This is a genomic window from Streptomyces sp. NPDC048566 (assembly GCF_043199735.1).
Lineage (GTDB): Bacteria > Actinomycetota > Actinomycetes > Streptomycetales > Streptomycetaceae > Streptomyces.
Map to the genome: position 1 here is coordinate 120,742 of NZ_JBICWL010000013.1, position 57,671 is coordinate 178,412.

Consider the following 57,671-nt stretch of genomic DNA (forward strand, 5'->3'; position numbering starts at 1 on the left):
CTGCCGGTGGGCGTGCGCGCGTCGCCGTTGCCGGTGACCGCCTGGGCGATGTCCTCGGCCACCCCGTGCGCGGTGCCCGACGGAACGCCCCGGGACGTCAGCGTCGACACGACGTTCTCGGTCGTCCGGTGGGTCAGCAGGGTGCCGAGAACGGCGAGGCCGATGCTCGCGGCGTAGTTGCGCACGGTCTGCGTGATGCCGGTGACCTCGCCGTAGGAGGCTCCGATGGCGCGGTTCACGGCGTCCGTCGAGGCGGGCGCCAGGAGGAAGCCGATGCCCGCGCCCGCGAGGGCGACGTAGGGCCACTGGTCGTGCATCGACAGATCGGTCAGCTTGCTCGCCCAGAGAGCGAACCCGACCGCGCCCAGAGCGGTGCCGATCCTCATGGCGGGCCGGGCCCCCCGCTTGTCGAGGATGCGGCCGCCCCACTGGGAGGCGATCGCGAAGCCGGCGAAGAAGTACAGCAGGTACAGCGCCGCCTGGTTGGGGGAGGCGCTCAGCGAGACCTGGGCGTACACCGAGGCGAAGAAGAACACCGGGACGAAGGCCAGCATGGCGAAGAACAGCACCAGCGCGTCCACGGTGAACGCCCGGTCCCGGAACACCGCGAGGTTGACCAGAGGGTGCCGCCGGTCCCGTTCGAAACGCCAGAACGCGACCAGCACCGCCAGACCGCCCGCGATGCACCCCCATGTCGCCGCGCTGCCCCAGCCCCAGGTGGCCGCCTGCTGGAAACCCAGCACGCTCAGCCCCATCCCGACCGCCACCAGGACGGCTCCGGTGACGTCCAGCGACTCCTCGCGCCGCCGGTCGGCGATGCGGGCCGTCGCCGTCAGGGCGAGGGCGACGATCGCGACGGGCACGTTCACCCAGAAGATCGACCGCCAGGTCCAGGCCGTGAGCCAGCCGCCCAGCAGCGGGCCGACGGCCGTCAGCGCCCCGGAGAGCCCGAAGAACAGGGCGAGGGCCCGGCCCCGCCGCTGCACCGGGAAGACGGCCACCACCACGGCCAGGGCGGCCGGGAACAGCAGGGCCGCCCCGAACCCCTGGGTCGCCCGGAAGATGATCAGCCAGCTCTGGGCGAAGTCCCCGCGGGGCACGCAGCCGCACAGCACGGAGGAGATCACGAAGACGAGGGTCCCGACGACCACCACCCGGCGTGGCCCGAAGAGGTCCGCCAGACGGCCGCCGAGGGCGAAGAAGGCCGCCAGCGACAGCAGATAGGCGTTCACCACCCACTGCATGCCCGACGCGGTCAGCCCCAGTTCGCTGACGATGTCCGGGGCCGCGATGGAGACGATCGTCTGGTCGATGAACGTCATCGACACGGCGAACAGCATGGCCGCGAGGGCCAGGGTCTGGTTCGAAGTACCGGGCGCCGATGCAGCGGCCGCGCCCCGCGCCGCCTGAGTGCCACTCACCCGATCAAGTCTGGGGCGCTCCCCGGACCGGCGCATCCCGGGCCGATCACCCGGCCCCGGACCGGCTCCGCCGCCGTGGCCCGTGCTCCCTCCGGTGCGCGGGCGACGTGGTCCCGCAGGCCCGGGCCGGTCCGCGGTGCCCGGAGGTGCGCCGGACGCCTCCACCGGACGGATCGCGTCCGCCTCGCCGCCGCCCTACCGCAGCCGCTCCCGTGCCTCCATCAGCGCGAAGCCCAGCAAATTCCCGCCGCGCCAGCGTGCGGGGTCGAAGGCGCCCTCGTCGGTCGCCGCGAGGCCGATGCCCCAGACCCGGTCGAGCGGGCTGGCCTCCACGAGGACCCGGTCGCCCGTCCCCAGCAGAAACGCCCTCAGGTCGGGGTGCGCGGCGAACTTGTGGACGCTGCCCTCGACCACGACGCCGAACCGCTCGCGCTCCCACACGGCCTCCTCGAAGCCGCGCACCAGCCGGCCTGCCCGCTTGGCGAGCGCGGGGTTCGCCGCGTCCACCGCCAGCCGCTCGGCCTCGGCGTCCCCGAACAGCCGCGCCTTGCGGGCCATCATCCAGTGCTCCGCCGTCGCGTAGGTCACTCCCTCGGACACGAAGGGTGACGGCCACCACTGGCTGAGGCAGCTCGGCCCGACCCGTCCGTCCGCCCGCGGGCGGTGCCCCCAGAAGTGCAGGTACCTCACCCGGGTGCCCGATCCCACCGCGCTGACCAGTGCTTCCCGCGTGCCGATCCTCGTCATGCACGCCACTGTGGCACGCACCACGGACATTCCGTCCCGCCTTTTCCATCGGGACTCGACACCTGGTCGAAGGATTCCGTCGCGTAACCAAAAGGCAACAACGGAATCACTTGTTGGAGTGCCTTAGCTCTGTCAGGATCGGCACTCAAATCGAGCTGGAGCTACGCCGACCCCCGTTCCGACGGGACGGCGGCGGAGGAGAGCGACATGCACAGTCCGGGCCATCGCTTCCAGGCGCAGGACCGCCTCGCCGGCGGAGCGCAGTACATCGCGGGCCGCCTGACCCAGGGCACGTCCGGCCGCACCCACGCGGTCGTCGACCCCGCCACCGGCGACGCGGTGTACACCTACGAACTGGCGGGCACCGCCGACGTGGACGCGGCCGTCGCCGCCGCCCGCGCGGCCTTCCCCGGCTGGTCGGGCGCCACGCCCGGGGAGCGCTCCGACGCGCTGCACCGCTTCGCCGCCGTGCTCGCCGAACGCGCCGAGGAGTTCGCCCAGGCCGAGTCGCTGCAGTGCGGCAAGCCGCTGAAGCTGACCCGGGAGTTCGACGTGCCGGGCACCGTCGACAACACGGCGTTCTTCGCGGGAGCCGCCCGCCACCTCCAGGGGCAGTCGGCCGGCGAGTACTCCGGTGACCACACCTCGTACGTACGCCGCGAGCCCATCGGGGTCGTCGGTTCCATCGCGCCCTGGAACTACCCGCTCCAGATGGCCGCCTGGAAGATCCTCCCGGCGATCGCCGCCGGCAACACGATCGTCCTGAAGCCGGCCGAGACGACCCCGTTCACCTCCCTGCTGTTCGCGGAGGCGGCCACCGCGGCGGGCATCCCGGACGGCGTGATCAACATCGTCACGGGCCTCGGCCGGGAGGCGGGCGAACACCTCGTCGGGCACCCCGACGTGGCGATGACCTCGTTCACCGGTTCGACCGCCGTCGGCAAGCGCGTCGCGGAGATCGCCACCTCCACCGTCAAGCGCCTGCACCTGGAACTCGGCGGCAAGGCGCCCTTCCTGGTCTTCGACGACGCCGACCTGGAGGCCGCCGTCCAGGGCGCGGTCGCCGGCTCGCTCATCAACACCGGCCAGGACTGCACGGCCGCCACCCGCGCGTACGTGCAACGCCCCCTGTACGACGCGTTCGTGGAGCGGACGGGCGCGCTGATGGCGAGCGTCCGGGTGGGCGACCCCTTCGCGCCCGACACCGACCTCGGTCCGCTGATCTCGCACGCCCAGCGCGACCGCGTCGCCGGGTTCGTCGACCGCGCCCGCGCCTCCGCGCGCGTGGTCACCGGCGGCGAGGCCCCGCAGGGCGACCTCAAGAGCGGCGCGTACTACGCGCCCACGCTCGTCGCCGACGCCGCGCAGGACAGCGAGATCGTGCAGGCCGAGATCTTCGGCCCCGTCCTCGTCGTGCTGCCCTTCGACACCGACGACGAGGGCATCGCGCTCGCCAACGACACCCCGTACGGACTGGCCGCCTCCGCCTGGAGCCGCGACGTCTACCGGGCGAACCGCGCGACCCGCGAGATCAAGGCGGGCTGCGTCTGGGTCAACGACCACATTCCGATCATCAGCGAGATGCCGCACGGCGGATACAAGGCGTCCGGCTTCGGTAAGGACATGTCCGCCTACTCCTTCGAGGAGTACACGCAGGTCAAGCACGTCATGTTCGACAACACCGCGGTTGCCGAGAAGGACTGGCACCGCACGGTCTTCGGGGACCGGCCGTAGCCGACCGACCGGCTGCGACCCATGGCAGACAGGCCGACGACCACGGCCGCGACGTTTCCGAAAGGGCACCAGAGTATGGAGCAGTACCAGCCCGAACGCATGTCCCCGGCCCAACTGGCGGCACTGCGGCGCAGCTTTAGCAACGGCCGGGCCTCGCTCAGTCGCCGGTCGCTGCTGCGCGCCTCCGCCGGCGGGGCGCTCGCGGTCGGCGGCCTCGGGGCGCTGAGCGCCTGCGGCATCCCGGCCGCGGGCACGACGCAGGGCGGGGTGTCGTCCGAGGACCACTCGGCCAAGGAGAAGAGCGTCAACTTCTCCAACTGGACCGAGTACATGGACGTCGACGACAGCGAGAAGCACCACCCGACGCTCGACGCGTTCACCCGGCGGACCGGCATCAAGGTCAAGTACACCGAGGACATCAACGACAACGTCGAGTTCTTCGGCAAGATCAAGCCGCAGCTCGCGGCGGGCCAGGACACCGGCCGCGACATCATCGTCGTCACCGACTGGCTGGCCGCCCGGCTCATCCGGTTCGGCTGGGTGCAGAAGCTCGACGCGGCGAACCTCCCGCACGCGTACACCAACCTCTCCGCCCAGTTCCGCAACCCCGACTGGGACCCCGGACGGGCCTACTCCTATCCCTGGCAGGGCATCTCGACCGTCATCGCCTACAACAAGAAGGCGCTCGACGGGATCGAGGTCGGGTCGGTCTCGGACCTGCTCGACAACCCCAAGCTCAAGGGGCGCGTCGGCTTCCTCTCGGAGATGCGCGACAGCGTGGGCATGACCCTGCTGGACATGGGCAAGGACCCCGCGAACTTCACCGACGACGACTTCGACGCGGCGATCGCCCGCCTCCAGAAAGCCGTCGACAAGGGCCAGATACGCCGCTTCACCGGCAACGACTACACCGCCGACCTCACCAAGGGCGACCTCGCGGCCTGCGTGGCCTGGGCCGGGGACGTCGTCCAGCTCAAGGCGGACAGCCCGCACGTCGACTTCGTCATCCCCGACAGCGGATACATGACGTCGACCGACAACCTGCTGATCCCCAACAAGGCACGGCACAAGACGAACGCGGAACGGCTCATCGACTACTACTACGAGCCCCAGCCCGCCGCGGAACTCGCCGCCTACATCAACTACGTGTGCCCGGTCGACGGGGTGAAGCCCTACCTCGCCAAGATCGACGAGGAGGCGGCGAACAACCCGCTGATCATTCCCGACAAGGCCATGGCCGCCAAGTCACACCCCTTCCGCTCGCTGAGCCAGAAGGAAGAGACGGCCTACGAAGAGAAGTTCGCGAAGCTCACAGGGGCGTGACCACGATGACGAATGACAACAGCGGCGACGTCCGCCTCTCCGGGATCAGCAAGACGTACGGCTCCTTCACGGCCGTGCACCCCCTCGACCTGACCGTGCCGCAGGGCTCGTTCTTCGCGCTGCTCGGCGCGTCCGGCTGCGGCAAGACCACCACCCTGCGGATGATCGCCGGCCTGGAGGAGCCCTCCTCGGGCACCGTCATGCTCGGGGACCAGGACGTGACGCACCTGCCGCCCTACAAGCGCCCGGTGAACACGGTCTTCCAGTCCTACGCCCTCTTCCCGCACCTCGACATCTTCGAGAACGTCGCCTTCGGCCTGCGCCGGCGCGGCATCAAGTCGGTGAAGAAGCAGGTCGAGGAGATGCTCGACCTCGTCCAGCTCGGCGAGCAGGCGCGCAAGAAGCCGCACCAGCTCTCCGGCGGCCAGCAGCAGCGGGTCGCCGTGGCCCGCGCGCTGATCAACCACCCCAAGGTGCTCCTGCTCGACGAGCCGCTCGGCGCCCTCGACCTCAAGCTGCGCCGGCAGATGCAGCTGGAGCTCAAGCGCATCCAGACCGAGGTGGGCATCACCTTCGTCCACGTCACGCACGACCAGGAGGAGGCCATGACCATGGCCGACACCGTCGCCGTGATGAACGCGGGCCGGGTCGAGCAGCTCGGCGCCCCCGCCGACCTCTACGAGAACCCCGACACCACCTTCGTCGCCAACTTCCTCGGTACCTCCAACCTCATCGAGGCCGAGGTCGACTCCCGGAGCGGCGACGAGATCGTCCTGCGCGCGGGCGGCGGCAAACTGGTGCTCCCCGGAGCGCGCTGCTCCGCGGACACCGCCACCGGCGGCAAGCTCCTCGTCGGGGTGCGTCCGGAGAAGATCTCCCTCACCCACGCCGACGACGCGGGCGAGATACCCGCCGGCCGCAACCGCATCACCGGCAAGATCGCCGACTCCAGCTTCATCGGCGTGTCCACGCAGTACGTCATCGACAGCGCGGTCTGCCCGGAGTTCGAGGTCTACGCCCAGAACATCGACCGGGACCCCCGGCTCGTCCCGGGCGCGGACGTCGTCCTGCACTGGAGCCCGGCGCACACCTTCGGTCTCGACGCCGCGCAGAACATCGACGCCGGTGTCGACGCGGGTGAGGAGGAGGCCGCCTGATGGCCACCGTCACCGAGGCTCCGGCGCCGCCCCTCGCGCCGCGACCCGACCGGAAACCGCCGCGCAGGCGCGGCCGGCTCGTCCCGTACTGGCTGCTGCTGCCCGGCCTGCTGTGGCTGGTCGTGTTCTTCGCGCTGCCGCTCGTCTACCAGGCGTCCACCTCGGTGCAGACGGGTTCGCTGGAGGACGGCTTCCGGGTCACCTGGCACTTCCAGACGTACTGGGACGCGCTCGCCGACTACTGGCCGCAGTTCCTGCGCTCGGTGCTCTACGCCGGTGCCGCGACCATCCTGTGCCTGGTGCTCGGCTATCCGCTCGCGTACCTGATCGCCTTCCGGGCGGGACGCTGGCGCAACCTGATCATGATCCTGGTGATCGCGCCGTTCTTCACCAGTTTCCTGATCCGCACGCTCGCCTGGAAGACGATCCTCGCGGACGGCGGGCCGGTCGTCGGCGCCCTGAACTCGCTGCACGTCCTGGACGTCACCAGCTGGCTCGGCTTCACCTCCGGGGACCGCGTGCTCGCGACACCCCTGGCGGTGGTCTGCGGCCTCACCTACAACTTCCTGCCCTTCATGATCCTGCCGCTCTACACCTCGCTGGAGCGGATCGACGGACGGCTCCACGAGGCGGCCGGCGACCTCTACGCACGGCCCGTCACCACCTTCCGCAAGGTGACGTTCCCGCTGTCGATGCCCGGCGTCGTCTCCGGAACCCTGCTGACGTTCATCCCCGCCAGCGGCGACTACGTGAACGCCGACCTGCTCGGCTCCACGGACACCCGCATGGTCGGCAACGTCATCCAGACGCAGTTCCTGCGGATCCTCGACTATCCGACGGCCGCGGCGCTCTCCTTCATCCTCATGGCCGCGATCCTCATCATGGTCACCCTCTACATCCGCAAGTCCGGGACGGAGGATCTGGTCTAAATGGCCTTCGTGAACTGGCTCAAGCGCCATCTCGTCGTCATCGCGGGACTGCTGACGCTCGGATACCTGCTGCTGCCCAACATCGTCGTGACGGTGTTCTCCTTCAACAAGCCGAAGGGGCGCTTCAACTACCAGTGGCAGCACTTCTCGACGGACGCGTGGCGTGATCCGTGCGGGGTCGCGGACATGTGCGGCTCGCTCTCGCTCAGCCTCCAGCTCGCCGTCTGGGCGACGATCGGCGCCACCGTCCTCGGCACGATGATCGCCTTCGCCCTGGTCCGCTACCGCTTCCGCGCGCGCGGCGCGGTGAACTCGCTGATCTTCCTGCCGATGGCGATGCCCGAGGTGGTGATGGCCGCCTCGCTGCTCACCCTGTTCCTCAACATGGGCGCTCAGCTCGGCTTCTGGACGATCCTCATCGCCCACATCATGTTCTGCCTCAGCTTCGTGGTCACCGCCGTCAAGGCCCGCGTGATGTCGATGGACCCGCGCCTCGAACAGGCCGCGCAGGACCTCTACGCCGGTCCCGCGCAGACCTTCCTGCGCGTGACGCTGCCCATCGCCGCCCCCGGTATCGCCGCGGGAGCGCTGCTCGCCTTCGCGCTCTCCTTCGACGACTTCATCATCACCAATTTCAACGCGGGTTCCACCGTCACCTTCCCCATGTTCGTCTGGGGGTCGGCGCAGCGCGGAACGCCCGTCCAGATCAACGTCATCGGTACGGCCATGTTCCTCGTCGCCGTCCTCCTCGTCCTGTCCGGCATGGTCGTCGGCAACCGTCGCAACAAGCAGAAGGCATGACGCGGCACAACGCCGTGAAACCCTCGTAGGGAGTTGGAAATCATGGCCCCAGGCGCCATGAACCGCGGTAACCGGTGGGCGGCGTCGCTCGCGGACGTCCGGCCCGTCTCGTACTGGCTGGACGATCCCGGCAGGCCCCGGCCCGAGCCCGCGCTCACCGGCTCCGACACGTGCGATCTGCTCGTCGTCGGCGGCGGCTACAGCGGGCTCTGGACCGCGCTGATCGCCAAGGAGCGCGATCCCGCCCGGGACGTCGTCCTCGTCGAGGGCCGTGAGGTGGGCTGGGCCGCCTCTGGCCGCAACGGCGGCTTCTGCGCCGCCTCCCTCACCCACGGTCTGTCCAACGGACTCACCCGCTGGCCGGACGAGATCCGCAGGCTGGAGGAGCTGGGCGCCCGCAACCTCGACGCGATCGAGGATGCCGTCGCCCGCCACTCCATCGACTGCGACTTCGAGCGCACCGGTGAGATCGACGTCGCGACCGAGCCGTACCAGGCGGAGGAACTGCGCGACTGGCACCGGGAACTGGAGCGCGAGGGCCTCGGCGGGGGCATCGAGTTCCTGGACACCGAGGCCGTCCGGGACCAGGTCGCCTCGCCGACCTTCCTGGCCGGCCTGTACGACCGCCGGGGCGTCGCGATGCTGAACCCGGCGAAGCTGGCCTGGGGACTCAAGCGCGCCTGTCTGCGCCTCGGGGTCCGGGTGTACGAGAACACGCCGGCCCTCGACCTGAAGCCGTCCGGCGCCGGCATGTCCGTCCGCACCCCCTACGGCGCGATCGGCGCCCGCCGGGTCGCCCTCGGCACGAACATCTTCCCGAACCTGGTCAAGCGCGTCCGCTCGTACACCGTCCCGGTCTACGACTACGCGCTGATGACCGAGCCCCTCACCGGCGACCAGCTCGCCTCCATCGGCTGGAAGAACCGGCAGGGACTCGGCGACTCGGCCAACCAGTTCCACTACTTCCGGCTGTCCGCCGACAACCGCATCCTGTGGGGCGGCTATGACGCGGTCTACCCGTACGGCGGGCGGGTGCGCGCCGAGTACGACGACCGGCCCGAGACGTACGCGAAGCTCGCCGGGCACTTCTTCACCTGCTTCCCGCAGCTGGAGGGCGTCCGCTTCTCGCACGCCTGGGGCGGCGCGATCGACACCTGCTCGCGCTTCTCGGCGTTCTTCGGCACCGCCCACCGGGGCAGGGTCGCCTACGCGGCGGGCTACACCGGCCTCGGAGTGGGCGCCACCCGGTTCGGAGCCGAGGTGATGCTCGACCTGCTGGCGGGGGAGCGCACCGAGCGCACCGAGCTGGAGATGGTCCGCAGGAAGCCGCTGCCGTTCCCGCCCGAGCCCTTCGCGTGGACCGGCATCGCCCTCACCAAGTGGTCGCTGGCCCGCGCCGACAGCCACGGCGGCCGGCGCAACCTGTGGCTGAAGACCATGGACCGGCTGGGTCTCGGCTTCGACAGCTGACGGCACACGGCCACGCCCCCCGCTCCCCGGGCGTACGCCCGGGGAGCGGGTGTGACCCTGTTCACCCCAACGGGTGGACGCAACCCGCGTAATGACCGCCCCGGACCTCCCTCTCCCCCTGCGACGCGACTCCGCGTCGTCTGCGAGAGGGAGGTTCCGTCATGACAGGGCCCAAGACGGCGGTCGAGTGGCTGGTGTCCGTGGCTCCGGACCCCGGGGCCTGCCGGTGGGAGTGGGAACGCAACCCCCAGGGGATCGCGCTGCTCCCGGCGGGCCGGGCCTGGGACGTACTCATCCTGCCCGCCGCGCTCGGTTATCCGACGCTCGACGTGCTGAGCCGGGTCATCGACCGGCCGGGTCCGGTGCTCGTCGACTTCGGTGACGCCCGGATGGGCTTCTTCGTGCCCGCGGGCACCGCCGCCCGGTGGCTCGGCACGGGGGTGCGCACCGCGGGGGCCGGCACCTGGATCGTGGTGCCGTATCCGGGCCGGGTGACCGGCGGGGTCCGCTGGCTGGTGCAGCCCGACGGGTCGGGCAACCTCACCGATCCGGTGCTGCTCGAACTGGCCATGCACGAGGCCGCGGCGGGCCTCGCCGGCAACGAGGGCCGGTAGCAGCGCCGCGCGCGTGGCATCGACGGTGAAGTCCCGTGCGTGCACGGGGTCTTGACAACGGAATTGGTCTGGACCAAGTTGGGCGCGCTCCCCCTCTCCTTCCCCTCGTGCCCGGAGGCAGCAGTGGACCGCGCCCTACGCAGCAGACCGTCCGACCCCCGTCGAAGGATTCTCGCCGCCTGCACGGCCGCCGCGCTGGCGGTGCCGGGACTGACCGCGCTCGCGTCGCCCGCCCGCGCCGCCGACGCGGACCTGGCGAGGAACGGCGGCTTCGAGTCGGGCCTCAGCGGCTGGACCTGCACCGCCGCGAGCACCGTCGGAACCCCGGTGCACAGCGGGAGTTCGGCGCTGAAGGCGACCCCGGCCGGCAGCGACTACGCGCAGTGCTCGCAGACCGTGACCGTGAAATCGGACGCGCAGTACACCCTCTCCGGATTCGTCCGGGGCGCCTACGTCTACCTCGGCGCGAGCGGCACCGGCACGACCGACGTCAACACCTGGACCCAGTCCGCCGCGGACTGGCAGCAGTTGAGCACCACCTTCCGCACCGGCGCCGCCACCACCAAGGTGACGATCTACACGCACGGCTGGTACGGCACCGGCACCTACTACGCCGACGACCTGTCGCTGACCGGCCCCGGCGTTGACGCCGGACAGCCGCCCGCCGTGCCCACCGGCCTGCGGACCGGAACGGTCACCTCCTCGTCCGTCGGCCTGTCCTGGACGGCGGTGCCCGGCGCGACCGGCTACGCCGTCTACCGCGACGGGGCGAAGGTCCAGGCGGCCACCGCAACCTCGGCGACCGTGAGCGGCCTGACGGCGTCCACCGCGTACTCCTTCCAGGTCACCGCGACGAACGACGCCGGCGAGTCGGCGAAGTCGGCGACCGTCACCGCGACCACCACGGCGGGCTCCGGCGGGGGTGGCGGAGGCTCCTCCGACCTGCCCGCGCACGCCCTCGTCGGGTATCTCCACGCGAGCTTCGCCAACGGCGCCGGCTACACACGCATGGCCGACGTGCCGGACAGCTGGGACGTCGTCGACCTGGCCTTCGGCGAGCCGACGTCCGCCACCTCGGGCGACATCCGCTTCAACCGCTGCCCGGTCACCGAGTGCCCCACGGTCGAGAGCGACGCCGACTTCAAGGCGGCGATCAAGGCCAAACAGGCGGCCGGCAAGAAGGTGCTGATCTCGATCGGCGGCCAGAACGGCCAGGTCCAGCTCACCACCACGGCCGCCCGCGACACCTTCGTCTCCTCCGTCTCGAAGATCATCGACACCTACGGCCTCGACGGCCTGGACATCGACTTCGAGGGCCACTCGCTGTCCCTCGACGCGAGCGACACCGACTTCAAGCACCCGACCACGCCCGTCGTGGTCAACCTGATCTCGGCCCTGAAGACCCTGAAGGCGAAGTACGGCGCGAAGTTCGTCCTGAGCATGGCCCCGGAGACCTTCTTCGTTCAGCTCGGCTACCAGTACTACGGCACCGGCAAGTGGGGCGGCCAGGACCCGCGCGCCGGCGCCTACCTGCCGGTCATCCACGCACTCCGCGACGACCTGACCCTGCTGCACGTCCAGGACTACAACTCCGGGTCGATCATGGGTCTCGACAACCAGTACCACTCCATGGGCGGCGCCGACTTCCACATCGCGATGACCGACATGCTGCTCACGGGCTTCCCGGTCGCCGGTGACGCCGGCAACGTCTTCCCGCCGCTGCGGCCCGACCAGATAGCCATCGGCATGCCGGCCACCACGAACGCCGGCAACGGCTACGTGGCCCCGGCCGAGGTCACCAAGACCCTCGACTGCCTCACCAGGAAGACCAACTGCGGCTCGTACACCCCGCACGGCACCTGGCCGTCGCTGCGCGGCCTGATGACGTGGTCGATCAACTGGGACCGCTTCGGCGGCTGGGAGTTCTCCCGGAACTTCGACGGCTACTTCGGCTGAGGCGGCCACGGCCACTGCTGCGGCCGTGGCTACGGCTGCGACGGAGAGCGGCCGTTCGTCCGGTCGAGGAACAGCCACAGGGCGTAGAGCGGCACCGTGCAGAGGCACCAACTCGCCACGACGTCCAGTGGCCAGTGGTAGCCGCGCAGGAGCAGACCGGTGGCGACCGCCGCGTTCAGGATCGCGCAGGCGATCACCAGGGCGCGGCGGGCGCCGGTCGTGCGGAGCCAGGGGAGGAGGAGCAGGGCCGCCGCGCCGTAGGCGACGGCGGCCGTGGCCGTGTGGCCGGAGGGGTAGTAGCCGTTGCCGGGTCCCATGACCGGGGGGCCCGACCGGGCGATCAGTTCCTTCAGGGGCACGACGACCGCCGGGACGAGGGCCATCAGGACCGCGGCCGCCGTGGACGGGAGCCACCACCGGTGGACACGTGCGCGGCGGGCGCGGAACGCCGCGTACATCAGGGCGGCGGCCAGGACGGGCACGGCGACCGTGACGTTGCCGAGGTCGGCGAGGAGTTCCCAGACGCGGGACGGGTGGACCAGTGCGCCGCTGAGGCGCTCGTCCGCGCGGGCGAGCGGGCCGTGGGCCGTGACCTGCCAGGTGATCAGTGCGAAGAGGAGGGCCGGGAGGCCGGGAAGGAGGGTCGGCCGCCCCGGAACAGGGGGGGTGGTTCCGAGGGGGCCGACCGGACCGGAACGCCGCGCGCCCCGGGGGGTTTGGGGCGGGCGACCGTCCGATCGGTGAGGAGCACCGGAGCCGGAGGCCCCGGGTGTGTGCGCGAGGGCACGACCAGGGCGAAGCTGGGGAAGCGACGACCCGGAGTCGCCCACAGTCCCCTGTGGGCGGGGTGTATCTCTCATCCGGGTAGAACCTACGGCAGCGTGTCCTGCTCCGACAGGCGCAACGGCGTCCCGCCATGTACCTCGCACACGTTCTTCACACGCCCGCACCCGCGGCGCCGCGGGTGCCGGAGGAGGCCGGAACCCGCCCGTGAGCGGTGTCCCGCCGGCCGGCGCCGCGGCGTGCGGTGCGTCAGACGGCGGAGAAGGCCTGCTCGATGATGTCGAGGCCCTCGTTCAGCAGGTCCTCGCCGATGACCAGCGGCGGCAGGAAGCGGAGGACGTTGCCGTAGGTGCCGCAGGTGAGGACCAGCAGGCCCTGCTGGTGGCAGGCCTTGGCCAGCGCGGCCGTCGCCTCCGGGTTCGGCTCCTTGGTGGCGACGTCCTTGACCAGCTCGATGGCGATCATGGCGCCGCGTCCGCGGATGTCGCCGATGATGTCGAACTTCTCCGCCATGGCGGAGAGGCGGGCCTTCATGACCGCCTCGATGTTCTTCGCCCTGGCGTTGAGGTCGAGTTCCTTCATCGTCTCGATCGCACCGAGCGCGCCGGCGCAGGCCACCGGGTTGCCGCCGTAGGTGCCGCCGAGGCCGCCGGAGTGCGCGGCGTCCATGATCTCGGCGCGGCCGGTGACGGCGGCCAGCGGCAGGCCGCCCGCGATGCCCTTGGCGGTCGTGATCAGGTCCGGGACGACGCCCTCGTCCTCGCAGGCGAACCACTGGCCGGTGCGGCAGAAGCCCGACTGGATCTCGTCCGCGACGAAGACGATGCCGTTGTCCTTGGCGAACCGGCTGAGGGCGGGCAGGAAGCCCTTCGCCGGCTCGATGAAGCCGCCCTCGCCGAGCACCGGCTCGATGATGATCGCGGCGACGTTGTCGGCCCCGATCTGCTTGTTGATCATGTCGATGGCCTGCGCGGACGCCTCGGCGCCGGCGTTCTCCGGGCCGGTCGGCCAGCGGTAGCCGTAGGCCACCGGCACGCGGTAGACCTCGGGCGCGAACGGGCCGAAGCCGTTCTTGTACGGCATGTTCTTGGCCGTCAGCGCCATCGTGAGGTTCGTCCGGCCGTGGTAGCCGTGGTCGAACACGACGACGGCCTGGCGCCTGGTGTACGCGCGGGCGATCTTGACGGCGTTCTCGACGGCCTCGGCACCCGAGTTGAACAGCGCGGACTTCTTGGCGTGGTCGCCGGGGGTCAGCTCGGCCAGCGCCTCCGCAACGGCGACGTAGCCCTCGTACGGGGTGACCATGAAGCAGGTGTGGGTGAAGTCCTGGAGCTGGGCGGAGGCCCGGCGCACCACGGCCTCGGCGCTCGCGCCGACCGACGTCACGGCGATCCCGGAGCCGAAGTCGATGAGGCGGTTGCCGTCGACGTCCTCGATGATGCCGCCGCCGGCGCGCGCGGTGAAGACGGGGAGCACCGAACCCACGCCGGCCGCGACCGCCGCGGTGCGTCGGGCCTGCAGTTCCTGCGACTTCGGGCCGGGGATGGCGGTGACGACGCGGCGCTCCTGCGGAAGTGCGGTCATGAGGGGCTCCCTGAGATCGTGCAGACGGGGGTTCGGCTGTGGGCGGCGGAGACGGTGGGTCCCATCGGCTGCCCCGGCGGACGCTGGTCCTGCTTCGTGGTCCTGCTGTTCCTTCTTTCTTCGCAGGCTAGGGCCGAGGACGGAGGGTCGGCATGCTCCATGTGGGCGTTGTCGGGCGATTCGGTTGTCCGCGGTGGACATAGGCCCCCGAAGGAGTGGCCGGGCGGCGGCGCGAGGGGAGGACCGCCGCCACCGCGGGAAGGGGACGGGAAGGCAGCGGCGCGGGCGCGGCGCCCGCGGTGACCGCGCCGGGCGGCCGACCCGGCCGCGTAAACGGTGAACTCGCCCCGCAGGGGCACTAGATTGACCCGCGGACGACACGGAGCGGCTGCTCAGGGGGCAAGGGCGATGAACAGCGACGGGACCCAGGACGCGCGGAGGAGCACGCAGGCCGGCCCCGTGCCGCGCCCGGCCGGTCCGCCGGACGGACCGCCGGCCATGCCGTCCGCCCCGCCCCGCCCCGCGGGGGCGCCCGGCATGCCGCCCCTGCCGGACGGCGCGGAGTTCGTGGCCTGGGCCCGCGCGCCCCGCCCGGACGCGGCACCGGGCGTCTGGCGCTTCGGCCACCAGCCGCGACCGGAGGAGGAACCGGAACGCCTTCCGGCCCGGCAGCTGCTCAGCGGCGCCGTCATCGCCTTCCTCGTCGGATGGCTGGTCTGGTCGCTGCTGTGGAACGGCTACCTGGGCGGCTGGTGGGTGATCCCGCTCGAACTGTTCACCCCGGACTCCTGGCGGCACAGCGGTGACCGGGTGGGCAACGCGTTCCTCTGGTACGGCTACTACACGCTGATCGCCCTGATCATCATGGTCGTCGTCGGCCGGCTCGGCCGCTGGGGCGAGGTCTGGCGGCGCTACGGGCCACCCGCCTGGCTCGCCACCGCCCCGGCCCCCGAGCGCCCGCCCGCCCCCGAGGACGACCCCGTCCAGTGGAACCAGCTGCGCGCCGCGGGCGCCACCGAAGCCGCCGACCGGCTCACCGCCGAGGCCCGCTGCGGACTCATGCGCGACGTCGACCACGCCCGCATCAGCCGCGCCTGGCAGGGCGTGCTCACCGGCCGGCACAGCCTCGCCACGTTCGCCGGCGCCGTGGCGGCGGAGGGCTCCGCCGCCTGCCCGCACCCCTCCGGCGCCCGCGACCTGCCCGGGCGCCTCGCCCGCCACGATCTCGCGACCGGCCAGGTCCGCCTCGGCACGACCGCCGACGACGCCCGCAACCCCTACGCCTACCGCGGCACCGGGCTCGCCCTCGGCCCCGACCTGCTGGGCACCTCGCTGCTCGCGGTCGGGCCCCCCGGATCGGGCAAGACCGGCTCGATCGTCTGGCCGCTCGCCGAGTCCCTGTGCCTGCACGCCCTGGCCGGGCGGGCCGCCGTGGTCGTGGTCGGCGCCGCGGGCGCCGGGCTCGGTCCGGTCGACGCCTACGACGTCGTCGTGCGGGTCGGGCATCCCGACTCGGCCTACGACCTGGACCTCTACGGCGGGACCACCGACCCCGACGAGGCGTCCGCGGTGCTCGCCGAAGCGCTCGTCGGCGACCTCGCCGATCCGCACCCCGGCGGCGACAGCCGCCGCTCCACCACCGTCCTCGCCCAGTTGCTCGGCCCCTTCCAGGCCGTCCACGGCCGGTTCCCCTCCGTCCCCGAACTGCGCCAGCTGCTCGACGGAGCCCGCGGGCCCCTCGACGCTCTGCGCAAGGGGCTCCAGGACGCCGGGCAGGCGTCGCTGCTGCGCGAACTCGACGCCCGCGAACGGCAGGCGGGCCACCCGGGCGACCTCGGCGGCGTCCTGGCCGACCGGGTGGCGCTGCTCGACCGGCCCGCCTTCGCCGGATTCTTCGACACCTCGGGCGGGTCGCGCCCCTTCTCGCTGCGCGCCCTCGACCATCCGGTGCGGGTCCGCGTGGACCTGCCCGCGCGCGGCCACGCCGACGCCTCCCGCATCCTCGCCCGCCTGGTGCTCGCCCAGTTCACGGCGAGCGTCGCGGTGCGCGAGGACCGCTCCCTGTTCGCCTGCCTGGTCCTCGACGACGCGACGGGCGTCGTCACCCCCGAGGCCGTCCGCGGCATCCAGCGGCTGCGTTCCGGCAACGCGGGCGCCGTCCTGACGCTGCGCACCCTCGACGACGCCCCGCGGGCCCTGCGCGGCCCGCTGCTGGGCGCCATCGGATGCCGGATGGCGCTGTCCGGGCTCACCCCCTGGGACGGCCAGGACTTCGCCGAGGTCTGGGGCAAGGAGTGGATCGAGGCCCGCGACGTCACCGACCGGCAGATCATCGCGGAGACGCCCGCGGGCAAGGCCGTCCACATGCTGCGCCGGGTGATCACCGGGAACGCGCCGACGGCCCGCGCCGTCACCGTCCGGCAGGTCGAGCGGGAGCGCTGGTCGGCGTCCGAACTGGCCCACGCGGTGCCGCCCGGCCACGCCGTGCTGTCGCTCACGAGCGTCAAGGGCGAGCACGCGCCGCCCCTCCTGGTCGACCTGCGCGGCTGACGTCCCCCGCCCGCGGCGGTCCCAAGGGCTCCCGCGGGCCCCGGCGGTCGCCGCTGAGCTGGACGTATGGCCGCCGGGTCACGCGACGACCGTACGGTAAGGCAGAATCGACCCAGGTCGTTCATACGCGGCGGCCAAAAGATCACAGCGATCACATCGGACCCGCCCCGCGATCACAGCGATCACACAGACCCGATCTGAAGGCCCCATGCCCCCCACGCTCGCCTCGCTCGTCCACCACTCCGCGCTGAAGCTCACGGTGCGCGCGGGCGAGGACCGGCTGGACGTCCCCGTCCGCTGGGCGCACGTCAGCGAGCTCGCCGACCCCGTGCCCTACATGGAGGGCGGCGAGCTGCTCCTGATCACCGCCCTCAAGCTGGACGCCGAGGACCGGGACGTCATGCGGCGCTACGTGAAGCGGCTGTCCGGCGCGGGGGTCGTCGGGCTCGGCTTCGCCGTCGGCGTCAACTACGAGGAGATCCCCAAGGCCCTGGTGGAGGCCGCCGAGAAGGAAGGGCTGCCGCTCCTCGAAGTGCCCCGGAAGACCCCCTTCCTCGCGATCAGCAAGGCCGTCTCCGCCGCCATCGCGGCCGACCAGTACCGGGCGGTCACCGCCGGGTTCGCCGCCCAGCGCGAACTCACCCGGCAGGCCCTCACCGACGGCCCCGAGGGACTCCTCGCCGCGCTCGCCGGACAGGTCGACGGCTGGGCGGCCCTCTACGACGCGTCCGGCGCCGTCGTCGCCACCGCACCCGACTGGGCCGGCCGCCGGGCCGCGCGGATCACCCCCGACGTGGAACGGCTCCGGGAGCGGCCCGCGCCGGCCAGCTCGGTGGTCGCCGGCGAGGACCGCGTCGAACTGCACTCCCTCGGCACCGGACGCCGGCCCAGGGCCGCGCTGGCCGTGGGCACCGCGGCGGCCCTCGGCACCGCCGAGCGCTATGCCGTGCACTCGGCGATCGCCCTGCTCACGCTCACCACGGAACGCTCCCGGGCGCTGCACGCGGCCGAGCAGCGGATCGGCGCGGCCGTCCTGCGGATGCTGCTCGCCGGGGAACCCGACCACGCCCGCGCCGTCGCGGGCGACCTGTACGGCCGGCTGCTCGACGCTCCCTTCCGGCTGATCATCGCCGAGCCGGCGTCCGGCTCCGCCGCGCGGGCCCACGCCGACGGCCGCGCGCGCGTGGCCCCCGCCGCGCCGTCCCCGGCGGCCCTCGCGCTCCCCGACGTCACCGGCGACCCGCTGGGCGGTCTCGCCGAGGTCGTGGAGTCCGCCGCGGCACGCTCCGGGGAGGCCGTCCTCGCCGTGCCCGACGGAGAGCGCCTGGTCGTCCTCGCCGTGGACGGCGGCGCGGCGGTCCGCGCCTGCGGGGACTACGCCGTGGTGCTGGAGGCCGCGCGTGCCGCGCAGCGCGAACAGCGCGGCGACGAGGACGAACTGGTCGTCGGCCTCTCCGCGCCGTCCGGCCCGATCGCCGCGCGGGCCGCCTACAAGCAGGCCGAGCAGGCGCTGTCGGTCGCCCGGCGGCGCGGCCGCTTCCTCGTGGAGCACGAGGAACTGGCCGCCGGTTCGGTCCTGCCGCTGCTCGCCGACGACGCCGTGCGCGCGTTCGCCGACGGTCTGCTGCGGGCGCTGTACGAGCACGACGCCACCGGCCGCGGCGACCTGGTCGCCTCGCTCCGGGCCTGGCTGTCGCGCCACGGCCAGTGGGACGCCGCAGCGGCCGACCTGGGCGTGCACCGGCACACCCTGCGCTACCGGATGCGCCGGGTCGAGGAGATCCTCGGCCGCTCCCTCGACGACCCGGACGTCCGGATGGAACTCTGGCTGGCCCTGAAGGCGACCGCCGCCGCGGGGGAGTGAGCCGGTCCCGGCCGGGCCGTGCGGACGCGCGCGGCAGGCGGGGACGAGCGGACGCGCGGGCGGGACGACCGCGCCCGGGGACCGCGGACGGCCCGCCGCCCGCCGGACGCCGCCGGTCCACCGCCCGCCGGATGCCGGATGCCGCCGACCGGCCGCCTGCCGGGCGCCGCCGCCCCGAGGCCCGGGCCCGCCGGACGCCGCCGACCTGCGGCCGTCGGACGCCGTCGAGCCGCCGCCCGCCGGACGCCGCCGGCCCACCAGGCCAATCCGGCGCACCCCTCCGGCCGACTGCTACGCGTCGGACAAACGACCCGCCGTCCCGGCGGCCCTACCGTGGAGCCGGACAGCGCAAGACCGCCTGCACCACCCCAACCACGGAAGGGCCGGGACTCGACATGCCCCAGGACGAAACTGTGGGGGCCACCCACGCCTTCTGGCTCGCCGGCCGCCAGGTCGCCGGCGAGACCACCTTCGACGTCACCTCGCCCTGGGACGGCCGGGTCGTCGGCCGGGTCGGCGTGCCCTCCGACGCGCAGGTGGAGGAGGCCGTGGCCGCCGCGTACGCCGTGCGCGACACGTTCGCCGCCACCCCCGCCCACGTCCGTGCCGCCGCCCTCGACCACGTCTCGCGCCGTCTGGTGGAGCGCACCGAGGAGATCGCGCGGCTCATCTCCGCGGAGAACGGCAAGCCGATCAAGTGGGCCCGGGGCGAGGTCGGCCGTGCCGTCTCGGTCTTCCGCTTCGCAGCCGAGGAGGCCCGCCGGTTCAACGGGGGCGAGGCCCAGCGGCTCGACACCGACCAGGGCGGCCAGGGCCGGCTCGCCCTCACGCGCCGCTTCCCCAAGGGCGTCGTCCTCGGCATCGCGCCGTTCAACTTCCCGCTCAACCTGTGCGCCCACAAGATCGCCCCGGCCATCGCCGCCGGCGCGCCAATCATCCTCAAGCCGGCGCCCGCGACCCCGCTGTCCGGCCTGATCCTCGGCGACCTGCTCGCCGAGACCGAGCTGCCGGCCGGCTCCTGGAGCATCCTTCCGGTCGCCAACGAGAAGATGCCCGCCCTCGTCCAGGACGAGCGCCTCCCGGTCATCTCCTTCACGGGGTCCGAGAAGGTCGGCTACGCGATCATGGACTCGGTGCCGCGCAAGCACTGCACCCTGGAACTCGGCGGAAACGGCGCGGCCGTCGTCCTCGCCGACTTCGCGAGCGACGCCGACCTGGACTGGGCCGCGACGCGGATCGCGACCTTCTCGAACTACCAGGGCGGCCAGTCCTGCATCTCGGTGCAGCGCGTGATCGCCGACGCGTCGGTCTACGACCGGCTGCTGCCGCGCGTCGTCGCCGCCGTCGAGGCCCAGGTGACCGGCGACCCGTCCGACGCCGCGACGGACGTCGGCCCGCTGGTCAGCGAAGCCGCCGCCCAGCGCGTCGAGTCCTGGGTGGACGAGGCCGTCGCCGCCGGCGCCACCCTCCTGACCGGCGGCAAGCGCGACGGCGCCTCCTACGCGCCGACCGTCCTCACCGACGTCCCGGCGGACGCCACGCTCTCCTGCGAGGAGGTCTTCGGACCGGTCCTCACCGTGCAGAAGGTGGACGGCGAGGCCGCCGCCTTCGCCGCGGTCAACGACTCCAAGTACGGCCTCCAGGCGGGCGTGTTCACCCACGACCTGCAGACCGCCTTCCGCGCCCACCGCGCGCTGGAGGTGGGCGGCGTGGTGGTCGGCGACGTTCCCTCCTACCGTGCCGACCAGATGCCCTACGGCGGCGCCAAGCAGTCCGGCGTCGGCCGCGAGGGCGTCCGCTTCGCGATGGACGACTACACCTACGAGCGGGTGCTGGTCCTGACCGGTCTGGCCCTCTGACCGAGGACCCGCCGAAGCCGACGGCCTGAGCCCACTGTGCGGGGGCTCAGGCCGTCGGCGCGTCCGCGCCGGGCACCCGGCGGCCCGGACGGCATTGCGCCGAACGCCGCGTGAGGGCTGGTGGGGTGACAGGGAATCGGGTACACGGGTACATACGGTCGAGTAGGACCGGTCGGTAACGAATGTCCCGAGTCCCCTATGCGCGGCGAGGTGAGCCTCATGTCCGCAACACCCCAGCAGCCCACAGTCACCGAACGTGAGGCACGTCAGGTCGCCGAGGCCGCGCGCGAACAGGACTGGCACAAGCCCAGCTTCGCCAAGGAGCTGTTCCTCGGCCGGTTCCGGCTCGACCTCATCCACCCCCACCCGCTGCCCGCGGACGAGGACGCCCGGCGCGGGGAGGAGTTCCTCGCCAGGCTGCGGGACTTCTGCGAGACGAAGATCGACTCCGCCCGCATCGAGCGCGAGGCGCGCATCCCCGACGAGACGATCGACGGGCTCAAGGAGCTCGGCGCCCTCGGCATGAAGATCGACACCCGGTACGGCGGCCTCGGCCTCACCCAGGTGTACTACAACAAGGCCCTCGCCCTGGTCGGCTCGGCCAGCCCCGCGATCGGCGCGCTGCTCTCCGCCCACCAGTCGATCGGCGTGCCGCAGCCCCTCAAGCAGTTCGGCACCCAGGAGCAGAAGGACGCCTTCCTGCCGCGCTGCGCGCGCACCGACATCTCCGCGTTCCTGCTCACCGAACCCGACGTCGGCTCCGACCCGGCGCGGCTGGCCACGACCGCCGTGCGGGACGGCGACGACTACGTCCTCGACGGCGTCAAACTCTGGACCACCAACGGCGTGGTCGCGGACCTGCTCGTCGTCATGGCCCGCGTCCCGAAGTCCGCGGAGGGCAAGGGAGGCATCACCGCGTTCGTCGTGGAGGCGGCCTCCGAGGGCATCACCGTCGAACACCGCAACGCCTTCATGGGCCTGCGCGGTCTGGAGAACGGCGTCACCCGCTTCCACCGGGTCCGGGTCCCCGCCGCGCACCGCATCGGCCCCGAGGGCGCCGGCCTGAAGATCGCCCTGACCACCCTCAACACCGGCCGCCTCTCGCTGCCCGCCATGTGCGTGGGCGCGGGAAAGTGGTGCCTGAAGATCGCCCGCGAGTGGTCGGCGGCGCGCGAGCAGTGGGGCAGGCCCGTCGCCCTGCACGAGGCCGTCGGCTCCAAGATCTCCTTCATCGCGGCCACCACCTTCGCCCTGGAAGCGGTGCTCGACCTGTCGTCGCAGATGGCCGACGAGGACCGCAACGACATCCGCATCGAGGCCGCCCTCGCCAAGCTCTACGGCTCCGAGATGGCCTGTCTGATGGCCGACGAACTGGTCCAGATCCGCGGCGGCCGGGGCTTCGAGACCGCCGAGTCCCTGGCCGCCCGGGGCGAGCGGGCCGTGCCGGCCGAGCAGATCCTGCGCGACCTGCGCATCAACCGCATCTTCGAGGGCTCGACCGAGATCATGCACCTGCTGATCGCCCGGGAGGCCGTGGACGCCCACCTGTCGGTCGCCGGAGACCTCATCGACCCCGAGAAGTCCCTCTCGGACAAGGCGAGGGCGGGCGCGAACGCCGGAGTGTTCTACGCCAAGTGGCTGCCCAGGCTGGTCACCGGAGCCGGCCGGCTGCCCACCTCCTTCGGCGAGTTCAAGCACGAGGTCGACCTCTCCCCGCACCTGCGCTATGTCGAGCGCGGCGCCCGCAAGCTCGCCCGGTCGACGTTCTACGCGATGTCGCGCTGGCAGGGCCGCATGGAGACCAAGCAGGGCTTCCTCGGCCGGATCGTCGACATCGGCGCCGAACTGTTCGCCATGAGCGCCGCCTGCGTCCGGGCCGAACTCCTGCGCAGCACCGGCGACCACGGGCGCGAGGCCTACCAGCTCGCGGACGTCTTCTGCCGGCAGTCCCGCATCCGCGTGGAGGAACTCTTCGAACGGCTCTGGTCCAACACCGACGACCTCGACCGCACCGTGGTCAAGGGCGTGCTGTCGGGCACCTACGGCTGGCTGGAGGACGGCGTGGTCGACCCCTCCGGCGACGGCCCCTGGATCGCCGACGCGACGCCCGGTCCCAGCCGGGTGCCGAACGTCCACCGCCCCATCCGCTGACCGCCGCCGGTCCGGCGTTCCCCCGGACCGGCGATCCTGTCGGGCCGCCCGGCCGGTGCGCCGCCCTCCGCCGGGCGCGCACCTCCGGTTCCCGTCGCCGGCCGTCCGCGGACGGCCCCCGCGGCACGGCCGCGGGGGCCGTGAACGGCCGCCGTGCTGCGCACGGCCACCGCCCCGCCGTCGCCCGCCCGCCCGCGCCCTCGGGCCGCACCGCCCGCCCGCGCGGGGTCCGCCCCGTGGGCGGACGGCGGCGGACGGCCGCGACCCCCGCGCGGGCGGCGGGGCGCACGGACCGAGGGAATCGGACGGCACGGAGGGGGGAATGCGGGACACCCTGTCCTGCCGGGGGAGCGTTGCGGCCACAATGGGGGGATGAGCGACAGTCCAGCCCCCCTCGCCGATCCACATCTCGTCTTCGATCCCGTGGACGGAGTCCGCGATGTGGTGATCCTCGGCTCCACCGGCTCGATCGGCACCCAGGCCATCGACCTCGTGCTGCGCAACCCCGACCGCTTCCGGGTCACCGCGCTCTCGGCCGCGGGCGGCCGGGTCGCCCTCCTCGCCGAGCAGGCCCACCTGCTGCGGGCCGGGACGGTCGCCGTCGCGAACGAGGACGCCGTACCGGCGCTCAGGGAGGCCCTCGCGCAGCGCTACGCCCCGGGCGAGCCCCTCCCCGAGATCCTCGCCGGTCCCGGGGCCGCCGCCGAGGTCGCCGCCTCCGAGTGCCACACGGTGCTCAACGGCATCACCGGCTCCATCGGCCTCGCGCCCACCCTCGCCGCCCTGGAGGCGGGCCGCACCCTCGCGCTCGCCAACAAGGAGTCGCTCATCGTCGGCGGCCCGCTGGTGAAGGCCCTGGCCAAGCCGGGCCAGATCATCCCCGTCGACTCCGAGCACGCCGCCCTCTTCCAGGCGCTGGCCTCCGGCACCCGCGCGGACGTGCGCAAGCTCGTCGTCACCGCGTCCGGCGGCCCCTTCCGCGGCCGGACGAAGCCGGAGCTCGCGGACGTGACACCGGCCGACGCCCTGGCGCACCCCACCTGGGCCATGGGACCGGTCATCACGGTCAACTCCGCCACGCTGGTCAACAAGGGGCTGGAGGTCATCGAGGCGCACCTCCTCTACGACCTTCCCTTCGACCGCATCGAGGTCGTCGTGCACCCGCAGTCGTATGTCCACTCGATGGTGGAATTCACGGACGGCTCGACGATCGCCCAGGCGACGCCCCCCGACATGCGGGGGCCGATCGCCATCGGGCTCGGCTGGCCCGAGCGGGTCCCCGACGCGGCCCCCGCCTTCGACTGGACCAAGGCGTCGAGCTGGGAGTTCTTCCCCCTCGACACCGACGCGTTCCCCTCCGTGGGGCTCGCCCGGCACGTGGGGCGGCTCGCGGGGACGGCTCCGGCGGTGTTCAATGCCGCCAACGAGGAGTGCGTGGACGCGTTCCTGAACGGCGTCCTGCCGTTCAACGGGATCATGGAGACCGTCACCCGGGTCGTCGAGGAACACGGCGCGCCGCGGACGGGAACTTCCCTGACCGTCGCGGACGTCCTCGAAGCGGAGACCTGGGCGCGTGCCCGGGCCCGTGAACTGACGGTACGGACGACAACCGCGGAGGCTCGTGCATGACGACCCTGATGATGATCCTCGGCATAGTCGTCTTCGTGGTCGGCCTGCTCGTCTCGATCGCGTGGCACGAGCTGGGACATCTCTCGACGGCCAAGCTGTTCGGCATCCGGGTGCCGCAGTACATGGTCGGCTTCGGCCCGACCATCTGGTCGCGCAAGCGGGGCGACACCGAGTACGGCGTCAAGGCCGTGCCGCTCGGCGGCTACATCCGCATGATCGGCATGTTCCCGCCCGGTCCGGACGGCAAGATCGAGGCCCGCTCGACGTCGCCCTTCCGCGGCATGATCGAGGACGCCAGGTCGGCGGCCTTCGAGGAACTCCAGCCCGGCGACGAGACGCGTCTCTTCTACACGCGCAAGCCGTGGAAGCGCGTCATCGTGATGTTCGCCGGCCCCTTCATGAACCTGGTCCTGGCCGTCGTGATCTTCCTCGGCGTGATGATGACGTTCGGCGTCAACACGCAGACGACCACGGTCGGCACGGTCTCGGACTGCGTCATCCAGCAGAGCGAGAACCGCACCAAGTGCGCGAAGGGCGACGAGGCCGCCCCCGCGAAGGCCGCGGGCCTCAAGGGCGGCGACAAGATCGTCGCGTTCGACGGCAGCCCCGTCACGGACTGGGCGGCCCTCCAGTCGGACATCCGGGCCAACCCCGGCAAGGACGTCACGATCACGGTCGAGCGCCAGGGCCGGCGCGTCGACCTGAACGCCCACCTGATCAAGAACCAGGTGAGCAAGACCGACGGCCACGGCGGCTACGTCGAGGGCAAGTTCGTGTACGCCGGCTTCCTCGGCTTCACCCCCGCCTCCGGCATCGTCGAGCAGTCCTTCGGACAGTCCGTGGACCGCATGGGCGACATGATGGCGAACGGCGTCGAGTCCCTCGTCGCGCTGCCGGGCAAGGTTCCCGACCTGTGGGACGCGGCGTTCGGCGACGGCCCGCGCAAGGCCGACTCCCCGATGGGCGTGGTCGGCGCGGCCCGCATCGGCGGTGACGTCTTCACCCTCGACATCCCCGCCTCGCAGCAGGTCGCGATGATGCTGCTGCTGGTCGCCGGGTTCAACCTCTCCCTGTTCCTGTTCAACATGCTGCCCCTGCTGCCGCTGGACGGCGGGCACATCGCGGGGGCGCTCTGGGAGTCGCTGCGGCGGAACACGGCGAAGGTGCTGAGGCGGCCGGACCCCGGTCCGTTCGATGTGGCGAAACTGATGCCGGTGGCCTACGTCGTGGCCGGAATCTTCGTCTGCTTCACCGTCCTCGTCCTCATCGCGGACGTGGTCAACCCGGTCAAGATCTCCTAGCGGGGCGCGACGGGAAGGCGGCCGGACACCCCCGGTGCGACGGCCGCCTTCCATCGGGTGGGTTCCGGGGCGTGATGTGCTCCGCCGGGCGCCCGTACCGTAATCTCGGAGCCGGGAGCCCACGATTCCGGGACCTTGATCCACAACTTGGGGTTGCACAGCAGATGACTGCGATTTCTCTCGGCATGCCGTCCGTTCCGACCAAGCTGGCCGAGCGCCGCAAGAGCCGGCAGATCCAGGTCGGAAGCGTCGCCGTGGGCGGAGACGCTCCCGTCTCGGTGCAGTCGATGACGACCACGCGCACCTCGGATGTGGGGGCGACGTTGCAGCAGATCGCGGAGCTGACGGCGTCCGGCTGTCAGATCGTCCGGGTCGCGTGCCCCACGCAGGACGACGCGGACGCGCTGGCGACGATCGCGAGGAAGTCGCAGATCCCGGTCATCGCCGACATCCACTTCCAGCCGAAGTACGTGTTCGCGGCCATCGACGCGGGGTGTGCGGCCGTCCGCGTCAACCCCGGCAACATCAAGCAGTTCGACGACCAGGTCAAGGAGATCGCGCGGGCGGCGAAGGAGACCGGCACCCCCATCCGGATCGGTGTCAACGCCGGTTCCCTCGACAAGCGCCTGCTTCAGAAGTACGGCAAGGCGACGCCGGAGGCGCTGGTGGAGTCGGCGCTGTGGGAGGCGTCCCTGTTCGAGGAGCACGACTTCCGGGACATCAAGATCTCGGTCAAGCACAACGACCCGGTCGTGATGGTCAACGCCTACCGGCAGCTCGCCGCGGCCTGCGACTATCCGCTGCACCTCGGTGTGACCGAGGCGGGTCCGGCGTTCCAGGGCACGATCAAGTCCGCCGTGGCGTTCGGTGCGCTGCTGTCCGAGGGCATCGGCGACACCATCCGGGTCTCCCTGTCCGCGCCGCCGGTCGAGGAGGTCAAGGTCGGCCTCCAGATCCTGGAGTCGCTGAACCTCAAGCAGCGCGGGCTGGAGATCGTCTCCTGCCCGTCCTGCGGGCGCGCCCAGGTCGACGTCTACAAGCTGGCCGAGGAGGTCACCGCCGGGCTGGAGGGCATGGAGGTCCCGCTCCGCGTGGCCGTGATGGGCTGCGTCGTCAACGGCCCCGGCGAGGCCCGCGAGGCCGACCTCGGTGTCGCCTCCGGCAACGGCAAGGGCCAGATCTTCGTCAAGGGCGAGGTCATCAAGACCGTCCCCGAGTCGAAGATCGTGGAGACCCTCATCGACGAGGCGATGAAGCTCGCCGAGCAGATGGAGCAGGACGGCATCGCCTCCGGCGAACCGTCCGTCTCGGTCGCCGGCTGACCGCCCGCACCCGCCCGGCCCACCGGACCGCCGCCCGGTGGGCACGTCCGGCGCCCGCGCCGCCCGGAGAGGACACCCGGCACGACCGGCCCGCACGCGGTCCCCGGGCACGGCCCCGGACGTCCCCGATCCCGCGACGGGCAGCCGCCGGAGCCCGGCGGCCGGCGCACCCGAGAGCCGCGGCGATGCCGCGCGGGCGGCGCCCCCGCACCCCCGGCCCGGCACGCCCCGCCCGCACCAGGGCTCCGGCGACCCCCTCGCCCGGGCTCCCCGGGACGAGGGGCGGCGCCCCACAACCGCGCCAGGTACAGTGCGGAAACCAGCAGATCCCAGGGTGAGGCCCCCGCACGTGTTGACCCAGACCACCACCAGGGTCCTCGAACCGAGTGACCTGGACGCCGCGCTCGCCGTCCTCGACCGCGAGCCCGTGGCGAACGCCTTCGTCGCCTCCCGCGTACAGATCGCGGGCCTCGACCCGTGGCGGCTCGGCGGCGAGATGTGGGGCTGGTACGAGGACGGCATGCTGCGCTCCCTCTGCTACGCGGGCGCCAACCTCGTCCCCATCTGCGCCACCCCGCGCGCCGTCCGCGGCTTCGCCGACCGGGCCCGCCGGGCCGGCCGCCGCTGCTCCTCGATCGTCGGCCCCGCCGAACCCACCGCCCAGCTCTGGCGGCTGCTCGAACCGAGCTGGGGCCCGGCCCGCGACATCCGCACCCACCAGCCGCTGATGGTCGCCGACCGGCTGCCCGACGCGGTCACCCCCGATCCGCTCGTCCGCCGCGTCCGCAAGGACGAGATGGAGACGATCATGCCGGCGTGCGTCGCGATGTTCACCGAGGAGGTCGGCGTCTCCCCGATGGCCGGCGACGGCGGGCTCCTCTACCAGGCCCGGGTGGCCGAACTCGTCGGTTCCGGCCGGTCCTTCGCCCGCCTCGACCAGGACGGCCAGGTCGTCTTCAAGGCCGAGATCGGTGCCGCCACCGCCCACGCCTGCCAGATCCAGGGCGTCTGGGTGGCCCCCGAGCACCGCGGCAGGGGTGTGGCCGCCCCCGGCATGGCGGCCGTCCTGCGCTACGCCCTCGCCGACGTCGCCCCCGTCGTCAGCCTCTACGTCAACGACTTCAACACCGCCGCCCGCGCCACCTACCGAAGGGTCGGCTTCCAGGAGGTCGGCGCGTTCATGAGCGTTCTGTTCTGACACCGCCCCAGCGGCCGGTTCCCACGGCACGGACGGCTCCCGCAGACCTCACGCGTCCCACGCTCCGCCAGGTACTCTCCCCGCATGCTGCGCTTTCCCGGCCACGGCCACCGCAACGCCGACGACGTGGCCGTCGGCCCGCTGGACCTCGCGGCGCGCGTCGACGAGGCGCTCGCCGTACAGGCCCTCGCGTTCGGGCTCGGGGCCGACGAGATCGCCGTGCGGCGCCAGATCGTGCTGCGCCACCTCACCTTCCCCGGGGCCCACGCGCTCGGCGCCACCACCGCCGACGGACGCCTGGTCGGCTTCGTCTACGGCATGCCCAACGACCGGGGCCACTGGTGGTCCACCGTGGTCGAGCCGTACCTGCGCGCCCAGGGCCGCGAGGGCTGGCTCGACGACGCCTTCGTCATCACGGAACTGCACGTCCACCCCCGGTTCCAGAACCGCGGGATCGGCCGCGCCCTGATCACCGGCATCACCGCGACCGCCGTCCAGCCCCGCTCGATCCTCTCCGCGATCGACGTCGACAGCCCCGCCCGCGGCCTCTACCGTTCCCTCGGCTACGAGGACCTCGCGCGGCAGGTGCTCTTCCCCAGCGCGCCCAAGCCGTACGCCGTGATGGGAGCCCCGCTGCCGCTGCGCCACGGCTAATGGATTTCCGGGTCCGGCCGCCCCCCGGCTAACCTCCTGGCATCACCCTTACGCAGCAGGAGTCGAGAATCATGGCCCAGGTCCAGCGCATGTCCCGTTTGATGGCCAAGACACTGCGTGACGACCCGGCCGACGCCGAGACGCTCAGCCACAAGCTGCTCGTCCGCGCCGGCTACGTGCGACGCAACTCCGCCGGCATCTGGACCTGGCTGCCGCTCGGCAAGAAGGTCCTCGACAACATCTCCCGCGTGGTCCGCGAGGAGATGGACGCGATCGGCGCCCAGGAGGTCCTCCTGCCGGCGCTGCTGCCCAAGGAGCCCTACGAGGCATCGGGCCGCTGGGAGGAGTACGGCGACCTCCTCTTCCGTCTCAGGGACCGCAAGGGCGGCGAGTACCTGCTCGGTCCGACGCACGAGGAGATCTTCACCCTGCTGGTGAAGGACCAGGCGTCCTCGTACAAGGACCTGCCGGTCATGCTCTACCAGATCCAGACCAAGTACCGCGACGAGGCCCGTCCCCGCTCCGGAGTGCTGCGCGGCCGCGAGTTCCACATGAAGGACTCGTACTCCTTCGACACCACCGACGAGGGTCTCGCCGAGTCCTACCGGCTGCACCGCGAGGCCTACCGGAAGATCTTCACGCGCCTCGGTCTCGACTTCCGCATCGTCTCCGCCGTCTCCGGCGCCATGGGCGGCTCCGCCTCCGAGGAGTTCCTGGCTCCCGCAGCGGCCGGCGAGGACACCTTCGCGGACTGCCCCGCCTGCGACTACGCGGCCAACACGGAGGCCGTGACGTTCGCGCTCGCCCCCGTCTCCGGCGAGCACGGTCCGGTGGAGGAACTGGACACCCCCGACACCCCGACCATCGAGTCGCTCGCCGCGCACCTCGGCGTCCCCGCCTCCGCGACGCTGAAGAACCTGCTCGTCAAGGTCGACGGCGAGATCGTCGCGGTCGGCGTCCCGGGCGACCGCGAGGTCGACCTCGGCAAGCTGGGCGAGCACCTGGCCCCGGCCGTGGTCGAGCTCGTCACCGCCGAGGACTTCGTGGGCCGCGACGACCTCGTACGCGGCTACGTCGGCCCGCAGGGCCTGGAGAAGGTCCGCTACATCGCCGACCCGCGCGTCGCCCCCGGCACCGCGTGGATCACCGGCGCCAACAAGGCCGACACCCACGCGCGCAACGTCGTCGCCGGCCGCGACTTCGAGGTCGACGACTACCTGGACGTCGTCGTCGTGGAGGAGGGCGACCCCTGCCCCGCGTGCGGCACCGGCCTCAAGCTGGACCGGGCCATCGAGATCGGCCACATCTTCCAGCTCGGCCGCAAGTACGCCGACACCTTCCAGCTCGACGTCCTCGGCCAGCAGGGCAAGCCGGTCCGCGTGACCATGGGCTCGTACGGCATCGGCGTCTCCCGCGCGGTCGCCGCGCTGGCCGAGCAGTCGGCGGACGAGCAGGGCCTGTGCTGGCCGAAGGAGATCGCTCCCGCCGACGTCCACGTGGTCGCCGCGGGCAAGGCGCTCCAGACCGAGCTGGCGCTCGACGTGGCGGACAGGCTCGGCGCCGCGGGCGTCCGCGTCCTCGTCGACGACCGCGCGGGCGTCTCGCCGGGCGTGAAGTTCACCGACGCCGAGTTGATCGGCGTGCCGAAGATCCTGGTCGCCGGCCGCCGCTCGGCGGAGGGCGTCCTGGAGCTGAAGGACCGCCGCACCGGCGAGCGCGAGGAACTCACCGTCGACGAGGCCATCGCCCGCCTGACGGCCTGACGGCCTGACGTTTCCAGGGACGGCCGGCGGCGTCCATCGCCGGCGGTCCGGCCCCGCACCCGCGGGCCGGGGGACGGCGGTCATGACCCGTCGGGAGCCCGCGGACGGGAGCCACGCGGGTGCGGGCCGGGACCCGGGCGCGGCCTTCGGGGACCGCGCCGTCGCGCGGGGACGCCGCCGACCTCCTGTCCCTGACCGGCCCCAACCGCGAGCGGGTCTCCCTGCTGCTGCGGGCCGTGCACCGGGTCGACCCCGGGTTCCGGATCGTGCTGATGCCGGACATCACGTGCGGGACCGCGGCGCGTACGGGCGCCGCGCGGGACCGACGCCGCGTACCGCCGGGCGCGCGGGGCCGGGTGGGGCGGACGGGGCCGCACGGCCCCTCCTGACCCGTCCGGTGCGGGCGACGCGCCGGCTCACACCCAGGCGGCGAACTCCAGCAGCAGTTCCGCGTCCCGCGGGCGGCCCACCCGGCCGGCCCGTACGCCGGACTCGACCGCCCGGAACAGCGTCCAGCCGCGCAGCCGCTCCTGGTCCACCTCCAGCGACTCGGCGAGCCGCTTGATGCGGCGCCGGGTGATCGAGGCCCCCGAAGGCGAGGCGATCAGGTCCTCCACCCGGTCGCGGACCAGCCGCGCCAGGTCGAAGGCGCACTCGCCGACCACCGGGTCCGGCCCGACGGCCAGCCACGGCATGCGCTCCCCGGCGAGCACCTTGCTCTGCCGGAAGGTGCCGTGCAGCAGCCGGGCCTCGGGTGGCTGCGCCAGCAGCGCGTCCCGGGCCGCGAGCGCGGCGTCGACCAGCGCGCCGGCCTCGGCGGCGTTCCCGGACCGGTCCGCCACCGCGGCGCGCATCGCGTCCGCCTGCCGCCCGGTGCGCTCGCGGACGCTCTCGAAGACGTGGCCCGCCGGCGGCTCGACCCACAGCCTCCGCAGCGTCCCGGCCGCTTCCAGCAGGGCCTTCGCCTCGGGCAGGGTCCGCACCGACACGTCCGGGTGCAGCCGCTCCAGCAGCAGCACCCCGTGGGCGTCACCCGGGTCGAGCAGGCGTACCGCGCCCAGGCCGTCCCAGTGCGCGAGGGCCGCCCGCTCGCTCTCCGGACGCGCCCGCTCCGGGGCCAGCTTCAGCACGGCGGGCGTGGCGTCGGCCTGCCGCACCAGTACGACCAGACTGCTGCGACCCCCGGGTGCCTGAACCCGTTCCACGGCCAACTCGCGCTGTTCCACCGCCTGCTGGGCCAGTCCGGGCAGCTTCTCCAGCCACGCGTCGGTCCCGTCCGCCCCCTCCGACCCGCTCCGCCGGTTCTCGCCGAGTGCCCGCAGAAGGCGCTGCGGTGGTTCGAAGACCTTGCGCGAGTCCATGCGCGAGATGTTCCCTTCCAGGTCGCGTTATGCCGGCGAGGACGCCGACGGGGCGGGGGCGCCCGTCCGCTCGGCGAGCCCAGGGAAGGCTACGCTCTCGCCGCTCCAGCGCACCGCCCGGACCGCCGCCTCGCGCAGCGCCCCGGCCGCGGTGCGCCGCCGGTCTCCCGTCGTGGCCCGCACGAGGTCCGAGTACACGGCCGCCACCCGCTCCTCCAGGTCGGCCGCGAACCGGACCGCGGTGGCGGTGTCCGTCACCGGGAACGGCAGGACGTACGCGGCCGACGCCGCCTCGGGCGTTCCGCCCAGGTCCCGCACCGCCCGTACCAGTGCGTCGCGGCGCGCCCGGTGGGCCTCGTAGGCGTCCCGGGCGTCACCGCGCCGCTTCTCGCCGACCCTGCCGCCGACCACGCCGTAGCCGTACACCGCAGCGTGCTCGGCGGCCAGCGCGGCCTGCAGGGCCGTGAGTTCGGCCTTCCCGGTTCCGTCCCGCTCGCTCATCTCGCCGCCTCCGTCAGCAAAAACGCGTGGGCGGCGCCGGCCGCCGCCACCGAGGCCAGCAGCCTGGCCATTTCCCCGGGAAGGTCCACCAGGGCCCGGGTCCGCTCGTCCGCGAGCGCGAGTTCGGCCGAGGCCAGCTCCGCCAGCGCGTCCTGCGGTTGTGCGGCCACGTCCGGGGACGCGCCCGCCGAAGCCGAAGCCGAAGCCGAAGCCGAAGCCGAAGCCGAAGCCGAAGCCGAAGCCGACGCGGTGGCCGATCCGGACACCGAGGGGGACACCGGGCCGGTCGTCCCGCCGGGCGACGGGACGGCCGGCGACGCCGACGAGCCCGCGGCGCCCACGCCGAAGGCCCGCGCGTGCCCGACGACCTCCGCCCGCAGCGGGGCGAGGTCCTTCTCCAGACCGGGATGGGCCGCGATCGCCGCGGTGTACCGGGCCGCGAGGGCCGTGCTGTCGCGCGCCGCACGCGCGCGGGCCCGGTCGGCTGCGGACGGACGGCTGCCGCCGGCCGTGTCGCCGGAGGACTCGGCGGCGGAACAGCCCGCGAGCGCGAGAGTGCCCGCGGCGGCCGCGAGCAGGGTCCTTCGGCGCGGACCCGGCGGGGTGCGGGACGACAGAGGGAACGGCACGACAGGCGTCCTCGGAGGGCTCGTACGAATGTATGGGCGAGCTGCCCGCGATCACGGTACCCGCGACGCGGTCGATCATCGTTCAGCGGCTCTCTCCCATCGGCCGCCCGAGGGTTTTCCCGGGCCCGCCCCGCGGAACCGACCGGGACCGGTGGACGGCAACACCCTCCGCGACCGGATACCCTTTCACCTGACACGCGACCAACCCACAACAGCACACGCGGCCGAGGAGTCACCCGGATGAGCACGACCCAGAGCGAGAGGCTGCGAGAACTGCTGGATCCGCTCGTGACCTCCCAGGGACTCGATCTGGAAGAGATCGAGGTGGAGTCCGTCGGCCGGAAACGTGTTCTGCGCGTCGTCGTGGACTCCGACGAGGGTGCCGACCTGGACGCGATCGCCGATGTGAGCCGCGCGCTCTCGGCGAAGCTCGACGAGACGGACGCGATGGGTGCCGGCGAGTACACCCTCGAGGTCGGAACCCCGGGCGCCGAACGCGAGCTCAAGGAGCACCGCCACTACGTACGGGCCACCGACCGGCTGGTGAGGTTCCAGCTGGCGGAGGGCGACCACCTGACCGCGCGGATCCTCGACGTGGACGACGACGGCCTCGACGTCGAGGTGCCCGGCGTGAAGGGGCGCAAGCCCACCGCCCGGCGGCTGGCCTTCGGCGACATCGCCAAGGCCCGCGTGCAGGTCGAGTTCAACCGCAAGGACAAGAAGGAAGAGGAGGCGTAGCCGTGGACATCGACATGAGCGCCCTGCGGGGTCTGGTGCGGGAGAAGGAGATCTCCTTCGACCTGCTGGTCGAGGCGATCGAGTCGGCCCTCCTCATCGCCTACCACCGCACCGAGGGAAGCCGCCGCCACGCGCGCGTCAAGCTCGACCGGGAGACCGGTCACGTGACCGTGTGGGCGAAGGAGGACCCCCAGGACCTGGAGGAGGGGCAGGAGGCGCGGGAGTTCGACGACACCCCGTCAGACTTCGGCCGCATCGCGGCGACCACCGCCAAGCAGGTGATCCTGCAGCGCCTGCGGGACGCCGAGGACGACGCGACGCTCGGGGAGTACGCGGGCCGCGAGGGCGACATCGTCACCGGTGTGGTCCAGCAGGGCCGCGATCCGAAGAACGTGCTCGTCGACATCGGCAAGCTGGAGGCCATCCTGCCGGTGCAGGAGCAGGTCCCCGGCGAGACCTACGGCCACGGCCTGCGCCTGCGCTCGTACGTCGTGCGGGTGGCCAAGGGCGTCCGCGGTCCGTCCGTGACCCTTTCGCGGACCCACCCCAACCTCGTGAAGAAGCTCTTCGCGCTGGAGGTGCCGGAGATCGCCGACGGGTCCGTCGAGATCGCCGCGATCGCCCGTGAGGCCGGTCACCGCACCAAGATCGCCGTCCGGTCCACCCGCAGCGGCCTGAACGCCAAGGGCGCCTGCATCGGCCCGATGGGCGGCCGGGTGCGCAACGTCATGGCCGAGCTGAACGGCGAGAAGATCGACATCGTCGACTGGTCGGACGACCCGGCCGACATGGTCGCGAACGCGCTGTCCCCGGCGCGGGTGTCCAAGGTGGAGGTCGTCGACCTCGCCGCCCGCTCCGCGCGTGTGACGGTGCCCGACTACCAGCTGTCACTGGCGATCGGCAAGGAGGGCCAGAACGCCCGCCTCGCCGCCCGGCTCACCGGCTGGCGCATCGACATCCGGCCGGACACCGAACAGCCTGCCGACCAGCGGGGCGAGTGACCGGGGAATAGATCCGCGCCACGGGTGGCTTGGATCACGACAACAACCGTTCGATTCTTGCCCCAAAGGGGTGAGGTCGTTACGGGGAGGTAGACTTAGCAGTGTCTGGCCGGACGCGAGCCCGCGCATGCCCTGAACGCACCTGTGTGGGGTGCCGGGAGCGAGCGGCCAAGAGAGACTTGCTGCGCATCGTGGCGGTCGAGGGCGAATGCGTCCCCGATCATCGCGGTACGCTGCCCGGCCGGGGTGCGTACGTGCATCCCGCCCTGGTCTGTCTCGACCTGGCGGTCCGCCGCCGGGCGATCCCGCGGGCGCTGCGCGTCCCGGGACCGCTCGACACGACGGCTCTCCGCCACCACGTCGAGCAGGCAACACCGTAAGAAGCGTCGTGCGGAACCTCCGTGCGGCCCTGGTACCCCGCGAGTTGGAAGTAGGTCGAGATTGCGATGAGCACTCGATGAGCACGCGATGAGTACGCCCATGAAGTAGCGACGGTCCGGACGCAAACCCGGACCTAAAAGGAGCGAAGTGGCTAAGGTCCGGGTATACGAGCTCGCCAAGGAGTTCGGCGTCGAGAGCAAGGTCGTCATGGCCAAGCTCCAAGAACTCGGTGAATTCGTCCGTTCGGCGTCCTCGACGATCGAGGCGCCCGTCGTACGCAAACTGACAGATGCCCTCCAGCAGGGCGGCGGTGGCGGCAAGCCCGCACCGCGCAAGGCAGCCCCGGCCAAGCCGGGCGCCCCCTCTCCGGCGCAGGCCGCCCGTCCGGCAGCCCCGCGCCCGCCGGCCCCGAAGCCGGCCGCGGCCGAGAAGCCCGCGGCTGCTCCGGTGACCCCGGCCACCCCGGGCCCGCGCCCGGGTCCCAAGCCCGCGCCGAAGCCCGCCCCGGCGGCTCCGGCTCCGGCCGCGCCCGAGTTCACCGCGCCTCCGGCCGCCGCGCCGCAGACGCCGTCGGCTCCCGCCGGCCCCCGTCCGGGCGCCCCGCGTCCCGGCGGCCAGGCCCCGCGTCCCGGTGGCGCCCGTCCCGCGGGCGGCCCCGGCCAGGGCGGCCAGGGCCGCGGTGACCGTCCCGAGCGCGGCGACCGCCAGGGCGCCCCGCGTCCCGGCGGCCAGGCTCCGCGTCCGGGCGCTCGTCCGGCCGGTCCCCGTCCGGGCAACAACCCGTTCACCTCGGGCGGCTCCACCGGTATGGCGCGCCCGCAGGCGCCCCGTCCGGGCGGCGCCCCGCGTCCCGGCGGTGCCGGCGGCCCCGGCGCCCCGCGTCCGCAGGGTGCCGGTCAGGACCGCGGTCCCCGTCCGCAGGGCGGTCCCGGTGGCGCTCCGCGTCCCCAGGGCGGCCCCGGCGGCGCCCGTCCGACCCCGGGCGGCATGCCCCGTCCGCAGGCCCCGCGTCCCGGCGGTGCGCCCGGCGGCAACCGTCCGAACCCCGGCATGATGCCGCAGCGTCCCGCCGCGGGCCCGCGTCCCGGCGGTGGCCCCGGCGGCCGCGGTCCCGGTGGCGGCGGTCGTCCCGGTGGCGGCGGTCGTCCGGGCGGCGGCGGCTTCGCCGGCCGTCCCGGTGGCGGCGGTGGCGGCTTCGCCGGCCGTCCCGGTGGTCCCGGTGGCGGCGGCGGTTTCGCCGGCCGTCCGGGTGGTCCCGGCGGCGGCGGCGGCCGTCCCGGCTTCGGTGGCCGTCCCGGTGGTCCCGGTGGCCGCGGTGGCACGCAGGGCGCCTTCGGCCGTCCCGGCGGTCCCGCGCGTCGTGGCCGCAAGTCGAAGCGGCAGAGGCGCCAGGAGTACGAGGCCATGCAGGCCCCGTCCGTCGGCGGCGTGATGCTGCCTCGCGGCAACGGGCAGTCCGTCCGCCTGTCGCGCGGTGCGTCGCTGACCGACTTCGCCGAGAAGATCGGCGCCAACCCGGCGTCGCTCGTCGGCGTGATGATGAACCTCGGCGAGATGGTCACCGCCACGCAGTCCGTCTCCGACGAGACGCTGAAGCTCCTCGCGGACGAGATGAACTTCGTCCTCGAGATCGTCAGCCCGGAGGAGGAGGACCGCGAGCTGCTCGAGTCCTTCGACATCGAGTTCGGCGAGGACGAGGGCGGCGAGGAGAGCCTCGTCGCGCGTCCGCCGGTCGTGACCGTCATGGGTCACGTCGACCACGGTAAGACCCGACTGCTGGACACCATCCGCAAGACGAACGTCGTCGCGGGCGAGGCCGGCGGTATCACGCAGCACATCGGTGCGTACCAGGTCACGACCGAGGTCAACGACGAGGACCGCAAGATCACCTTCATCGACACCCCGGGTCACGAGGCGTTCACCGCCATGCGTGCCCGCGGTGCGAAGTCGACCGACATCGCGATCCTCGTGGTGGCGGCCAACGACGGTGTGATGCCCCAGACGATCGAGGCGCTGAACCACGCCAAGGCGGCCGAGGTGCCGATCGTGGTCGCGGTCAACAAGATCGACGTCGAGGGCGCCGACCCGACCAAGGTGCGCGGTCAGCTCACCGAGTTCGGTCTGGTGGCCGAGGAGTACGGCGGCGACACCATGTTCGTCGACATCTCCGCCAAGCAGGGTCTGAACATCGACTCCCTGCTGGAGGCCGTGGTCCTCACCGCGGACGCCTCGCTCGACCTGCGGGCCAACCCGGAGCAGGACGCGCAGGGTATTGCGATCGAGTCCCACCTCGACCGCGGCCGCGGTGCCGTGGCGACCGTCCTGGTCCAGCGCGGCACCCTGCGGGTCGGCGACACCATGGTGGTCGGCGACGCGTACGGCCGCGTCCGCGCGATGCTCGACGACAAGGGCGAGAACGTGGAGGAGGCGGGTCCCTCGACCCCGGTCCTCGTCCTCGGTCTCACCAACGTCCCGGGCGCCGGCGACAACTTCCTCGTCGTCGACGAGGACCGCACGGCGCGTCAGATCGCCGAGAAGCGCGCGGCGCGCGAGCGCAACGCCAACTTCGCCCGCCGGGGTGTCCGGTTCTCCCTGGAGAACCTGGACGAGGCCCTCAAGGCCGGTCTGGTGCAGGAACTCAACCTCATCATCAAGGGCGACGCGTCCGGTTCGGTGGAGGCCCTCGAGTCCTCGCTGCTCCAGCTCGACGTCGGCGACGAGGTCGACATCCGTGTCCTGCACCGCGGTGTGGGTGCGGTCACCGAGTCCGACATCAACCTGGCGACCGGCTCCGACGCCATCGTCATCGGCTTCAACGTCCGGGCAGCCGGCCGTGCGCAGCAGATGGCGGAGCGCGAGGGCGTCGACGTCCGGTACTACTCGGTGATCTACCAGGCCATCGAGGAGATCGAGGCCGCGCTCAAGGGCATGCTCAAGCCGGAGTACGAGGAGGTCGAGCTCGGCACGGCGGAGATCCGCGAGGTCTTCAAGTCGTCCAAGCTGGGCAACATCGCCGGTGTCCTGGTCCGCTCGGGCGAGGTCAAGCGCAACACCAAGGCGCGCCTCGTCCGCGACGGCAAGGTCATCGCGGAGAACCTCAACATCTCCGGGCTGCGTCGCTTCAAGGACGACGTCACCGAGATCCGCGAAGGCTTCGAGGGCGGTATCAACCTCGGAAACTTCAACGACATCAAGGTCGACGACGTCATCGCGACCTACGAGATGCGCGAGAAGCCGCGGTCGTAACGCGGTGGTGTGAGCTGGCCGGCGGTGACCTGTCACCGCCGGCCAGTTTTCCGTCTGCCCCGGGCGAAGCACCGCCCGGGGCAGACGGGCGGGGGCCGGTCGCACGGTTGTCCGCGTCCCTGCCGGGGCGCCGAATATCCGTCGAGCGGCCCCACCCGTTCGTTGTACGGTTCAGAGGTCCCTGCCAAGCGCCTTGGCAGGTCGCCTAGCCCGTACCGGCGGGACATCCGGTCACACATGTACGTGGGGACACTGTCCTTCGACCTCCTCCTCGGCGACGTCCACTCGTTGAAGGAGAAACGCTCTCTCGTCCGGCCGATCGTCGCGGAACTCCAGCGGAAGTACCCGGTCAGCGTCGCCGAGACGGGGAACCAGGACCTTCACCGCAGGGCGGAGATCGGCCTGGCGGTGGTGTCCGGGGACACCGGGCACCTCTCCGACGTACTGGACCGGTGCGAGCGACTGGTCGCGGGACGGCCGGAGGTGGAACTGCTGTCGGTACGGCGCAGACTCCACACAGACGAAGACTGACGAACCAAGCAAGGCGAAGAAGGAGACGGACCAGTGGCCGACAACGCGCGGGCGAAGAGGCTGGCGGACCTCATCCGAGAGGTGGTGGCCCAGAAGCTCCAGCGCGGGATCAAGGACCCGCGGCTCGGCTCTCACATCACCATCACGGACACCCGGGTCACCGGTGACCTCCGGGAGGCCACCGTCTTCTACACGGTGTACGGGGACGACGAGGAGCGTGCGGCGGCCGCCGCGGGCCTGGAGAGCGCCAAGGGCGTGCTCCGCTCGGCGGTCGGCGCGGCCGCGGGTGTGAAGTTCACGCCGACGCTGACCTTCGTGGCGGACGCCCTCCCGGACACCGCCAAGACGATCGAGGACCTGCTCGACAAGGCACGGGCCTCCGACGCCAAGGTGCGCGAGGTCTCGGCCGGCGCCGCGTTCGCCGGCGAGGCGGACCCGTACCGGAAGCCGGGCGAGGACGACGAGGACGACGCCGCGGAATGACGCACAAGCCCCACACGCCCGACGGACTTGTCATCGTCGACAAGCCGTCGGGCTTCACCTCGCACGACGTGGTGGCCAAGATGCGCGGCATCGCCCGCACCCGACGGGTCGGCCACGCCGGCACCCTCGACCCCATGGCGACGGGCGTGCTCGTCCTCGGGGTCGAGAAGGCCACCAAGCTCCTCGGACACCTCGCGCTCACCGAGAAGGAGTACCTCGGCACGGTCCGGCTCGGCCAGAACACGCTGACCGACGACGCCGAGGGCGACATCACCTCCTCGACGGACGCCTCCGGCGTGCGGCGCGCGGCGATCGACGCCGCCGTGGGCGAGCTGACCGGCGCCATCATGCAGGTGCCGTCCAAGGTCAGCGCCATCAAGATCGACGGCGTGCGCTCCTACAAGCGGGCGCGGGAGGGCGAGGAGTTCGAGATCCCGGCCCGCCCGGTCACCATCTCCTCGTTCGTCGTCCACGACGTCCGCGACGCCGTCGCCGAGGACGGCACCCCGGTGGTCGACCTGGTCGTGTCGGTGGTCTGCTCGTCCGGGACGTACATCCGGGCGCTCGCCCGCGACCTCGGCGCGGACCTCGGCGTCGGCGGCCACCTCACCGCCCTGCGCCGCACCCGGGTCGGCCCCTACAAACTCGACTCCGCCCGCACCCTCGACCAGCTCCAGGAGGACCTGGCGGTGATGCCGGTCGCCGACGCGGCCGGTGCCGCGTTCCCCCGCTGGGACGTCGAGGAGCGGCGCGCCCGGCTGCTGCTGAACGGCGTGCGCCTGGAGATGCCCGAGGAGTACGCGGGCCGGGGCGCCGTGGCGGTCTTCGGCCCCGAGGGGCGCTTCCTCGCACTGGTCGAGGAGCAGAAGGGCAAGGCCAAGAGCCTCGCCGTCTTCGGCTGAGGCCGGCGCGGCCGCTCCGGGCAGCCCCGGAGGGCTCCGCCCGTGGAGCGGCGGTCACGGGGTCACGTGCCCGCCGCTCCACGGTCCCCCCTCGGTTCCCCCACCCAGAGGTCTATCCATCCCGCAGCCCCCCTTCACCCCTTCGGGCGGGCGCTCGGAGTGAACCGAGGGAGTGGAAGGGGGCGCGTTCACCCCACGATCCGTCCCGCCGATCACCCCGCGCCTACCGTCGGAACCAGGAGCGCGGCGGGGAGGTCGAGCATGACGGGACGGGGCCCACGGGCCGGGGACCCGGAGCTGCCGGACGACGTCCGGGACGGGTGGGACGACGCCCTGGTGCGCGTCCGCGACCTGGCGGGCCGCCCCCGCGGCACCGGATTCGCCGCCGACCACCACGGCACCGTCGTCACCAGCCACGAAGCGGTCGACGGACTGGCCCGGCTCGTCCTGCACACCGCCCGCGACCGCCGGTGCGTGGTCACCTCCGACGCCGTCGTCCCGCTGCCCGAAGCCGGTCTGGCGCTCGTGCGCACCGAGGGCCTCGGCCTCCGGCCGCTGCCCGTCACCGTCCGGGACCGGGTCGCGACCGGCACCCGCGTCCGGATCGCCGCGGGCACCTGGCGCGAGGCACGGGTCCTGGAGACGGCCACGGTGACGTACACGGCCACCGACCGCTTCCACCGGCTGGGCGGCGCACTGGAGCTGGCCATCGGCACGGCGGGCGCTGACGCCCTGCGGCTCGGCGGCGGAGCCGCCGGGGGACCGGTCGTGGACGTCGCGACCGGCACCGTGATCGCCGTCGTCGGCACCGCCCTGCATCCGGACGCCCCGGACGGCACGGGCCCGGGGGATTCACCGCCCGCTCCCAGGGCACCCGGCCTCGCCGTCCCGCTGCGCGGCGGGCCGGGTCCGCTCGCCGAACTGCTCGACCGCAACGCCGCGACGGTCCCCGCCTACGGCGCCGACCTGAACCTCGCGGGCGCCCTGGAACTCACGGCGACCTCGGTCGGCTCGGACGGCCCGCGCCCCACCGGCCCACCCGGTCACGCCGGCCGGGCCGGCGAGCCGGTCGAACGGGCCGCGGTCGTCCGCGAGTTGGCGGCGTTCGAGGCGGGCCCCGCCACCGTCCTCGGCCTCGTCGGCCCACCCGGCAGCGGACGTACGACGGAACTGGCCGCCCTCGCCGCCCGCCGGGCCCAGGGCCCCCGGCCGGCCCCCACCCTGTGGCTGCGCGGCGCGGACCTCCTCGCGGAGGACACCTCGCTGGCGGACGCGGCCGGCCGCGCCCTGGAACGCGCCGGGCGGATCGTCGCCGCCTCCCGGCAGCACCCCGGAACCGCCGCGGGCGGGGAACCGCATACCGCCGCCGGGGCGGGACTGCTGCCACCGGCCCGGTACGGCGGAGAGCTCGGCGACATCGGGCCGGACCGGCTGGCCCGCCTGGCGCACACCGCCGGCCGGCCCCTGCTGCTCCTGCTGGACGGCCCGGAGGAGATGCCGCCCGAGCTGGCCCACCGGCCCGATGCCTGGACGGCGGCGACGGCCGCCTGGCTGGCCGAGACCGGCGCACGGCTCGTGGTCGGCTGCCGGTCGGAGTACTGGCAGCACGCGGGCGCCGGATTCCCGGCGCGGCTGCTCCACACCCCGGCGCTCACCCCGGGCGGCGGTGCGGCCGGCTCCCGGGGACCCGCCGCGCCGCGCGATTCCGGCGTGCCCCTGCCTCCCTGCCTGCGGCTCGGCGACCTGACCGAGGAGGAGGCCGGGCTGGCCCGGTCGCGAGCCGGAATCCCGCCGGGAGCCCTCGCCCCGGCCGACGCCCGCCATCCGCTGGTGCTGGGCCTGTACGCAGAGGTCCGCGCCGCGCTGCCGGAACCGCCCGGCGCGCCCCTCGACCGGGACGCCGTGTTCGGCGCCCACCTCGACCTGATGTGCCTGCGCGTCGCGGTCCGGCTCGCCGCGGCGAACGGACTGCGCGGCACCGCCGTCCGCCGGCTCGCCGCCCGGGTCTCCGGCCAGGTGCACGAGGCGGCGCGCCGCAGCCTGGGGCCGGGACAGGGCGCGCTGGACCGGGCGTCCTTCGAGGCCGTCTTCCCCTGGGGAGCCGCCCCGGGACCGCGCTTCGCCGGCGCCACCGGATGGGCCTCGGCCGTCCTGACCGAGGGGCTCCTCGTCCCGGCCGGCGACGGCTACCGCTTCGCCCACGAGGAACTCGCCGACTGGATCCAGGGCACCCACCTCGACCTGGACGGCGCACTGCACACCTTGGTGCACCGGGCCCGCGGCCCGCTCGGCACGGGGCCGCACACCCCCGTCGCCGTCGCCGAGGGCTCCGGGCACCCGGGCACCACCGCGACGGGCCGCCGCCGCGCCCGGCGGAGCCGTCCGGCGGGCGCCGCGTCCCCCGGCGGCCAGGACGGCCCGCAGCCGTCCCCCGCCCCGCCCGCACGGGCCGCCCTCCCCGTGCCCCGCCACCGCATCGGCCCGGTCACCGAGACCCTGCTCCTGCTCGCCCGCCAGCAGGGGCCCGCCGCCCTGAGCGCCCGGCTGGAGGACCTCGTCGGGGCGGTGGACGACCTCCTCGCACCGGCACCGGCACCCGTGGACGACGCCCTGTGGTGGGCCGGCCACCTCTGCGCGGACGTCCTGCTCCGCGTGCCCGACGCGACCCCCCACACCGACGTCCTGCGGCTGCTCACCGAACGGATCGTCGCCTGGCGGGAGCAGGGTCGGGCCGTCCCCGCCGCGTTCGGCCCGGGCTTCTGGGCCGCCGTCGCCCTCCCGCCCGGCGAGCGCTTCGACCTCCTGCGGCGCCTCGTCGTCACCGACCCCCGCCGGAGCGCGCCGCCCGGAGCGCTCCCCGCGCCCGAGCCGGTCTCCGGCGCGCGCCACCTCGACACCGTCGCCCGCCTCCTCGCCGAGGACCCGGCAGCCGTCCACCCGCACCTCGTCGGCTGGTTCGACGACGAGCGCGCCCTGCCGTCGATGCCGCACGCGACCGTCGCCGCGGCGGCACAGGCACTGCTGTACGCACACCGTCGCCACGCCCCGGACCACCTCGCGGAGGCGCTGGTGGACCGGGCCCACCGGCGTGCCGACGAACTGCTCGGCACGCTGGCCGAGGAGGAGCCGTCCGCCCTGTGCCGGGCGGTGGACCGCTGGGCCCACGACGACCGGCCGGCCCGCCGGGTCGCCGCCGTCGTGCACGGGCTGCGCGCCGCGCCCTTCGCGGTCACCGGGACGGACCGCCACCTGCTGCGCCGCGCCGCCCTCGCCGTGCTCGCGCGCCCCGCCGACGACCCGCTGCACGGAGGCGCGCTGGGCATCCTGGTACGCGACCCGGTCACCCGCGACCGGTATCTGCCGCACGCCTTGGAACGGTTCGCGGGCGGCGACGCACGGCTGTCGCCGGACACCCTGGTCGCCGCGCTCACCACCCACCCCGAGCCGGTGTTCGCCGCCTTCCGCGACCGGCTCCGGCGGCCCGGGCCCGACACGGCCGACCTGCTGCGCACCCTCGCCGACGTCACGACGCCGGCACTCGCCCGCCGGATCGCCGCTCTGGTGCGTGAGGCGGTGGAGGGCTGTCCGGAGGCCGCCGAGCACATCGCCGGGTACGCCGAACGGTCCCTCGACCACGGCGAGGGTGCCCACCTCGTCCTGTTCCCCTTGGTCAGCGGTCTGCTCGCCGGGTGCCCCGAGCCGGTGCGGGCCGCCCTCGCGCGGGTCCTCGCCGCACCCGACACCACGGCGTCCGCCTCCCTGCGCCGCGAGTTGCTGGAGCTGCTGCTCGCCCGGGAGCACGCGCCCGCGGTACTCGAATCCGTCCTGACCGCCGCCGCCGAGGGATGCGCCCTCCGGGGCGAGGAAGCGAGCCGTGCACTGGTGCTGCGTGTCGGGCACATCCTCGTCCGCACCCCCGCCGGGGCCACCGGCCTCGACCGCGCGGTCACCGACCTGGCCCGGCGCGTTCCCGGGTTCGCCTCCGTGACGGCCCGCTGGCTCGACGAGGCCCCCGACGACTGGTCCGGCCTCGTCGGCCCCGGCACCCGCACCACGATCGAGCACCTCGCCCGTTCCCGCGTCCCCGCCTGACCCGCTCCTGCGTCGGCCGCCGCCGAGCGATACGTCACAGCCGGACGCCGATGCGAGCGGCGCCCGTCCGGCATGGCACCCTTAGAGCTGCGAATGAGGCAATCACGGACACGGGTTCGACAAGGAGCGGTCACAGTGCAGCGCTGGCGTGGCTTGGAGGACATCCCCGAGGACTGGGGGCGCAGCGTCGTCACCATCGGTTCCTACGACGGGGTGCACCGCGGACACCAGCTGATCATCCGGCATGCCGTGGACCGCGCCCGCGAGCTGGGCGTGCCCTCCGTCGTGGTGACGTTCGACCCCCACCCGAGCGAGGTGGTCCGCCCCGGCAGCCACCCGCCGCTGCTCGCCCCGCACCACCGGCGTGCCGAACTGATGGCCGAACTGGGCGTGGACGCCGTGCTCGTCCTGCCGTTCACCACCGAGTTCTCGAAGCTGTCGCCCGCCGACTTCGTGGTCAAGGTGCTCGTCGACAAACTGCACGCCAGGGCGGTCGTCGAAGGGCCGAACTTCCGCTTCGGCCACAAGGCCGCGGGCAACGTGGACTTCCTGCGCGAGCAGGGCAGGACCTACGACTTCGAGGTCGAGGTCGTCGACCTCTACGTGAGCGGCACGGCCGGCGGCGGCGAGCCGTTCTCCTCCACGCTCACCCGGCGCCTGGTCGCCGAGGGCGACATGGAGGGGGCGCGCGAGATCCTCGGGCGCCCGCACCGCGTTGAGGGCGTCGTCGTCCGCGGTGCCCAGCGCGGCCGTGAACTCGGCTTCCCCACGGCCAACGTGGAGACCCTCCCGCACACCGCGGTCCCCGCCGACGGCGTCTACGCGGGCTGGCTGCACGCCCAGGGCGAGATCATGCCCGCCGCCATCTCCGTCGGCACCAACCCGCAGTTCGACGGCACCGAGCGCACCGTCGAGGCGTACGCCATCGACCGGGTCGGACTCGACCTGTACGGACTGCACGTCGCCGTCGACTTCCTCGCCTTCGTCCGGGGCCAGGCCCGCTTCGACTCCGTCGACGCCCTGCTGGTGGCGATCGCGGACGACGTGAAGCGATCGCGCGCCCTGATCGAGGCGTACGAGGGCGCGTAGCCCCCACCGAGCGGCAGGCGCGCGGCCGGTCCTCGCGACGGGGGCCGCCCGCCCGCGGCGAACGCGCGCCGGCCGCGCCGTGCGCACCCCGGCACACCGCACCGCCGGCGGAAGCCCGCGCTGCGGTGACGAGGCCGGTTGCGGCCACCGGGCACCGGGGGAGGGACAACACGGGCCGTACTCAGCGCTTCTGACGCATCGTCAAGAAGTGAACGTCGTTCTCGACCCCCGGCAGACGGCTTGCGGGACGACGATCCGGTCGACAGGCCCCTCACGCGACCGAGGTCGCCCCTCCACCACCGGGGCCTGCGGGCCCGGTTCGTCGCGCAGGCGCCGGCGGACGGGCGGCGCGCCGAGATCGGTCCGGACGGTGAGCGAAGGCCGCGGCGGACGAGACGGAGAGCGGACGAGAGGGAGCAGCGGGGCGGCGCGAGCGCACCGACGGTCCCCGCACGCTCTCCTCGCCCGCCGGACATCCCGTTGAGGCGGCCCGGGCGCGGAGGCCCGCCCGGGGGATCACGGGACTGCCCCGGAGCCGGAGCGAGCGCGACGGGCCCGCCCGTCCGGAGACGGTGCGGGCCCGAACGGCGGCCGACACGGCCAGGGTGCCGCCTCGGTCACTGCCGCTAAGGCGCCGGGGGCTCGGCGGGAGGCGGGGTCTGGCCCGGGTGCTGCGGATGGTGCTGCCCCGGCTGGAGGGGGCCGCCGGGCTGTGCCGGCGGATACTCCTGCCCCGGCTGGGCGTGCCCCTGGCCGGGTGCTCCCGGATACGGCTGCCCGGGCTGCTGCGGGTACGGCTGCCCCGGCTGCGCCGGCGGGGCGTACGGCTGCTGTCCCGGCTGCGGCTGCCGCGGCACCTGCCCCTGCCCGGGATGCCCGGGGGCGGGCTGACCCGGCCCGGGCTGCCCGGGGACGGGCTGCGCGTACCCCGGCCCGCCGGGCGCCTGCTGCTGCGGGACGTACTGCCCCGGCATCGGGGGCGCGGCCACCGGCGGCGGGTTGCCGTCGTTCGTCCACAGCCCGTGCGACTGCTGGTGCCGGGCGATGTCCTCGGCGACCAGCGCGGAGAGGTTGAAGTACGCCTCGCGCACCTTGGGCCGCATCATGTCGAGGTCGACCTCGGCCCCGGCCGACAGGTGCTCGTCGAAGGGCACCACGACGACCCCGCGGCAGCGCGTCTCGAAGTGGCTGACGATGTCGTCCACCTTGATCATCTTGCCGGTCTCGCGCACTCCGGAGATGACGGTGACGGACCGTGAGACCAGGTCCGCGTACCCGTGCGCCGACAGCCAGTCCAGCGTCGTGCTGGCGCTGCTCGCCCCGTCCACCGAGGGCGTGGAGATGATGATGAGCTGATCGGCGAGGTCGAGCACTCCGCGCATGGCGCTGTAGAGCAGGCCCGTGCCGGAGTCGGTCAGGATGATCGGGTACTGCTTGCCGAGGACGTCGATGGCACGGCGGTAGTCCTCGTCGTTGAACGCGGTGGACACGGCCGGGTCGACGTCGTTGGCGATGATCTCCAGCCCGGAGGGCGCCTGCGAGGTGAACCGGCGGATGTCCATGTACGAGTTGATGTACGGGATCGCCTGCACGAGGTCGCGGATGGTGGCCCCCGTCTCACGGCGCACCCGGCGGCCGAGCGTGCCGGCGTCCGGGTTGGCGTCGATGGCGAGGATCTTGTCCTGCCGTTCCGTGGCGAGGGTGGAGCCCAGCGCGGTCGTGGTGGTCGTCTTGCCGACACCGCCCTTGAGGCTGATGACGGCGATCCGGTAGCAGGACAGCACGGGGGTGCGGATCAGTTCCAGCTTCCGCTGCCGCTCGGCCTCCTCCTTCTTGCCGCCCAGCTTGAAACGCGACGGCACGGCGGCCGGGCGGCCGCTCTTGGCCTTCTGCCGCTTGGTGTTCAGCAGCCGGTCGGAGGACAGTTCCACGGCCGCGGTGTAACCGAGCGGAGCGGCACCGGGGTTGGTGGGCTGGCGCTGGTCGTGCCGCACGGCCTGCGGCCAGGCGGTGCCGGCCCGCGGGTCGACGGGCGCCGCCGGCTGCTGTACGGCCTCGGGCGCCGGCTGCCGCACGTGCCCGGCGGTCGGCTGGGCGGACTGCGGACCGGGAGCCGGCACGGGGGAGCCCGGGGGCTGCTGCGGGAATCCGGGGCCCGGCTGCGCGGGCGGTACGGGTGCGGCCGCGGGAGCTTGCGGAGGCACGGCCCCGGGTGCGGGTGCCGGCGCGGTGGGCTGGGGGAAGCCGTAACCCGGCTGTGCCGCGGGGGCCGGCTGCCCGTGCGGGGCGGCCTGCGGAGGGAAGCCGTAGGCGCCGGGGGCGGGCGGCTGTTCGGCCGGGGACGGTGCCTGCGGAGGGAAGCCGTAGCCGGCCTGCGGTGTCCCGGGCGCGGGTGCCTGCGGATGCGGAGCGGTCTGCTGCGGGAAACCGTACGCGGGGGCAGGGGCGGCGGCGGGAGTACCGGGAGCGGCCGGAGCCTGGGCGGGCGGCGCAACCGGCGCACCGGGCTGCGGGAACCCGTAGGCCGGCCGCGGCGGATTCGGCGGCGGTGCGTCGGCGGGCGGGCCCACCGGAGACGGGGTCTGGGGACCCGGGAGCGCCGGTTCGGACCGGTCGTGCGCGGACGGCTGCCCCGGGACGGAACCCTGCGGGGCCGGCTGCGGGGCCGGCGGCTGGAAGGGGGCGCCGGGGGCGGGCCTGGCCGCCGGCGGCTGGAACGGCGCGCCGGGCGCCGGCCCGGCGGCCGGAGGCTGGACGGGAGGGCCCGGCTGCGCGGGCGGTGCGGAATCGCCGGGCGCGGGAGCGGGAGTCTGCGGTGCGGGTGCCCGGTTCGGGTCCTGCGGCGGCACCTGGGCCTGGCCGGGAACCGGGGCGGCGTCCGTCGGGGCGGGCCACTGGCCCGCCGCAGCGGGGGCGGCGGGCTGGTAGGCGGGCGGCAACGGCGGCAGCCCGGCCTGCGGCAGCGGCGGCGGCGCCCAGGCGGGCGGCGCGTCCCGCACCCCGGTCTCCTCCTGCGGCGGAGTGCCCGGCACGGCGTCCTCAGGTGCCGCGTCCTGCGCCGTGGCGTCCCCGTGCCCGGCGCCGGGAGCCCCGTCCGACGGCAGGGCGTCCCGGACGTCGCCGCCCGACGGAGCCGCGTCCGTGGGCTCGCTCGCCGCGTCCGCCGAGGCGTCGTCCCCGGTGGTGTCGGCGGCCTCGGGTCCGGCAGCGGCGGCCGGGATGCCGGAGGGTGCGGTCCCGCCCGGTGCGGGTGCCTCGGCCGTACCGCTGCGGCGGACGCCCGCCTCCAGTGACTGATAGGCGAGCACGGGGTCGATCGCGGGCTCGGGCGGAGCCACCGGCCGCGGAGGAACCACCGGTTCGGGCGCGACGACGGCGGCGGGCTCGCCGGGAGCGGCGCTCCCGGCCGCGTCCTGGTCCGTCCGGTCCGTGTCCCCGGCGGCCGTTTCGTCCTCGGCCGCGACCGCTGTCTCCGGGTCCTGCCCGTCGGCGTCCGCGGTCGCCTCGTTCCCCGCGGACTCCTCCTCGCCGCCCTCGCCCCGGGCCTCGGGGGCGACCGGGCCGGACGCGGCATCGGCGCCGGATGCGGGGGTGGAGGCGGCGTCGGGAGCGACGGGCAGGGAGGTGACCGGGGCCGCCGGCGCCGTCCCGGACGCCTCGGGGGCACTCTGATCGGCGCCCGTCCGCTCCGCGATCTCACGCCTCACCGCGGCGGCGGAGAACCGCAGGGTCGCTCCGCTCTCCAGGTCACCGTTCGCGGACTCCGGCTCAGCCGCGGGCCGCTGCGCCCCCGCGGACTCCTGCTCGTCCGGACCGTCCGCCGTCGGGCCGTCGCCCGCGGAGACGGGAGAGGGGGCCGACGGGGCGGGCGGGGTCCACTGCGACGCGAAACCGCCCCCGGAGAGGTCGGGCAGCGCGGTGGGGCCCGTCGGGCCGGGCACGGGCGGAGCATCGGCCGGCGCGGGGCCGGCCGTCGTGTGAGCCGTGCGGCCGGCGGACTCGGCGTCCTCGCCGGTGGCGGGCTCCGCCGCGTCGATCGGCGCCGCGGCCTCCTCCGCGGCCGCGGAGTCGTCCGAACTCCCGGCGCTGCCCGAGGCGTTCTGCGTGTACCAGGCCGGCGGCGCGTAGTCGATGGTGAACTCGCCCGTCGTCTCGACGGCGGACTCCGCGTCGGACTGGTCGTCGCCGGGCGTGGCCCAGCCCCCGCGGTTCCCGTCCCGATCGCTGTTCACAGTTCCTCCTGGTGTGGTCGAGCGCCCTCAAGCCGTGCCGGGGCGATCGCCTGCGTATCGCCCCCTGGGCGGCGTCCGCGAACGTCCGAAGCCGTTCGAAGCCGTCCGAAGTCCGTACGAGGTCGTCCGAATTGACCCGGCTCCCCCGGAACACGAGCCTCCCGTCGACGGGTTGTGGCATCGCGCCCTGTCCCAGCCTAATCACCATGACTGTCAGGACGGCAGGCCCGTCCACCCCGCCGCGATCGCCCGCTCCGTCACACCCTGCCCGGAAGTGGCCCGTACCCGCTCATGAAGGAGCCGTGGAACGGACAGAGAACGGCAGGGGCCGAAGCGAAACACCTCTTCGCCTCGGCCCCTGCCGCCTGCCGCTGTTCGGCTCCGGTCCGCCCCTGCCCCGTCGCGTGCGACCGAACCGGCCGCGCGGGCCACGACTGTCGGGGAACCCCGTCCTCGCCTCGCCCGCCGTCCACCACGCCGCTCGGCCGGCACGGCACGAGCGGCGAACGGCCCGGGCCGGTCCCGCGTCCGCGCCGCTACTGCGCCGCCGGGCCCGCGGTGCGCGGCGCCGGCTCCAGGTCGAACTCGCCGTCCCGGGCGCCCAGCACGAAGGCCCGCCACTCCGCCTCGGTGTAACGCAGCACCGTCCCGGGATCGAGCGAGGAGCGCATGGCCACCGCGCCTCCCGGAAGGTTCGCGATCTCGACCCGCTCCTCGTGCTGCTCGGTGCCCGGCGCGCTCTGCCACGTGACGCCCGAGATGTCCAGGGCGTAGAGCTCGTCCTTCTCCCGCTCCTTGCGCGCCGCGACGTCGTTGTCCGCTTCCTCGGCCATGTTCCGCCGGCCCCTTCCCCACGTGTGAATGACACCTGCGGCGTCACCCTAGTGGCCCGGCCCGCTCCCGCCGGGGTCTTCCGCGACCCCGGCGGACCCGTCCGGCCAGGCTGGTACCCTGTGTGACGGCCGTTTGTGTACGCACCCCCGGAGCGCCGCTCCGGAGGCCGCGCCCAACGGACCGATCCCCGCCTCCCGAGTTACGGAAGCTCCCCTGAGAAGTGGACCAGGGGCACTCGGTGGCAGACATGAGACTACGAGGAGTACGCGTGCCGCTCGACGCCGCTACGAAGAAGCAGATCATCAGCGAGTTCGGTCAGAAGGAGGGCGACACCGGCTCTCCCGAGGTCCAGGTCGCCATGCTCTCGCGCCGGATCTCGGACCTGACCGAGCACCTCAAGACCCACAAGCACGACCACCACTCCCGCCGTGGTCTTCTGATCCTGGTCGGCCAGCGCCGCCGCCTGCTTCAGTACCTGGCCAAGAAGGACATCCAGCGCTTCCGTACGCTGGTCGACCGCCTGGGCATCCGCCGTGGCGCGGCCGGCGGCGCGCGCTAGGACGCCGTGAAGGGAGCGGTTCCCAGCCTCTTGGGAGCCGCTCCTTTTGCTGTTCGTGCGACGCCCGCACACCCTTGTACGTGCGGACTGTCGCCGACGCTTTGTAGTGTGGTGGCACAACACCGTACGCGGGAAGCAGCACGTACGAACAGAGCGTGACGAAGCCGTGCCCGCCGGGCGGGGCGTCGCACGCCACCGAACGAGGAGAAGCGCGCCTCGCCGCCGCCGGTCCTCGGTAGTGGCCCCCGGGCGAACAGAGCCCCGGGTGCTTCGATCGAAGACCGGCCCGCACCAGAAGGAGCGCTTCTCCGCCCCCGTCCCCCTGCCACACGGGCAGGACGGGACAAAAGACGACGAAAAGTATCGGAGAAAACGCTAGTGGAGAACGAGACCCACTACGCCGAGGCCGTTATCGACAACGGTTCCTTCGGCACCCGCACCATCCGCTTCGAGACGGGCCGCCTGGCCAAGCAGGCCGCCGGCTCCGCCGTGGCGTACCTGGACGACGACACCATGGTGCTGTCGGCCACGAGCGCCTCCAAGAAGCCCAAGGACCAGCTCGACTTCTTCCCCCTCACGGTGGACGTCGAGGAGCGGATGTACGCCGCCGGCAAGATCCCCGGCAGCTTCTTCCGTCGTGAGGGCCGGCCCTCCGAGGACGCCGTCCTCACCTGCCGCCTCATCGACCGCCCGCTGCGCCCGTCCTTCAAGAAGGGCCTGCGCAACGAGATCCAGGTCGTCGCCACGATCATGGCGCTCAACCCCGACCACCTGTACGACGTCGTGGCGATCAACGCCGCCTCCGCATCCACGCAGCTGGCCGGTCTGCCCTTCTCCGGCCCGGTCGGCGGCGTCCGCGTCGCGCTGATCAACGGCCAGTGGGTCGCGTTCCCGACGCACACCGAGCTCGAGGACGCCGTCTTCGACATGGTCGTCGCCGGTCGCGTCCTGGAGGACGGCGACGTCGCGATCATGATGGTCGAGGCCGAGGCCACCGACAAGACGATCCAGCTGGTCAAGGGCGGCGCCGAGGCGCCGACCGAGGAGGTCGTCGCCGCCGGCCTCGACGCCGCGAAGCCCTTCATCAAGGTGCTGTGCAAGGCGCAGTCGGACCTCGCCGCCAAGGCCGCGAAGCCGACCGCCGAGTTCCCGATCTTCCTGGACTACCAGGACGACGTCTTCGAGGCCCTCAGCGCCGCCGTCACGAGCGAGCTGGCCCAGGCGCTCACCATCGCCGGCAAGCAGGACCGCGAGGCCGAGCTGGACCGCGTCAAGGAGATCGCCGCCGAGAAGCTGCTCCCGCAGTTCGAGGGCCGCGAGAAGGAGATCTCCGCCGCGTACCGCGCGCTGACCAAGAAGCTGGTCCGCGAGCGCGTCATCAAGGACAAGGTGCGCATCGACGGCCGGGGCGTCACGGACATCCGTACCCTCGCCGCCGAGGTCGAGGCCATCCCGCGCGTGCACGGCTCGGCGCTGTTCGAGCGTGGCGAGACCCAGATCCTGGGCGTCACCACCCTCAACATGCTCCGCATGGAGCAGCAGCTGGACACCCTCTCCCCGGTGACCCGCAAGCGCTACATGCACAACTACAACTTCCCGCCGTACTCCGTCGGCGAGACCGGCCGCGTCGGCTCCCCGAAGCGCCGCGAGATCGGCCACGGCGCGCTCGCCGAGCGCGCGATCGTGCCGGTCCTGCCGACCCGCGAGGAGTTCCCGTACGCGATCCGCCAGGTGTCCGAGGCCCTCGGCTCCAACGGCTCGACGTCCATGGGCTCGGTCTGCGCCTCCACCATGTCGCTGCTGAACGCCGGTGTGCCGCTCAAGGCCCCCGTCGCCGGTATCGCCATGGGTCTGATCTCCCAGGAGATCGACGGCCAGACGCACTACGTCGCCCTCACCGACATCCTCGGTGCCGAGGACGCCTTCGGCGACATGGACTTCAAGGTCGCCGGCACCAAGGAGTTCGTCACCGCCCTCCAGCTCGACACCAAGCTGGACGGCATCCCGGCCTCCGTCCTGGCCGCGGCCCTCAAGCAGGCCCGCGACGCCCGCCTCCACATCCTCGACGTGATGATGGAAGCGATCGACACGCCGGACGAGATGTCCCCGAACGCCCCGCGGATCATCACCGTCAAGATCCCCGTGGACAAGATCGGCGAGGTCATCGGCCCCAAGGGCAAGATGATCAACCAGATCCAGGAGGACACCGGCGCCGAGATCACGATCGAGGACGACGGCACCATCTACATCGGTGCCGCCGACGGCCCGGCCGCCGAGGCCGCCCGCGCCACGATCAACGGCATCGCCAACCCGACCATGCCGGAGGTCGGCGAGCGCTACCTGGGCACCGTCGTGAAGACGACGACCTTCGGCGCGTTCGTGTCGCTGCTCCCGGGCAAGGACGGTCTGCTGCACATCTCGCAGATCCGCAAGCTCGCCGGCGGCAAGCGCGTGGAGAACGTCGAGGACGTCCTCGGAGTGGGCCAGAAGGTCCAGGTCGAGATCGCCGAGATCGACTCCCGCGGCAAGCTCTCCCTGATCCCCGTGATCGAGGGCGAAGGCGACGACGACCAGAAGGACGACACCGACAAGTGACGTCGAGTAGCTCCACGGCGACGGCCCGCACCTCCTCGGAGGCGCGGGCCGTCGCCCGTACCCAAACCCTCATCAAGGGCGCCAACGGCATCGGCACGGTCCGCAAGACCACCCTCCCCGGCGGGCTGCGGATCGTCACCGAGACGCTCCCCTCGGTGCGCTCCGCCACGTTCGGCATCTGGGCGAGCGTGGGCTCGCGCGACGAGACGCCCGCGCTGAACGGCGCCACGCACTACCTGGAGCACCTGCTCTTCAAGGGCACCAACCGCAGGTCCGCGCTGGACATCTCCTCCGCGATCGACGCGGTCGGCGGCGAGATGAACGCCTTCACCGCCAAGGAGTACACGTGCTACTACGCGCGCGTGCTCGACACCGACCTGCCGCTCGCCATCGACGTCGTCTGCGACATGCTCACCGGCTCCCTCATCCGTGAGGACGACGTCAACGTCGAGCGCGGCGCGATCCTCGAAGAGATCGCGATGACCGAGGACGACCCGGGCGACTGCGTGCACGACCTGTTCGCGCACACGATGTTCGGCGACAACCCGCTCGGCCGCCCCGTCCTCGGCACGGTCGACACCGTCAACGCCCTCAACGCGGACCGCATCCGCCGCTTCTACAAGAAGCACTACGACCCCACCCACCTCGTGGTGGCCGCCGCCGGGAACATCGACCACAACAAGGTCGTCCGCCAGGTCCGCGCCGCCTTCGACAAGGCGGGCGCGTTCAAGAACGCGGCGGCGGCGCCCATCGCGCCGCGCGACGGCCGGCGCACCATCAGGACGGCCGGCCGCGTCGAACTGCTCGGCCGCAAGACCGAGCAGGCCCACGTCGTCCTCGGCATGCCGGGCCTCGCCCGCACCGACGACCGCCGCTGGGCCCTCGGCGTGCTGAACACCGCGCTCGGCGGCGGCATGTCCTCGCGCCTCTTCCAGGAGGTCCGCGAGAAGCGCGGTCTCGCCTACAGCGTGTACTCCTACACCTCGGGCTTCGCCGACTGCGGACTCTTCGGCGTGTACGCCGGCTGCCGTCCGAGCCAGGTCCACGACGTGCTGAAGCTGTGCCGCGACGAGCTCGACCAGGTCGCCGAGCACGGCCTGTCGGACGACGAGATCGGCCGGGCCGTCGGCCAGCTCCAGGGATCCACCGTGCTCGGCCTGGAGGACACCGGCGCGCTGATGAACCGGATCGGCAAGAGCGAGCTGTGCTGGGGCGAGCAGATGTCCGTCGACGACATGCTGGCGAAGATCGCCTCGGTCACCCCCGACGAGGTCCGCGAGGTCGCCCGGGACGTTCTCGGACGGCGCCCCTCGCTGGCGGTCATCGGCCCGGTCAAGGACAAGCAGGCGTCGCGGCTGCACGACGCGGTCGCGTAATCCCGTCTCGGTAAGGAACGAAGCTATGAGCAAGCTGCGCGTGGCGGTCCTCGGTGCCAAGGGCCGGATCGGAGCCGAGGCGGTACGAGCCGTCGAGGCCGCCGAGGACATGGAGCTGGTGGCCGCCCTCGGCCGCGGCGACAAGCTGGAGACCCTGGTCGACGCCGGGGCCCAGGTCGTCGTCGAACTCACCACCCCCGCCTCGGTGATGGGCAACCTGGACTTCTGCGTCCGGCACGGCATCCACGCCGTCGTCGGCACCACCGGCTGGACCGACGAGCGACTCGCGCAGCTCGGCACCTCGCTGGCCGCCTCCCCGGAGACGGGTGTGCTCATCGCGCCCAACTTCTCCATCGGGGCGGTCCTGACGATGAAGTTCGCCGAGGTCGCCGCGCCGTACTTCGAGTCCGTCGAGGTCGTCGAGCTGCACCACCCGAACAAGGTGGACGCTCCCAGCGGCACCGCCACGCGCACCGCCCAGCTCATCGCCGCGGCCCGGGAACGGGCGGGCAGCGCCCCGCAGCCCGACGCCACGGCGACCGCCCTGGACGGGGCCCGCGGCGCCGACGTCGACGGCGTCCCCGTGCACGCCGTCCGGCTGCGCGGCCTCCTCGCCCATCAGGAGGTCCTGCTGGGCGGCGAGGGGGAGACCCTCACCATCCGCCACGACTCCCTCCACCACAGCAGCTTCATGCCGGGCATCCTGCTCGGCGTCCGCCGCGTGGTGACCGCCCCGGGCCTCACCTTCGGCCTGGAACACTTCCTCGACCTCGGCTGAGCCGGGTCACGTCCCACGAGGTAACCGGCAGACATGCGCGCGAAAACCACCTACGCCGTCACGGCCGCCGTCCTGGTCTTCTACTTCGTCCTGGTCGGCAGCCGGGGCGTGATGCTCATCCAGGACGGCACCCTGATCACCGTCACCTTCGGTGTGGCCGTGCTGATCCTGCCGGTCATCGGCGTCTGGTTCCTCTGGAAGAACACCCAGTTCGTCCGGAAGGCCAACCGGCTCGCCGCCGTGCTGGACGCCGAGGGCGGACTGCCCGTGGACGAGCTGCGGCGCACCGAGAGCGGCCGCATCGACCGCGACTCGGCCGACGAGGTCTTCGCCCGCCGCAAGGCCGAGACGGAGGACGCACCGGACGACTGGCGCACCTGGTTCCGCCTCGCCGTGGCCTACCACGACGCCCGCGACACCCCGCGCGCCCGCAAGGCCATGCAGCGGGCCATCGCGCTCCAGGAGGGGCGCACCCTCGAAGCCTGAAGGCGCTGACCGCCCGCCGATCGCGGCGCGCTCCGCGCCACCGGACGGCGGGCCCGTGCGACGAGGGGCCGACCCGCATCACGCGGGTCGGCCCCTCATCGCACGGACGGGCGCGGGATGCCGCGCCGGTCAGGGCCCGCGGTACTCGTCCGCCCACACCTCGACGGCGTCCGCCGCGCGGTCGAAGGCCTCGGTGCGGGCCAGGAAGTCGGCGTTGTGCGTCGTCATGAGCGGGGGCACCTCACCGGGTGCGCGCCCCTCGCGGACCAGAACCAGCGCCTGGCCCTGCACGGTGCGCGGCAGCCCCAGCCAGCGCACCGGCTGCTGCACGGTGCGCACGGCGCCCACCTTGTCCCACGGGACCGTGACGGTGGTGAAGAAACCGACCCTGCGCAGCCCCCGGGCACTCACCCACACGCCCACCCGCAGCAGCCGCAGCGCGCACAGTATGACGATCGCGGCGCCGATCATGCAGGCCACGGCCCCCGGTACGGTGCCGGCCACCGCGATGATCACCGCCGCGACGAGAACGTACGAGGCGAGCAGCAGGACCAGGGCGGCGGCACCGACCCGCCACGGGCCGGGCCGGTAAGGGCGGCGCCAGCGGTCGCGGTCGTCGAAGGGCAGCGCGACATCCTCCGCGGCCTCGTCAAAGGCGCGGTCCGCCGTCAGGAAAGGCAGGGGCACGACTGATCCTCACTCAATCCACGCATGGGCTGTGCCCGGTGAGGCTATCGAGCCGGGTGCCGGGCCACCACCCTTGGGGGTCCGGATGAGTCAGCGGCCGTCCGACGCCTCGGAGTGCTGCGTCGTCGCGGGCGACTGGTCCTGCGACAGGGCGGGCATCCCGACGATCAGGGATCCGGCGATCCCTGCGACGACGGTGAGACCTATGAGCCACCGCCCCGCCATCTGCCCGAAGGAGGCCCGCTCACGGGGCGGGGGCGTGACGTTGCTGCGGAACTGGTCTGCCTCCGCGACGAAGGCGAAGGGAACGGGCTCGCGCCGACGGAACATGGGCGGTGCTTCTCCTTCCGGAGACTGGTG

Annotated in this window: 43 protein-coding genes (1 of these 43 running past the window's edge); 32 read left to right on the plus strand and 11 right to left on the minus strand. The window is 73.1% G+C overall.

The features are described 5' to 3' along the window. Positions 1 to 1,340: the 5' portion of an MFS transporter gene (locus ACGFS9_RS20850; RefSeq protein WP_393255144.1), read on the minus strand. Its footprint begins 232 nt before the window's first position; the window shows 1,340 of its 1,572 coding nt (coding positions 1-1,340); it begins with the start codon at positions 1,338 to 1,340; the stop codon falls past the left edge of the window. 276 nt (positions 1,341 to 1,616) lie between these two features. Continuing rightward, positions 1,617 to 2,168, minus strand: coding sequence for an NADAR family protein (locus ACGFS9_RS20855; protein WP_393255072.1), 552 nt, complete (start codon positions 2,166 to 2,168; stop codon positions 1,617 to 1,619). A gap of 207 nt (positions 2,169 to 2,375) precedes the next feature. Between ACGFS9_RS20855 and ACGFS9_RS20860 the strand changes: the two genes are divergently transcribed. From ACGFS9_RS20860 to ACGFS9_RS20895, 8 genes are all read left to right on the plus strand, one after another. Further along, the gene (locus ACGFS9_RS20860) at positions 2,376 to 3,902 is read left to right on the plus strand and encodes a gamma-aminobutyraldehyde dehydrogenase (protein ID WP_393255074.1); all 1,527 of its coding nucleotides are present in this window, start codon (positions 2,376 to 2,378) and stop codon (positions 3,900 to 3,902) included. 75 nt (positions 3,903 to 3,977) lie between these two features. Further along, a complete protein-coding gene (locus ACGFS9_RS20865) occupies positions 3,978 to 5,225 on the plus strand; it encodes a spermidine/putrescine ABC transporter substrate-binding protein (protein ID WP_393255075.1) in 1,248 nt (415 codons plus the stop codon). Next, positions 5,222 to 6,382, plus strand: coding sequence for an ABC transporter ATP-binding protein (locus ACGFS9_RS20870; protein WP_393255077.1), 1,161 nt, complete (start codon positions 5,222 to 5,224; stop codon positions 6,380 to 6,382). Before ACGFS9_RS20865 ends, ACGFS9_RS20870 begins: the two co-directional genes overlap by 4 nt. Further along, a complete protein-coding gene (locus ACGFS9_RS20875; protein ID WP_393255078.1) occupies positions 6,382 to 7,311 on the plus strand; it encodes an ABC transporter permease in 930 nt (309 codons plus the stop codon). Before ACGFS9_RS20870 ends, ACGFS9_RS20875 begins: the two co-directional genes overlap by 1 nt. Next, on the plus strand, positions 7,312 to 8,112 hold the full coding sequence (locus ACGFS9_RS20880; RefSeq protein WP_393255079.1) for an ABC transporter permease: 801 nt from the start codon (positions 7,312 to 7,314) through the stop codon (positions 8,110 to 8,112). A 42-nt stretch (positions 8,113 to 8,154) separates the two neighbouring features. Beyond that, positions 8,155 to 9,582, plus strand: a complete 1,428-nt coding sequence (locus tag ACGFS9_RS20885) for an NAD(P)/FAD-dependent oxidoreductase (protein WP_393255080.1) — start codon at positions 8,155 to 8,157, stop codon at positions 9,580 to 9,582. 161 nt (positions 9,583 to 9,743) lie between these two features. Next, a complete protein-coding gene (locus ACGFS9_RS20890) occupies positions 9,744 to 10,196 on the plus strand; it encodes a hypothetical protein (RefSeq protein WP_393255081.1) in 453 nt (150 codons plus the stop codon). Between the two features lie 123 nt (positions 10,197 to 10,319). Beyond that, positions 10,320 to 12,152 carry a chitinase gene (locus tag ACGFS9_RS20895; RefSeq protein ID WP_393255145.1) on the plus strand — a complete coding sequence of 611 codons (1,833 nt, stop codon included), beginning with the start codon at positions 10,320 to 10,322 and terminating at the stop codon, positions 12,150 to 12,152. Positions 12,153 to 12,181: 29 nt separating this feature from the next. Here the strand turns inward: ACGFS9_RS20895 and ACGFS9_RS20900 are convergent, their stop codons facing one another. Next, positions 12,182 to 13,012, minus strand: coding sequence for a phosphatase PAP2 family protein (locus tag ACGFS9_RS20900; protein WP_393255082.1), 831 nt, complete (start codon positions 13,010 to 13,012; stop codon positions 12,182 to 12,184). Between the two features lie 172 nt (positions 13,013 to 13,184). Then, a complete protein-coding gene (gene gabT, locus ACGFS9_RS20905) occupies positions 13,185 to 14,519 on the minus strand; it encodes a 4-aminobutyrate--2-oxoglutarate transaminase (protein WP_393255084.1) in 1,335 nt (444 codons plus the stop codon). A gap of 408 nt (positions 14,520 to 14,927) precedes the next feature. On the opposite strand from gabT, the gene ACGFS9_RS20910 reads away from it, so the two are divergent. From ACGFS9_RS20910 to ACGFS9_RS20955, 10 genes are all read left to right on the plus strand, one after another. After that, positions 14,928 to 17,069 carry an ATP-binding protein gene (locus ACGFS9_RS20910; protein WP_393255085.1) on the plus strand — a complete coding sequence of 714 codons (2,142 nt, stop codon included), beginning with the start codon at positions 14,928 to 14,930 and terminating at the stop codon, positions 17,067 to 17,069. Positions 17,070 to 17,277: 208 nt separating this feature from the next. Continuing rightward, the gene (locus tag ACGFS9_RS20915) at positions 17,278 to 18,933 is read left to right on the plus strand and encodes a PucR family transcriptional regulator (protein WP_393255087.1); all 1,656 of its coding nucleotides are present in this window, start codon (positions 17,278 to 17,280) and stop codon (positions 18,931 to 18,933) included. 413 nt (positions 18,934 to 19,346) lie between these two features. Then, the gene (locus ACGFS9_RS20920; protein WP_393255146.1) at positions 19,347 to 20,792 is read left to right on the plus strand and encodes an aldehyde dehydrogenase family protein; all 1,446 of its coding nucleotides are present in this window, start codon (positions 19,347 to 19,349) and stop codon (positions 20,790 to 20,792) included. Between the two features lie 219 nt (positions 20,793 to 21,011). Continuing rightward, on the plus strand, positions 21,012 to 22,943 hold the full coding sequence (locus ACGFS9_RS20925) for an acyl-CoA dehydrogenase family protein (protein ID WP_393255088.1): 1,932 nt from the start codon (positions 21,012 to 21,014) through the stop codon (positions 22,941 to 22,943). Positions 22,944 to 23,315: 372 nt separating this feature from the next. After that, on the plus strand, positions 23,316 to 24,572 hold the full coding sequence (gene dxr, locus ACGFS9_RS20930) for a 1-deoxy-D-xylulose-5-phosphate reductoisomerase (protein ID WP_393255090.1): 1,257 nt from the start codon (positions 23,316 to 23,318) through the stop codon (positions 24,570 to 24,572). Next, entirely contained in the window at positions 24,569 to 25,873 is a 1,305-nt protein-coding gene (locus ACGFS9_RS20935) for a M50 family metallopeptidase (protein WP_393255091.1), read from the plus strand. Before dxr ends, ACGFS9_RS20935 begins: the two co-directional genes overlap by 4 nt. A 164-nt stretch (positions 25,874 to 26,037) precedes the next feature. Further along, on the plus strand, positions 26,038 to 27,195 hold the full coding sequence (gene ispG, locus ACGFS9_RS20940; protein WP_393255093.1) for a flavodoxin-dependent (E)-4-hydroxy-3-methylbut-2-enyl-diphosphate synthase: 1,158 nt from the start codon (positions 26,038 to 26,040) through the stop codon (positions 27,193 to 27,195). Between the two features lie 349 nt (positions 27,196 to 27,544). Further along, the gene (locus ACGFS9_RS20945) at positions 27,545 to 28,393 is read left to right on the plus strand and encodes a GNAT family N-acetyltransferase (RefSeq protein WP_393255094.1); all 849 of its coding nucleotides are present in this window, start codon (positions 27,545 to 27,547) and stop codon (positions 28,391 to 28,393) included. Between the two features lie 84 nt (positions 28,394 to 28,477). Beyond that, a complete protein-coding gene (locus ACGFS9_RS20950; protein WP_393255095.1) occupies positions 28,478 to 29,047 on the plus strand; it encodes a GNAT family N-acetyltransferase in 570 nt (189 codons plus the stop codon). Positions 29,048 to 29,118: 71 nt separating this feature from the next. Beyond that, the gene (locus tag ACGFS9_RS20955) at positions 29,119 to 30,810 is read left to right on the plus strand and encodes a proline--tRNA ligase (protein ID WP_393255097.1); all 1,692 of its coding nucleotides are present in this window, start codon (positions 29,119 to 29,121) and stop codon (positions 30,808 to 30,810) included. A gap of 416 nt (positions 30,811 to 31,226) precedes the next feature. Here the strand turns inward: ACGFS9_RS20955 and ACGFS9_RS20960 are convergent, their stop codons facing one another. From ACGFS9_RS20960 to ACGFS9_RS20970, 3 genes are read right to left on the minus strand one after another with little or no spacing between them, the layout of a single operon-like run. Further along, on the minus strand, positions 31,227 to 32,171 hold the full coding sequence (locus ACGFS9_RS20960) for an aminoglycoside phosphotransferase family protein (protein ID WP_393255098.1): 945 nt from the start codon (positions 32,169 to 32,171) through the stop codon (positions 31,227 to 31,229). A gap of 27 nt (positions 32,172 to 32,198) precedes the next feature. After that, a complete protein-coding gene (locus tag ACGFS9_RS20965) occupies positions 32,199 to 32,672 on the minus strand; it encodes a ferritin-like domain-containing protein (protein ID WP_393255099.1) in 474 nt (157 codons plus the stop codon). Next, the gene (locus tag ACGFS9_RS20970) at positions 32,669 to 33,301 is read right to left on the minus strand and encodes a hypothetical protein (protein WP_393255101.1); all 633 of its coding nucleotides are present in this window, start codon (positions 33,299 to 33,301) and stop codon (positions 32,669 to 32,671) included. The genes ACGFS9_RS20965 and ACGFS9_RS20970 overlap by 4 nt, the downstream gene beginning before the upstream one ends. 240 nt (positions 33,302 to 33,541) lie before the next feature. Here ACGFS9_RS20970 and rimP point away from each other — a divergent pair, with 240 nt between their 5' ends. From rimP to ACGFS9_RS21015, 9 genes are all read left to right on the plus strand, one after another. Beyond that, positions 33,542 to 34,039 carry a ribosome maturation factor RimP gene (rimP, locus tag ACGFS9_RS20975; protein ID WP_393255103.1) on the plus strand — a complete coding sequence of 166 codons (498 nt, stop codon included), beginning with the start codon at positions 33,542 to 33,544 and terminating at the stop codon, positions 34,037 to 34,039. Between the two features lie 2 nt (positions 34,040 to 34,041). Next, complete coding sequence (nusA, locus tag ACGFS9_RS20980; RefSeq protein ID WP_393255105.1) at positions 34,042 to 35,040, plus strand: transcription termination factor NusA; 999 nt, start codon at positions 34,042 to 34,044, stop codon at positions 35,038 to 35,040. 101 nt (positions 35,041 to 35,141) lie between these two features. Next, entirely contained in the window at positions 35,142 to 35,420 is a 279-nt protein-coding gene (locus tag ACGFS9_RS20985; RefSeq protein ID WP_393255107.1) for a YlxR family protein, read from the plus strand. Positions 35,421 to 35,568: 148 nt separating this feature from the next. Further along, positions 35,569 to 38,667 carry a translation initiation factor IF-2 gene (gene infB, locus ACGFS9_RS20990; RefSeq protein WP_393255108.1) on the plus strand — a complete coding sequence of 1,033 codons (3,099 nt, stop codon included), beginning with the start codon at positions 35,569 to 35,571 and terminating at the stop codon, positions 38,665 to 38,667. 237 nt (positions 38,668 to 38,904) lie between these two features. After that, a complete protein-coding gene (locus tag ACGFS9_RS20995) occupies positions 38,905 to 39,198 on the plus strand; it encodes a DUF503 domain-containing protein (RefSeq protein WP_393255110.1) in 294 nt (97 codons plus the stop codon). Positions 39,199 to 39,231: 33 nt separating this feature from the next. Beyond that, positions 39,232 to 39,681 (plus strand): 30S ribosome-binding factor RbfA, encoded by a 450-nt coding sequence (gene rbfA / locus ACGFS9_RS21000; RefSeq protein ID WP_393255112.1) that lies wholly within the window; start codon positions 39,232 to 39,234, stop codon positions 39,679 to 39,681. Next, positions 39,678 to 40,583, plus strand: a complete 906-nt coding sequence (gene truB, locus ACGFS9_RS21005) for a tRNA pseudouridine(55) synthase TruB (protein WP_393255113.1) — start codon at positions 39,678 to 39,680, stop codon at positions 40,581 to 40,583. Before rbfA ends, truB begins: the two co-directional genes overlap by 4 nt. Before the next feature lie 261 nt (positions 40,584 to 40,844). Beyond that, the gene (locus ACGFS9_RS21010; protein WP_393255115.1) at positions 40,845 to 44,675 is read left to right on the plus strand and encodes a trypsin-like peptidase domain-containing protein; all 3,831 of its coding nucleotides are present in this window, start codon (positions 40,845 to 40,847) and stop codon (positions 44,673 to 44,675) included. A 135-nt stretch (positions 44,676 to 44,810) separates the two neighbouring features. Further along, on the plus strand, positions 44,811 to 45,764 hold the full coding sequence (locus tag ACGFS9_RS21015) for a bifunctional riboflavin kinase/FAD synthetase (RefSeq protein ID WP_393255117.1): 954 nt from the start codon (positions 44,811 to 44,813) through the stop codon (positions 45,762 to 45,764). A gap of 626 nt (positions 45,765 to 46,390) precedes the next feature. Here ACGFS9_RS21015 and ACGFS9_RS21020 read toward each other — a convergent pair. Then, entirely contained in the window at positions 46,391 to 49,996 is a 3,606-nt protein-coding gene (locus ACGFS9_RS21020; RefSeq protein WP_393255119.1) for an SCO5717 family growth-regulating ATPase, read from the minus strand. A 536-nt stretch (positions 49,997 to 50,532) separates the two neighbouring features. Further along, a complete protein-coding gene (locus tag ACGFS9_RS21025; RefSeq protein WP_393255121.1) occupies positions 50,533 to 50,829 on the minus strand; it encodes a DUF397 domain-containing protein in 297 nt (98 codons plus the stop codon). Positions 50,830 to 51,098: 269 nt separating this feature from the next. On the opposite strand from ACGFS9_RS21025, the gene rpsO reads away from it, so the two are divergent. The 5 genes from rpsO to ACGFS9_RS21050 all read left to right on the plus strand — a co-directional run bounded on the left by rpsO (position 51,099) and on the right by ACGFS9_RS21050 (position 56,624). Then, positions 51,099 to 51,389, plus strand: a complete 291-nt coding sequence (gene rpsO / locus ACGFS9_RS21030; RefSeq protein ID WP_393255148.1) for a 30S ribosomal protein S15 — start codon at positions 51,099 to 51,101, stop codon at positions 51,387 to 51,389. A gap of 378 nt (positions 51,390 to 51,767) precedes the next feature. Next, positions 51,768 to 53,984 carry a polyribonucleotide nucleotidyltransferase gene (locus ACGFS9_RS21035; protein WP_393255123.1) on the plus strand — a complete coding sequence of 739 codons (2,217 nt, stop codon included), beginning with the start codon at positions 51,768 to 51,770 and terminating at the stop codon, positions 53,982 to 53,984. Further along, a complete protein-coding gene (locus ACGFS9_RS21040; RefSeq protein ID WP_393255125.1) occupies positions 53,981 to 55,360 on the plus strand; it encodes a M16 family metallopeptidase in 1,380 nt (459 codons plus the stop codon). The genes ACGFS9_RS21035 and ACGFS9_RS21040 overlap by 4 nt, the downstream gene beginning before the upstream one ends. Positions 55,361 to 55,385: 25 nt before the next feature. Next, complete coding sequence (gene dapB, locus ACGFS9_RS21045) at positions 55,386 to 56,138, plus strand: 4-hydroxy-tetrahydrodipicolinate reductase (RefSeq protein ID WP_393255127.1); 753 nt, start codon at positions 55,386 to 55,388, stop codon at positions 56,136 to 56,138. Positions 56,139 to 56,171: 33 nt separating this feature from the next. Continuing rightward, positions 56,172 to 56,624 carry a hypothetical protein gene (locus ACGFS9_RS21050; RefSeq protein ID WP_393255128.1) on the plus strand — a complete coding sequence of 151 codons (453 nt, stop codon included), beginning with the start codon at positions 56,172 to 56,174 and terminating at the stop codon, positions 56,622 to 56,624. 129 nt (positions 56,625 to 56,753) lie between these two features. Here ACGFS9_RS21050 and ACGFS9_RS21055 read toward each other — a convergent pair whose 3' ends face one another. Further along, complete coding sequence (locus ACGFS9_RS21055; RefSeq protein ID WP_393255130.1) at positions 56,754 to 57,311, minus strand: hypothetical protein; 558 nt, start codon at positions 57,309 to 57,311, stop codon at positions 56,754 to 56,756. A 90-nt stretch (positions 57,312 to 57,401) separates the two neighbouring features. Further along, positions 57,402 to 57,641 carry a hypothetical protein gene (locus tag ACGFS9_RS21060; RefSeq protein ID WP_393255131.1) on the minus strand — a complete coding sequence of 80 codons (240 nt, stop codon included), beginning with the start codon at positions 57,639 to 57,641 and terminating at the stop codon, positions 57,402 to 57,404. Between the last annotated feature and the right edge of the window lie 30 nt (positions 57,642 to 57,671).

What these genes read in the sequence shown, in the direction of transcription:
- ACGFS9_RS20855 (WP_393255072.1), bottom strand. Translation starts at nt 2,168, where the DNA reads ATGACGAGGATCGGCACGCGGGAAGCACTGGTCAGCGCGGTGGGATCG.
- ACGFS9_RS20860 (WP_393255074.1), top strand. Translation starts at nt 2,376, where the DNA reads ATGCACAGTCCGGGCCATCGCTTCCAGGCGCAGGACCGCCTCGCCGGC.
- ACGFS9_RS20865 (WP_393255075.1), top strand. Translation starts at nt 3,978, where the DNA reads ATGGAGCAGTACCAGCCCGAACGCATGTCCCCGGCCCAACTGGCGGCA.
- ACGFS9_RS20875 (WP_393255078.1), top strand. Translation starts at nt 6,382, where the DNA reads ATGGCCACCGTCACCGAGGCTCCGGCGCCGCCCCTCGCGCCGCGACCC.
- ACGFS9_RS20880 (WP_393255079.1), top strand. Translation starts at nt 7,312, where the DNA reads ATGGCCTTCGTGAACTGGCTCAAGCGCCATCTCGTCGTCATCGCGGGA.
- ACGFS9_RS20885 (WP_393255080.1), top strand. Translation starts at nt 8,155, where the DNA reads ATGGCCCCAGGCGCCATGAACCGCGGTAACCGGTGGGCGGCGTCGCTC.
- ACGFS9_RS20890 (WP_393255081.1), top strand. Translation starts at nt 9,744, where the DNA reads ATGACAGGGCCCAAGACGGCGGTCGAGTGGCTGGTGTCCGTGGCTCCG.
- ACGFS9_RS20900 (WP_393255082.1), bottom strand. Translation starts at nt 13,012, where the DNA reads ATGAGAGATACACCCCGCCCACAGGGGACTGTGGGCGACTCCGGGTCG.
- gabT (WP_393255084.1), bottom strand. Translation starts at nt 14,519, where the DNA reads ATGACCGCACTTCCGCAGGAGCGCCGCGTCGTCACCGCCATCCCCGGC.
- ACGFS9_RS20910 (WP_393255085.1), top strand. Translation starts at nt 14,928, where the DNA reads ATGAACAGCGACGGGACCCAGGACGCGCGGAGGAGCACGCAGGCCGGC.
- ACGFS9_RS20915 (WP_393255087.1), top strand. Translation starts at nt 17,278, where the DNA reads ATGCCCCCCACGCTCGCCTCGCTCGTCCACCACTCCGCGCTGAAGCTC.
- ACGFS9_RS20925 (WP_393255088.1), top strand. Translation starts at nt 21,012, where the DNA reads ATGTCCGCAACACCCCAGCAGCCCACAGTCACCGAACGTGAGGCACGT.
- dxr (WP_393255090.1), top strand. Translation starts at nt 23,316, where the DNA reads ATGAGCGACAGTCCAGCCCCCCTCGCCGATCCACATCTCGTCTTCGAT.
- ACGFS9_RS20935 (WP_393255091.1), top strand. Translation starts at nt 24,569, where the DNA reads ATGACGACCCTGATGATGATCCTCGGCATAGTCGTCTTCGTGGTCGGC.
- ispG (WP_393255093.1), top strand. Translation starts at nt 26,038, where the DNA reads ATGACTGCGATTTCTCTCGGCATGCCGTCCGTTCCGACCAAGCTGGCC.
- ACGFS9_RS20950 (WP_393255095.1), top strand. Translation starts at nt 28,478, where the DNA reads ATGCTGCGCTTTCCCGGCCACGGCCACCGCAACGCCGACGACGTGGCC.
- ACGFS9_RS20955 (WP_393255097.1), top strand. Translation starts at nt 29,119, where the DNA reads ATGGCCCAGGTCCAGCGCATGTCCCGTTTGATGGCCAAGACACTGCGT.
- ACGFS9_RS20960 (WP_393255098.1), bottom strand. Translation starts at nt 32,171, where the DNA reads ATGGACTCGCGCAAGGTCTTCGAACCACCGCAGCGCCTTCTGCGGGCA.
- ACGFS9_RS20965 (WP_393255099.1), bottom strand. Translation starts at nt 32,672, where the DNA reads ATGAGCGAGCGGGACGGAACCGGGAAGGCCGAACTCACGGCCCTGCAG.
- rimP (WP_393255103.1), top strand. Translation starts at nt 33,542, where the DNA reads ATGAGCACGACCCAGAGCGAGAGGCTGCGAGAACTGCTGGATCCGCTC.
- ACGFS9_RS20995 (WP_393255110.1), top strand. Translation starts at nt 38,905, where the DNA reads ATGTACGTGGGGACACTGTCCTTCGACCTCCTCCTCGGCGACGTCCAC.
- truB (WP_393255113.1), top strand. Translation starts at nt 39,678, where the DNA reads ATGACGCACAAGCCCCACACGCCCGACGGACTTGTCATCGTCGACAAG.
- ACGFS9_RS21010 (WP_393255115.1), top strand. Translation starts at nt 40,845, where the DNA reads ATGACGGGACGGGGCCCACGGGCCGGGGACCCGGAGCTGCCGGACGAC.
- ACGFS9_RS21025 (WP_393255121.1), bottom strand. Translation starts at nt 50,829, where the DNA reads ATGGCCGAGGAAGCGGACAACGACGTCGCGGCGCGCAAGGAGCGGGAG.
- dapB (WP_393255127.1), top strand. Translation starts at nt 55,386, where the DNA reads ATGAGCAAGCTGCGCGTGGCGGTCCTCGGTGCCAAGGGCCGGATCGGA.
- ACGFS9_RS21050 (WP_393255128.1), top strand. Translation starts at nt 56,172, where the DNA reads ATGCGCGCGAAAACCACCTACGCCGTCACGGCCGCCGTCCTGGTCTTC.
- ACGFS9_RS21060 (WP_393255131.1), bottom strand. Translation starts at nt 57,641, where the DNA reads ATGTTCCGTCGGCGCGAGCCCGTTCCCTTCGCCTTCGTCGCGGAGGCA.